This window comes from Blautia sp. MSJ-36 (assembly GCF_018917985.1).
Classification (GTDB): domain Bacteria; phylum Bacillota; class Clostridia; order Lachnospirales; family Lachnospiraceae; genus Blautia_A.
In genome coordinates this window covers 1-57,671 of the sequence record NZ_JAHLPQ010000014.1, presented here as the reverse complement: position 1 = coordinate 57,671, position 57,671 = coordinate 1, and the positions used below count along the sequence as shown (strand labels likewise).

At 40.2% G+C, this 57,671-nt stretch carries 48 protein-coding genes (1 of these 48 running past the window's edge); 42 read left to right on the top strand and 6 right to left on the bottom strand.

The window, feature by feature from the left end; genetic code table 11:
• Positions 1-401, bottom strand: the beginning of a protein-coding gene (locus KQI39_RS10960) for a SulP family inorganic anion transporter (RefSeq protein WP_216418359.1). The gene continues 1,759 nt to the left of window position 1, outside the view; the window shows 401 of its 2,160 coding nt (coding positions 1-401); it begins with the start codon at positions 399-401; its stop codon lies beyond the left edge, outside the window.
• Between the two features lie 208 nt (positions 402-609).
• On the opposite strand from KQI39_RS10960, the gene mnmA reads away from it, so the two are divergent.
• On the top strand, positions 610-1,692 hold the full coding sequence (gene mnmA / locus KQI39_RS10955; RefSeq protein ID WP_216418357.1) for a tRNA 2-thiouridine(34) synthase MnmA: 1,083 nt from the start codon (positions 610-612) through the stop codon (positions 1,690-1,692).
• Between the two features lie 265 nt (positions 1,693-1,957).
• The gene (locus KQI39_RS10950) at positions 1,958-3,265 is read left to right on the top strand and encodes an O-acetylhomoserine aminocarboxypropyltransferase/cysteine synthase family protein (protein ID WP_216418354.1); all 1,308 of its coding nucleotides are present in this window, start codon (positions 1,958-1,960) and stop codon (positions 3,263-3,265) included.
• Between the two features lie 178 nt (positions 3,266-3,443).
• On the opposite strand, the gene KQI39_RS10945 is transcribed toward KQI39_RS10950, so the two are convergent.
• A complete protein-coding gene (locus tag KQI39_RS10945; RefSeq protein WP_216418352.1) occupies positions 3,444-4,295 on the bottom strand; it encodes a polysaccharide deacetylase family protein in 852 nt (283 codons plus the stop codon).
• A gap of 729 nt (positions 4,296-5,024) precedes the next feature.
• On the opposite strand from KQI39_RS10945, the gene eno (KQI39_RS10940) reads away from it, so the two are divergent.
• The 38 genes from eno (KQI39_RS10940) (at position 5,025) to KQI39_RS10755 (ending at position 53,227) form a co-directional block, all read left to right on the top strand.
• The gene (eno, locus tag KQI39_RS10940; protein WP_216418350.1) at positions 5,025-6,380 is read left to right on the top strand and encodes a phosphopyruvate hydratase; all 1,356 of its coding nucleotides are present in this window, start codon (positions 5,025-5,027) and stop codon (positions 6,378-6,380) included.
• A gap of 309 nt (positions 6,381-6,689) precedes the next feature.
• Positions 6,690-7,004, top strand: a complete 315-nt coding sequence (locus tag KQI39_RS10935) for a hypothetical protein (RefSeq protein WP_253293148.1) — start codon at positions 6,690-6,692, stop codon at positions 7,002-7,004.
• 23 nt (positions 7,005-7,027) lie between these two features.
• Complete coding sequence (locus KQI39_RS10930) at positions 7,028-7,663, top strand: hypothetical protein (protein WP_216418348.1); 636 nt, start codon at positions 7,028-7,030, stop codon at positions 7,661-7,663.
• A gap of 148 nt (positions 7,664-7,811) precedes the next feature.
• A complete protein-coding gene (locus KQI39_RS10925; protein ID WP_216418347.1) occupies positions 7,812-8,465 on the top strand; it encodes a vWA domain-containing protein in 654 nt (217 codons plus the stop codon).
• A 233-nt stretch (positions 8,466-8,698) separates the two neighbouring features.
• Positions 8,699-8,986, top strand: coding sequence for a helix-turn-helix domain-containing protein (locus KQI39_RS17905; protein ID WP_216418344.1), 288 nt, complete (start codon positions 8,699-8,701; stop codon positions 8,984-8,986).
• Positions 8,986-9,576, top strand: coding sequence for a DUF1819 family protein (locus tag KQI39_RS10915; protein ID WP_216418342.1), 591 nt, complete (start codon positions 8,986-8,988; stop codon positions 9,574-9,576). The genes KQI39_RS17905 and KQI39_RS10915 overlap by 1 nt, the downstream gene beginning before the upstream one ends.
• Positions 9,577-9,578: 2 nt before the next feature.
• Complete coding sequence (locus KQI39_RS10910) at positions 9,579-10,166, top strand: DUF1788 domain-containing protein (RefSeq protein ID WP_216418340.1); 588 nt, start codon at positions 9,579-9,581, stop codon at positions 10,164-10,166.
• Between the two features lie 17 nt (positions 10,167-10,183).
• Positions 10,184-13,795, top strand: coding sequence for a BREX system P-loop protein BrxC (gene brxC, locus KQI39_RS10905; RefSeq protein ID WP_216418339.1), 3,612 nt, complete (start codon positions 10,184-10,186; stop codon positions 13,793-13,795).
• Positions 13,796-13,820: 25 nt separating this feature from the next.
• The gene (gene pglX, locus KQI39_RS10900) at positions 13,821-17,696 is read left to right on the top strand and encodes a BREX-1 system adenine-specific DNA-methyltransferase PglX (RefSeq protein WP_216418337.1); all 3,876 of its coding nucleotides are present in this window, start codon (positions 13,821-13,823) and stop codon (positions 17,694-17,696) included.
• 17 nt (positions 17,697-17,713) lie between these two features.
• Complete coding sequence (gene pglZ / locus KQI39_RS10895; RefSeq protein ID WP_216418334.1) at positions 17,714-20,260, top strand: BREX-1 system phosphatase PglZ type A; 2,547 nt, start codon at positions 17,714-17,716, stop codon at positions 20,258-20,260.
• A gap of 18 nt (positions 20,261-20,278) precedes the next feature.
• Positions 20,279-20,689, top strand: coding sequence for a hypothetical protein (locus KQI39_RS10890; RefSeq protein WP_216418332.1), 411 nt, complete (start codon positions 20,279-20,281; stop codon positions 20,687-20,689).
• Between the two features lie 28 nt (positions 20,690-20,717).
• Positions 20,718-21,860, top strand: a complete 1,143-nt coding sequence (locus tag KQI39_RS10885; protein WP_216418330.1) for a hypothetical protein — start codon at positions 20,718-20,720, stop codon at positions 21,858-21,860.
• A gap of 85 nt (positions 21,861-21,945) precedes the next feature.
• Positions 21,946-23,550, top strand: coding sequence for a hypothetical protein (locus KQI39_RS10880; protein ID WP_216418328.1), 1,605 nt, complete (start codon positions 21,946-21,948; stop codon positions 23,548-23,550).
• Positions 23,551-23,566: 16 nt separating this feature from the next.
• Positions 23,567-25,645, top strand: coding sequence for a protease Lon-related BREX system protein BrxL (gene brxL / locus KQI39_RS10875; RefSeq protein ID WP_216418326.1), 2,079 nt, complete (start codon positions 23,567-23,569; stop codon positions 25,643-25,645).
• A gap of 66 nt (positions 25,646-25,711) precedes the next feature.
• On the top strand, positions 25,712-26,779 hold the full coding sequence (locus KQI39_RS10870; protein ID WP_216418324.1) for a leucine-rich repeat domain-containing protein: 1,068 nt from the start codon (positions 25,712-25,714) through the stop codon (positions 26,777-26,779).
• 81 nt (positions 26,780-26,860) lie between these two features.
• A complete protein-coding gene (locus KQI39_RS10865; RefSeq protein ID WP_118330225.1) occupies positions 26,861-27,370 on the top strand; it encodes a hypothetical protein in 510 nt (169 codons plus the stop codon).
• Positions 27,370-28,668: a serine/threonine-protein kinase gene (locus KQI39_RS10860; protein ID WP_216418322.1), complete on the top strand. Its 1,299-nt coding sequence runs from the start codon at positions 27,370-27,372 to the stop codon at positions 28,666-28,668. Before KQI39_RS10865 ends, KQI39_RS10860 begins: the two co-directional genes overlap by 1 nt.
• Positions 28,669-28,710: 42 nt before the next feature.
• Positions 28,711-29,496: a vWA domain-containing protein gene (locus KQI39_RS10855; RefSeq protein WP_216418321.1), complete on the top strand. Its 786-nt coding sequence runs from the start codon at positions 28,711-28,713 to the stop codon at positions 29,494-29,496.
• Positions 29,497-29,512: 16 nt separating this feature from the next.
• Positions 29,513-30,346 carry a PP2C family serine/threonine-protein phosphatase gene (locus KQI39_RS10850; protein WP_216418319.1) on the top strand — a complete coding sequence of 278 codons (834 nt, stop codon included), beginning with the start codon at positions 29,513-29,515 and terminating at the stop codon, positions 30,344-30,346.
• Between the two features lie 14 nt (positions 30,347-30,360).
• Positions 30,361-31,374, top strand: coding sequence for a transglutaminase domain-containing protein (locus KQI39_RS10845; protein ID WP_216418317.1), 1,014 nt, complete (start codon positions 30,361-30,363; stop codon positions 31,372-31,374).
• Positions 31,375-31,393: 19 nt separating this feature from the next.
• On the top strand, positions 31,394-35,788 hold the full coding sequence (locus KQI39_RS10840) for an AAA family ATPase (protein ID WP_216418314.1): 4,395 nt from the start codon (positions 31,394-31,396) through the stop codon (positions 35,786-35,788).
• Positions 35,789-35,833: 45 nt separating this feature from the next.
• Complete coding sequence (locus KQI39_RS10835) at positions 35,834-37,150, top strand: ATP-binding protein (RefSeq protein ID WP_216418313.1); 1,317 nt, start codon at positions 35,834-35,836, stop codon at positions 37,148-37,150.
• A 15-nt stretch (positions 37,151-37,165) separates the two neighbouring features.
• A complete protein-coding gene (locus KQI39_RS10830; RefSeq protein ID WP_216418311.1) occupies positions 37,166-39,022 on the top strand; it encodes a DNA-directed RNA polymerase subunit alpha C-terminal domain-containing protein in 1,857 nt (618 codons plus the stop codon).
• A gap of 145 nt (positions 39,023-39,167) precedes the next feature.
• Positions 39,168-39,728, top strand: coding sequence for an Rpn family recombination-promoting nuclease/putative transposase (locus KQI39_RS10825; protein ID WP_216418309.1), 561 nt, complete (start codon positions 39,168-39,170; stop codon positions 39,726-39,728).
• Between the two features lie 154 nt (positions 39,729-39,882).
• Positions 39,883-41,232 carry a phosphopyruvate hydratase gene (gene eno, locus KQI39_RS10820; RefSeq protein ID WP_216418307.1) on the top strand — a complete coding sequence of 450 codons (1,350 nt, stop codon included), beginning with the start codon at positions 39,883-39,885 and terminating at the stop codon, positions 41,230-41,232.
• 70 nt (positions 41,233-41,302) lie between these two features.
• Complete coding sequence (gene secG, locus KQI39_RS10815) at positions 41,303-41,536, top strand: preprotein translocase subunit SecG (RefSeq protein WP_118515926.1); 234 nt, start codon at positions 41,303-41,305, stop codon at positions 41,534-41,536.
• Positions 41,537-41,714: 178 nt separating this feature from the next.
• Positions 41,715-43,976 carry a ribonuclease R gene (gene rnr, locus KQI39_RS10810; RefSeq protein ID WP_216418305.1) on the top strand — a complete coding sequence of 754 codons (2,262 nt, stop codon included), beginning with the start codon at positions 41,715-41,717 and terminating at the stop codon, positions 43,974-43,976.
• An 11-nt stretch (positions 43,977-43,987) separates the two neighbouring features.
• On the top strand, positions 43,988-44,458 hold the full coding sequence (smpB, locus tag KQI39_RS10805; protein WP_021652954.1) for an SsrA-binding protein SmpB: 471 nt from the start codon (positions 43,988-43,990) through the stop codon (positions 44,456-44,458).
• Between the two features lie 50 nt (positions 44,459-44,508).
• Positions 44,509-45,000 carry an acyl-CoA thioesterase gene (locus KQI39_RS10800; protein ID WP_243279058.1) on the top strand — a complete coding sequence of 164 codons (492 nt, stop codon included), beginning with the start codon at positions 44,509-44,511 and terminating at the stop codon, positions 44,998-45,000.
• A 150-nt stretch (positions 45,001-45,150) separates the two neighbouring features.
• Positions 45,151-46,176, top strand: coding sequence for a hypothetical protein (locus tag KQI39_RS10795; protein ID WP_253293147.1), 1,026 nt, complete (start codon positions 45,151-45,153; stop codon positions 46,174-46,176).
• A gap of 14 nt (positions 46,177-46,190) precedes the next feature.
• Positions 46,191-46,886 carry a UMP kinase gene (gene pyrH, locus KQI39_RS10790; protein WP_216418303.1) on the top strand — a complete coding sequence of 232 codons (696 nt, stop codon included), beginning with the start codon at positions 46,191-46,193 and terminating at the stop codon, positions 46,884-46,886.
• A gap of 46 nt (positions 46,887-46,932) precedes the next feature.
• Positions 46,933-47,484 (top strand): ribosome recycling factor, encoded by a 552-nt coding sequence (gene frr, locus KQI39_RS10785; RefSeq protein WP_148448895.1) that lies wholly within the window; start codon positions 46,933-46,935, stop codon positions 47,482-47,484.
• 66 nt (positions 47,485-47,550) lie between these two features.
• Complete coding sequence (locus KQI39_RS10780; RefSeq protein ID WP_216418301.1) at positions 47,551-48,258, top strand: isoprenyl transferase; 708 nt, start codon at positions 47,551-47,553, stop codon at positions 48,256-48,258.
• Between the two features lie 3 nt (positions 48,259-48,261).
• Entirely contained in the window at positions 48,262-49,056 is a 795-nt protein-coding gene (locus KQI39_RS10775; protein ID WP_216418298.1) for a phosphatidate cytidylyltransferase, read from the top strand.
• Between the two features lie 11 nt (positions 49,057-49,067).
• Positions 49,068-50,210 carry a 1-deoxy-D-xylulose-5-phosphate reductoisomerase gene (dxr, locus tag KQI39_RS10770; RefSeq protein ID WP_216418296.1) on the top strand — a complete coding sequence of 381 codons (1,143 nt, stop codon included), beginning with the start codon at positions 49,068-49,070 and terminating at the stop codon, positions 50,208-50,210.
• Positions 50,211-50,220: 10 nt separating this feature from the next.
• Positions 50,221-51,498: an RIP metalloprotease RseP gene (gene rseP, locus KQI39_RS10765; RefSeq protein ID WP_330385018.1), complete on the top strand. Its 1,278-nt coding sequence runs from the start codon at positions 50,221-50,223 to the stop codon at positions 51,496-51,498.
• A 127-nt stretch (positions 51,499-51,625) separates the two neighbouring features.
• A complete protein-coding gene (locus KQI39_RS10760; protein ID WP_216418294.1) occupies positions 51,626-52,450 on the top strand; it encodes a hypothetical protein in 825 nt (274 codons plus the stop codon).
• Positions 52,451-52,531: 81 nt separating this feature from the next.
• Positions 52,532-53,227, top strand: coding sequence for a carboxypeptidase-like regulatory domain-containing protein (locus KQI39_RS10755; protein WP_330654033.1), 696 nt, complete (start codon positions 52,532-52,534; stop codon positions 53,225-53,227).
• Here the strand turns inward: KQI39_RS10755 and KQI39_RS10750 are convergent.
• The 3 genes from KQI39_RS10750 to KQI39_RS10740 all read right to left on the bottom strand — a co-directional run bounded on the left by KQI39_RS10750 (position 53,195) and on the right by KQI39_RS10740 (position 56,575).
• Positions 53,195-54,763, bottom strand: coding sequence for a recombinase family protein (locus KQI39_RS10750; RefSeq protein ID WP_216418292.1), 1,569 nt, complete (start codon positions 54,761-54,763; stop codon positions 53,195-53,197). The genes KQI39_RS10755 and KQI39_RS10750 overlap by 33 nt on opposite strands.
• A gap of 173 nt (positions 54,764-54,936) precedes the next feature.
• On the bottom strand, positions 54,937-55,899 hold the full coding sequence (locus tag KQI39_RS10745; RefSeq protein ID WP_216418291.1) for an Ig-like domain-containing protein: 963 nt from the start codon (positions 55,897-55,899) through the stop codon (positions 54,937-54,939).
• Positions 55,900-55,972: 73 nt separating this feature from the next.
• A complete protein-coding gene (locus tag KQI39_RS10740) occupies positions 55,973-56,575 on the bottom strand; it encodes a phage minor capsid protein (protein ID WP_216418289.1) in 603 nt (200 codons plus the stop codon).
• 73 nt (positions 56,576-56,648) lie between these two features.
• Between KQI39_RS10740 and KQI39_RS10735 the strand changes: the two genes are divergently transcribed.
• Together KQI39_RS10735 and KQI39_RS17575 are read left to right on the top strand one after the other, a co-directional pair.
• A complete protein-coding gene (locus KQI39_RS10735) occupies positions 56,649-56,822 on the top strand; it encodes a helix-turn-helix domain-containing protein (protein WP_253293146.1) in 174 nt (57 codons plus the stop codon).
• 189 nt (positions 56,823-57,011) lie between these two features.
• Positions 57,012-57,143 (top strand): hypothetical protein, encoded by a 132-nt coding sequence (locus KQI39_RS17575; protein WP_256443744.1) that lies wholly within the window; start codon positions 57,012-57,014, stop codon positions 57,141-57,143.
• Here the strand turns inward: KQI39_RS17575 and KQI39_RS10730 are convergent.
• Complete coding sequence (locus KQI39_RS10730) at positions 57,140-57,541, bottom strand: helix-turn-helix domain-containing protein (RefSeq protein WP_173775746.1); 402 nt, start codon at positions 57,539-57,541, stop codon at positions 57,140-57,142. The two genes, KQI39_RS17575 and KQI39_RS10730, sit on opposite strands and share 4 nt — an antisense overlap.
• Between the last annotated feature and the right edge of the window lie 130 nt (positions 57,542-57,671).

The window sequence follows — 57,671 nt, the reverse complement described above, 5'->3', positions numbered from 1 at the left end:
CCACCCATTACCGGTGTGGAGATGAAATCCACGATCTTATCCGCATGGAGCAGGAAGAACACAAACAACCACAGGCCTGCAAAAAGTGCAATGGCAGGGACATAATCCATGGCAGCTTCCGATTCCGCGGCAATGCCAAGGGTAGACAGTGCGCCGCCTACAATGGCAGCAGGTGCCGCGTCAACTCCGAAGATAAACTGCCTTGAAGTGGAAAAGAGCGCAAACAGCAGGATCGGCAGAACAGAGCCATACAGTCCGTATACCGCCGGAATTCCGGAAATCTGGGCATATCCCATGGAGATAGGAATGGAAACTGCGGCGATGATGATACCGGAAAAAATATCTTTGAGAAGGTACTCTTTCCGGTAGCCCTGCAGCGTGGAAAACAGGGAAAGCTTCATATAGTCACATCCTTTTCTGAAAAATATTTTCTATTATATACCAAAGAGAGCCTGCGGGAAAGAAGCAAAGCAAAGGTTCCGGGTGAAAAATCGTGGACAAAGGATATCTGCCATATTATAATAAATGCGAAATTACAGCTGTGTGGGATGCGAAATCCCGTACTTTTGCTGTGTGAAAAAAGATCATCAATGAAAGGTTAAGATATAAATGAAAAAAGCGATCATAGCAATGAGCGGCGGTGTGGACAGCTCCGTGGCAGCTCTTTTGACAAAAGAATCCGGTGACGAGTGCATCGGTGCAACCATGAAACTTTACAACAACGAGGATATCGGTGTCCACAGGGAAAAGACCTGCTGTTCCCTGGACGATGTGGAGGATGCCAGAAGCGTAGCCTATCAGATGGATATGCCTTACTACGTATTTAACTTTACCGCAGATTTCCATACAGAAGTTATGGACCGTTTTGTGGAGGCCTACGAAAACGGATGCACCCCCAATCCATGTATCGACTGCAACCGTTATCTGAAATTTGACAAAATGTTTCACCGTATGCAGGAGATCGGCTACGATTATATTGTAACCGGACATTACGCAAGAGTGGAATACGATGAGAACAGAGGCCGATATCTTCTGAAAAAAGCAGTGGACGACACCAAAGATCAGTCCTATGTGCTCTATATGCTGACTCAGGAACAGCTGGCACATGTAAAACTTCCTCTTGGAAGCCTCCGGAAAGATCAGGTCCGTGTCATTGCCGAAGAGCATGGTTTTATCAATGCCAGAAAACATGACAGCCAGGATATCTGTTTTGTGCCGGATGGCGACTATGCGAAATTTATCGAGAAATATACAGGCAAAAAAACACCGGAAGGTGATTTTGTAGATAAAGAAGGAAACTATATCGGACGCCATAAAGGAATCATCCATTATACTATCGGTCAGCGCCGTGGTCTTGGTATTCCGGCAGCCAGCCGTCTTTATGTCTGCGAGATCTCCCCGAAGACTAATACGGTTGTTCTTGGTGACAACGCAGATCTTTTCAGCAGTGAGCTGGAGGCAGACAGTGTAAACCTGATCTCCGTGGATAATTTAAGTGAGCCGAAGAGAGTGACTGCCAAGATCCGTTACCGTCATAAAGAGCAGCCAGCCACTGCATGGCAGACACCGGACGGCATCCTTCATGTGAAGTTTGATGAACCGCAGAGAGCGATCACAAAAGGCCAGGCTGTGGTAATGTATGACGGAGACGAAGTTGTAGGCGGTGGCGTTATAAATAAAATCTATAGCTAGTCATAAATAAAGGTGAGAACCTAAATAGATAAATCCCATTGACATACTAGGAAAAGGGTGATATGATTGCATCATCAAAAAACGGAGCACACAAAACAAGGTGAGCAACGTGATGATCAGGAGGAAATCATGAAGGTTTTACAGAAGTCAACAAGGGTGTTTATCGAAGAAAAGCGAATGTGTTGTTGTCGCTGATAAGCAGATGATCATGAAGAATTAATACACTATATCGAATATAAAGAATAAAAGAAAAGAGGACAAACACATGAGCAAAATTACAAGAGATCAGAGAAAATTCAAATTTGAGACATTACAGCTTCACGTAGGACAGGAAACACCGGATCCGGTTACCGATGCAAGAGCAGTACCGATCTACCAGACATCTTCCTATGTATTCCGCAACTGCGATCATGCAGCAGCACGTTTCGGACTTGCAGATGCAGGTAATATTTACGGACGTCTTACAAACCCGACAGAGGATATTTTCGAGAAGAGAATCGCAGCACTTGAGGGTGGCTCTGCAGCACTTGCAGTAGCATCCGGTGCAGCAGCTATCACTTATACGATCGAGAACCTTGCACAGCAGGGAGACCACATCGTAGCAGCAAAGAACATCTACGGTGGAACAACAAACCTTCTGGAGCACACACTTCCGGCATACGGAATCACAACAACATTTGTTGATGTATTCAACCTTGAGGAAGTAGAGAACGCAATCCAGGAGAACACAAAAGCTGTTTACATCGAGACTCTTGGAAACCCGAACTCTGATGTTGTAGATATCGAGTCTCTTGCAAACATCGCTCACAAACATAAAATCCCGCTTGTTGTAGATAACACATTTGCAACACCTTACCTTGTAAGACCGATCGAGTACGGTGCAGATATCGTTGTTCATTCTGCAACAAAATTCATCGGCGGTCATGGAACCACAATCGGTGGAGTGATCGTAGAGGGCGGTAAGTTTGACTGGGAGGCATCCGGTAAATTCGCATCCCTTACAGAGCCGAACCCAAGCTACCATGGTGTAAGCTTCACAAAAGCTTGCGGACCAGCAGCATTTGTTACAAAGATCCGTGCAATCCTTCTCCGTGACACAGGAGCAACTATTTCTCCAGTAAGCTCCTTCATCTTCCTTCAGGGACTTGAGACACTGTCTCTCCGTGTAGAGCGTCATGTTGAGAATGCACTGAAAGTTGTACAGTACCTGAACAACCATCCGCAGGTAGAGAAAGTTCATCATCCGTCTGTATCCACAGATCCAAGCCAGCAGGAGCTTTACAAGAAATACTTCCCGAACGGCGGCGGTTCCATCTTCACATTCGAGATCAAGGGAGACGCACAGAAGGCAAAAGATTTCATCGACAACCTTGAGCTGTTCTCACTTCTTGCAAACGTTGCAGATGTAAAATCTCTTGTTATCCATCCGGCTACTACAACACACAGCCAGTGCACAGAGGAAGAGCTTCTTGATCAGGGAATCAAACCAAACACAATCCGTCTTTCTATCGGAACTGAGAATATCGATGATATTATCCAGGATCTTGACGAGGCATTCAAAGCAGTTCAGTAAATAAGACAATTAAATAAGAAGAACACCTTCTAATATCAATAGCACAGAAAAAGTCTGCACCAGAAACATATAGATCATATGTCTGGTGCAGCTTTTTTGTTGCAAAACAGTATATACATTTACGCAGTATTGCTCAGTACTTTCACACTGCAAATATCCATATGACATGATATGTTTTTTAAACTGATTTCACAAGCTCCTCCAGTGTTCCGAAAGTATATCCCATCTCTTCCCATTTTGTTAGCAGTTCATCCAGGATCTCTGCGTTGGTGGAGGAAGTGCTGTGCAGCAGTACAATAGCACCTGGATGGATCCGTCCCAGAAGCTTCTGAAAAGCTTCTTCTTTCGTGGGCTGATTATCCTGATACCAGTCCACATAAGCCAGGCTCCAGAAAAAAGTGTGATAGCTCAGATCTTTTGCCATCTTAAGATTTTCCGTACTGTAGATTCCCTGGGGCGGGCGGTAAAATTTCGTCATTTCGCTGCCAGTTGCTTCTTTATAAAGAGCTTCCACATCTTCCAGCTGTTTCTGAAAAGCTTCTTTTGTGGAGATGCCGGACATATCCGGGTGGGTCATAGTGTGGTTGCCAACGGTATGGCCTGCATCCACAATTTCCCGGATCATTTCCGGTTTTTCCTTGATCAGTGTTCCTACAACAAAGAAAGTTGCGTGTACCTGGTGTTTATGTAAGGCATCCAGGATCGCAGGCATGTTTCCATTCTCGTATCCTGCATCAAAAGTAAGGTAGATGATTTTTTCATCCGTATCCTGTGCATACCAGGCATTATACTGCTTCAGCTCTTCAATAGAAGCATTGCCTGAAGGCCTTGTTCCCTCTTCCTGGAAGCCAAGTCCCCAGTTTTCACTTTGAGCAGCCAATGAAGCAGAAGAGGCCGGGCTGTTTTTTTCAGAATTTTGGCTGGTGGCTGGACGGGAAGTAAAATGAGAGGAGATTTTTCCCACAAGACTGCCCAGAGCAAAGGCCATGATAAAAAGAAACATAAGACGGTAGATTCGCTTTAATTTCATAGGAACCTCGGGAGAGCAGAGTTATTAATAAAATTATGAGAAGAGCTGGAAGAATATGATAAATGTTTATAATACAAGTTCCCACAAAAGACAAAAAATAAGAGCCATCAGCGATCAATTTCTTCTGCCGATGACTCTTTCAATTTTCATTATCCAATGGAATATACCTCTCATTTCTTAGATTTAAAACTTATACGGAATTAAAATTTACGTTCTCGGTGGTCCGTACCTCCTTGGTTTAATTATGATGGAAAATCTTTAAATCTTCTGGTGGACTGTACCTCTCTTTCTTAGATTATTGGAAGTAAGTTATGTTTTCGGTGGGTTCACGCTCCTTTTTGATTTGTTTTTTTGTTTTCCGTTTGTTTTATTTGATGGTTATACTATAACAGATAAAAATGATATTGTCAACACTAAATTTTAAAAATAATAAAAATAAATTAAAAGAGAAAAATAACAAGAATATATCATATAAAATATTCAGATAATATAAAACATCTTAAAACATAGAGGAAAGGATTACATTCGCAGATGCCGGAAGATAATATCTGTTAAAGGAAAGCATGGCAGTATAGCCAGCAGTTTTTTACACAGCGTATAGACAGAACGTATTTCGGATAAGCTATCTTTATGAACATAAGAAAAACCATAAAGAACTGTAAATTGCGTAGAGAACCATGATCAGTCAGCATTATCACAATAATATTATTTTCAAGGAGGGAAAACAAAATGCTACGTTATCTGCCTGTTCGAAAAATTCACGCAAGACAAGTTCTGGATTCCAGAGGAAATCCTACTGTGGAAGCGGAAGTAACAGTGGGAGAAGGAATCGTAGGGATCAACGGATTTACGGGAAGAGCCATGGTGCCGTCAGGAGCATCTACAGGAAAATTCGAAGCAGTAGAGCTGCGTGACGGAAACCGTGAAGAATATCTTGGACAAAGTGTAAAAAAAGCAGTAGAAAACATTAATACCCGTCTGGCGGATGCCATCATCGGGGAAAATGCCCTGAACCAGGCATGGATCGACCGTCTGATCCTTGATACGGATGGTACGGAAAACAAAAGCAGCGCAGGAGCCAATGCCACTCTTGCCGTATCTCTGGCAACTGCCCGTGCAGCAGCAGGAGCTTTAAGGATCCCGCTGTATCAGTATCTGGGAGGCTGTCATACAACAAAACTTCCAGTACCTATGATGAATATTTTAAATGGGGGAAAACATGCGGATAATACAGTAGACCTTCAGGAATTCATGATCATGCCTGCAGGGGCCGGCTGTCTGGAAAAGGGAATCCGCATGTGTGCGGAGATCTATCAGCATTTAAAGCTGCTTCTTAGGGAAAAAGGTCTTTCAACAGCAGTAGGAGATGAAGGCGGTTTTGCTCCGGATCTTGCAGACTCCAGAGAAGCACTGACTCTGATCGTCCATGCAGTGGGAAAAGCCGGCTACAAACCAGGTGAAGAGATCTCCATTGCCATAGATGCAGCTTCCAGCGAACTTTACGATGAGGAAAAAGGAGCATATTTTTTCCCAGGGGAAAGCCGCATGAAAGGGGAAAAGATCTACCGGGATGCCAGAGAAATGACAGCATACTATGAAGAACTGGTGGAAGAGTTCCCCATTGTGTCCATTGAAGACGGACTCTGGGAGGACGACTGGGATGGCTGGAAATATCTCACAGAACATCTGGGGAAAAAGATTCAGCTTGTCGGAGACGATCTTTTTGTTACCAATATCAAAAGGCTTCGCTGCGGAATCCAACTGGGAGTTGCCAACGCGATTCTTATCAAGGTAAATCAGATCGGAACTCTGACAGAAACTCTGGATGCAGTGGAGATGGCTCAGCATGCAGGCTACAGGGCCGTGATCTCCCACAGATCCGGTGAGACAGAGGACTCTTTTATCGCAGATCTGGCCGTAGCCTGCGGTGCCGGCCAGATCAAAACCGGCGCACCCTGCAGATCTGACAGGAATGCGAAATATAATCAGCTGCTGCGGATCCATGAACAGCTGGGATCTCTTAGCAGATATGAAGATCCTTTTGAGAAAAATGACACTAGATCAGAAAGAAAGCATAAAAGGTAAAAACTGTAGTAAAAGATGTATAAAAAGCAGAAAGAAACTCAGTATCGGAGAAGCAATCCACAGAAGGAAAAGTTAAGCTGGAGAGAAGAGCTGATTTGGGTATAAAAACAGTGTAGAAGAATAAATAAGTCGGAGGTCATAGATAGAAGAGTGACTTCCGGCTTTTTTGTATATTGTAGGGAGAGATGGAAATGTTATAATGTTTATAGAGGTAATAAGAGAATGTCGCCTGTTATGCGACTTCAAAAGGGAAAAAGTGTACTATTCTGAGATCAGACAAGAGACTAAGAGAGTCAGGAGGATAACGTTATGAGTAAAAAAGGATATAGCAGACCAGGATTATTTGGATCAATCAACCATTATGATGCCAATGGAAAGAAAATAGGAGAAAGCCGGCCGGGATTATTTGGTGGTATGAATGATTATGATGCAAATGGAAAGAAAATTGGACATAGTTCACCATCATTTTTCGGCGGTATGAATCATTATGATAATAATGGACATAAGGTAGGAGAAAGCCGGTCGGGATTATTCGGTGGAGTGAATCATTATGACGATAAGGGTCATAAGAATGGACATAGCAATCCTGGTATTTTTGGTGGATTTAATCACTACGATGATTAAAAATTGTAAAAGGCGGTACAGATATGGCAGATCAGAAGCTGATTGATGAAGTAGGAAAATACATAGACAAATATTATGAACCTGTAAAAGATGATATCAAAATGGATAAAGAAATGCTGTCTATTTTTGATAAAATTACCAGGTTTCGTAAGAAGAGAGCTGAGGAAAAAGCTTTACAGGAACAGCAAATTCAAGAGAGCAGCCAGATAGAAGAATCAGCACCTGAAGAATTTGATGTGTCAACCATGCAGAAGACAAAAATAAAAAAAGGTATGTCTTCTACGATGTCAGTAAATCGAAACATTGACAATCTGATGGATCAGCTGGAAGAAACTTTTTCACAGAGATTGCTCCGTATGATTGACGAGCGTGGTATGACGGATTCAGAAGCATATACAAAGGCCTATGTGGACCGTCGTCATTTTTCTAAAATCAGAAAAGATGTCAACTATGCTCCGAATAAGAAAACTGTATTGGCTTTTACAATAGCTTTGGAATTGTCACTGGATGAAGCGAAAGATTTATTGGCAAGTGCCGGATTTGCATTATCCAGAAGCTCTAAAACAGATATTATTGTGGCATATTTCCTGCAGAATAAGATTTACGATATGTTTGAAATCAATGATGTGCTGGATGCGTATGGGCAACCAGTATTTTAACAAAATATTTTGGTGCGATGTCACCTGACAGGCGACCAACTTAGTTGGTTCTGTATATAAAATGTGATTAACAATAAATACCAGAGGAGATAATCCCACAAGGGGATACCACAATGGCTCGAAAATAAGCCAGTAAGGAGGAAATCACATGAATACAGAATTAACTGAGTTGGTTTTTATTTTGGACAGAAGTGGATCAATGGGCGGTCTGGAAAGTGATACGATTGGCGGTTTTAACGGCATGATTACAAAGCAAAAGGCGCAGGGAAAGAATGTGAATGTGACCACTATTTTATTTGATGATGAAGTAGAGATTATTCATGACCGATTCCCGGTGGAAATTATCGAACCACTTACAGAAAAGGAATACTTTGTGCGTGGTTGTACCGCTTTATTGGATGCTGTTGGAACAGCAATCGAGAAAATGGAGAATGTTCAGAACCATCTACCGGAAGATCACCGCGCGGGGAAAATTATATTTGTTATTACCACAGATGGATTGGAAAATTCCAGTGAGCATTTCACGCAGGAGCAGATCAGACGAAAAATAGAAGCAAAGAAAGAATGTGGATGGGAGTTCCTGTTCCTGGGTGCGAATATTGATGCGGGAAAAGAAGCAGAGAAGATCGGGATTGCCAGAAACAGATCTGTGACATATGAGAATGATTCTGAAGGTGTTGAATTGAACTTTAAAGCAGTGGGAAGGGCAATTTCAAAAGCTGTTGAAAGTGATGCAATAATGGATTTTATGGATGACCACTGGGCAGATGAGATTCAGGCATATAAAGCAGGGAAAAAGTAGTAGACGACGCAAAAAGAGAAAAAACAATTTGAATATTCAATAGTAGAGTGGATACATTAGATTTTTCAAATGAATCATTCGCAAAGTCGAAGCTCCCATTTGCACTTATCATTGAAGAAAAATATACAGTATGGTACAATAATATGGATTGAAAGTGTAAGAACGAAATTGAAAAAATATACTTTCAAAATACAGGAAAACCATAAGTTTTGTATAACGAAGAGGTAATACATATGGCAGTATCATACAATGGATTATGGAAGCTATTGATTGATAAAAATATGAAGAAAGTGGATATGATGAACCAGGTTGGAATCAGCAGCAGCACTGTGGCGAAAATGACCAATGGAGAGTTTGTTTCCATGAAGGTTTTGGAAAAAATCTGCGAGAAGCTGGATTGTGATTTCGGAGATATTGTCCATTATGAACGCAAGCTGCAAAGCGGTTGCGTTCATGAGCAAGTAGCAAAAGCGGATTGCGAATGTCCGCTGTGCCAAGAAACGAAGGATGGTGGACAGTAATGGAATACAGTGCAGGACTTACATCAAAATTATTCTGGCTGCAGGAATCCAGAAAGACATCAAGTTATATTCTGGATGGATACAGCAAAGCGGATATCCGGAAGATTGCCTGGGAAGAGAATATCTATCAGGTAAAAGCAGAATATCGTGCCTATGAAGTGCTGAACGGAACCTACCGCAGAGTATCCGCTTTACCAGAGGCAGTGCTTAAGACATTTACTACCTGTGATGTGGAGACAGCCAAAATTTTGAACTTAATTGCAATTCTGATGGACAGCCGATTGTTCTTTGAATTTCTTCATGAAGTATATGATGAGAAGATTCGATTAGGTGAGAAAGAAATCACAGACCGTGATCTGAATGTATTCTTTTCAGATAAAGCAATGCAGAGCGATGTAGTAGCAGGATGGACAGACACCGCAGTGCGGAAACTGAAACAGTGCTTCACCAGAATGATGTTTGAAGCAGGTTTACTGGAAAGCAGTGCTAAGCCAAGAACCATCAAGCCAATCCATATTGACTATCGAACGGAAGAATTACTGACTGCAAATGGTTTGGGAGAATACTTGAAGGCAGTGAAGGGAGTCTAAGGATGGCAAGATTAAGTTTGGAAGAAAGATTGAATCGGATTGAGGATAAGATATCTGAAAAGTCTTTCCGTGAAAATAAAGGACTTGGAAATGAAGTCGGATATTATGTGTTTGATTACGATCCGAGAGCAGAGCTGGAAGTACGAAATCATATCGCATACTTAAAAGACAGAATCAACAATGGCAATAAAGATTTTAAAATCATAGAATTTGACCTGTTTCATACGATGATTCAGGTATTGGAGGAAGAAGGATATCTGGAAGCCTTCTTTGATCTGGAAAAAGACAATGGCTTTTTTGATATGGCAGACAGTCTGGTAGAGACATTAGGACTGGATGAAACGAACGAATTGAACCTGATTATTTCAAAGATTCTACAGGAAGATCTGACAGACAGCGTGATTTTTCTGACAGGAGTTGGAAAATGCCATCCGATCATTGCAAGCCATAATATTTTGAACAATTTACATCAGGTACTGGACAGTGTGCCGGTTGTGATGTTTTATCCTGGAGAATACAGCGGACAGGATCTGAAATTATTTGGAGCGATGGATTCCAGAAATTATTACCGGGCATTCCGGCTTGTGTAAAACAAAGGAGAAGAAAAATGCAGATTAAAGAGATGTTTGAGAAACAGATTGACCGTGATATTAAGGGCGTAATCAAAGTAGGTCAGTTTGATGAAGAAAACGTATATCAGGAATTGGACGAATATGTAGTAACAAAAGAACTGTTAAAACACTTCCGTGATTTTTTCGATAACTATGAGAAAGGGATCAATAACAATACAGACAAAATGGGTGTCTGGATCTCCGGTTTCTTTGGAAGTGGTAAATCTCACTTCTTAAAGATTCTTTCTTACCTGCTGAAAAACAGTGTGGTAGAAGGAAAGAGAGCCATCGAGTACTTTACAGACGGAAAGAAAATCGATGATCCGATGCTGATTGCCAAGATGACCAATTCCGGAACGATTTCTTCTGATGTCATGCTTTTTAATATTGATTCCAAAGGATCTGCAAAGGTTGGATCAGGGAAAGAAGCTATCGTGGAAGTATTCATGAAGGTATTCAATGAAATGCAGGGATATTGCGGATCTATTCCGTATCTTGCAGAATTTGAACGCCAGCTGGACAACGAAGGCAGATTTGAAGAGTTCAAAGAGAAATTTGAAGAGATTGCAGGGGCACCATGGGAGAAGAAGAGACAGGCCTTTGCAGTTATCCAGGATAAAATCGTAAAAACCATTGTAGCGATGGACTTCATGAGTGAGGAAGCTGCCCGCAACTGGTGTAAGAATGCAAAGGGAAGCTATGACCTCAGTATTGAAAAGTTTGTATCTCTGGTCAAAGAGTACTGTGAGAAAAAAGGACCGAACCACCACGTTATTTTCCTTGTAGATGAGATCGGACAGTACATTGCTGATGATACTCAGTTAATGTTGAACTTACAGACTATCGTGGAAGATCTGGGAACTGCCTGCAGAGGAAAAGCATGGGTGATCGTTACCAGCCAGGAAGATATTGACTCTATCACAAAGACAAAAGGAAATGACTTTTCCAAGATTCAAGGACGTTTTGATACCAGATTATCACTGTCTGCATCCAATGTAGATGAAGTTATCCGGAAACGTATCCTGGAGAAAAATGAGATTGCAGAATCTGCATTGAAGCTGTTGTACGAGCAGAAAGAATCTATTATCAAGAATTTGATCACATTTACAGCAGATACAGCAGATAAGAAATTATATACAGATAAAACAGATTTTGCAGACTGTTATCCGTTTATTCCATACCAGTTCAACTTGCTTGGACAAGTACTGACAGCGGTGCGTACTCATGGAGCCAGCGGAAAGCACTTATCCGATCAGTCCCGTTCCATGCTGGCATTGTTCCAGGAATCTGCCATCCGGTTAAAAGACAGCCAGGAAGGTGTACTGGTACCGTTCAGCTATTTCTACGATCCGCTGCATAAATTCATTGACCATCAGCACAGCCAAGTCATTACCGATGCAGAAGACAATAGCAGGCTGGACGAGTTTGATGTAGAGCTGCTGAAAGTGCTGTTTATGATTAAATACGTGAAAGAGATCAAAGCAAATGTAGATAACCTTACTACGTTGATGATCTCCAATATTGACGACGACCGTATTGAAATCCGTGGAAAGATTGAAGAATCCTTAAAGAAACTGATCCGTGAAACACTGGTGCAGAAGAATGGAGAAATTTATATTTTTCTGACCAATGAAGAGCAGGAAATCAATAATGCCATCAATAATGAATCAGTAGAAATGGGAGAGATTATCGGAGAGGCTTCTACTGTAATCTTCGAGGAAATCTTTACAGACAAGAAATATCGTTACAGCAGCCGTTATTTATTCCCATTCAACCAGAAGGTAGATGAGCGCTACTTCAAGGGAAATCAGTCCAATGATATCGGAGTATCCATCATCACGCCATATGGGGAAGATTATCCGGATTCTGCCCTGCGTATGCTTTCCGCACAGGAACATAGTGTGATTGTAAAATTACCGAACGATAGTACCTTCCTGGATGAGATTACAGATTCTATCAAGATCTATAAGTTTTTGAATAAAAATGCTTCCGGTGCAAGAGGAAGTTTTGACAGCATTCGCCGTGCAAAAGAAGATGAACGTATTGAAAAGAAAGACCGTATTCGCATCTTTATTGAGGATGCCCTGAAACATGCGGATATTTATGTGAACGGAGATAAAGCAAATATCTCAGCCAAAGAACCGGCAAGTCGTATCAATGAAGCACTTGGCAAGTTAGTAGCTATGCAGTATAACAAGCTAACCTATATGGAGACAGCACCGGAGCTTTCTGATATTGCTACAGTATTCAATGGCAACGATGGACAGCTTTCGTTCCTTGGAACCAGTGATACCACACCAAATAAACTGGCACTGGAAGAAGTGATTCAGGTCATCGGTCTTAATAATGCAAGACATATGAAGACATCTCTGAAATCTCTGCAGGATAAATTTGGGGCAGCTCCGTATGGCTTTGATCCGAAAGACGTGCAGTGGCTGGTTGCCATGCTTTTCAAGATGGGAAGAGTATCTTTGACATACAACAGTCAGAGTTTATCCATGCTGTCTAATACAAAAGATGAGCTGGTACGCTATCTGACAAAACGTGAATTCGTAGAAAAACTGCTCATTGATATCAGGGAACGGGCGACAGATGGACAGATTCGTTCTGTAAAAGAAGTATTGAAGGATTATTTTGGGTATTCCTTATCCAGCGATGATGACGATACCATCATGAGAAGCTTTAAGAATAAAGCACAGGATAAGTTGGATACTTTCGGTGAAATCATGATTGAATACCGTGTGAATCCGAAATTGCCATGCAAATCACTGATGGAACAGGCAAAGAAGAATTTGGAAGAGCTTGTGACCATTAAAGAACCGGTAGAGTTCTTTAAAACAGTAGATAAAAAGCGAGATGATCTGTTAGACGATGCAGATGATACCGCACCGGTATTTGACTTCTTCAAAGGCGGTCAGAAAAAAATCTTTGAAACAGCACTGGAACAGATCCAGATGTTTGAAAACAGTAAGACCTATGTCCGTGAACAGGAAATCATGGATAATGTTGCCCAGATGGAAGCTATTGTGTCAGCGAAAAATCCATTTAGCCAGATTCAGAAACTGCCGGATATGTCTATGAAGTTTGTACAGCAGTATGGAGCTTTACTGGAAAAAGAAGCAGAAGAGATGCGCCCGATTGTAGATGATGATCTGGAAAAAGTGTTACATACGCTGGATGAGAAAGAATTTGCATCTGTATTCAGAGATAAGTTTGTAAATGCTTTTGCAGAACTAAAGCAGAAACTGGATACATCCCATGAGATTGCCGCAGTTAAAAATATCAAACTGGAAAGTGATACCTTGAAGCTTCGTTGCATGGATGAGATTACAGAATATGAGGATGCACATCGTCTGCCAGTAGTTCCAAAACCACCAATTGATCCGGTAACACCACCAACAGGTGGTGGTCATACAGAGCCACCGAAGCCGGTAACTCCACCAGTTCAGCCAAAACCAAAGAAACGTAAGAATGTATCTATCAGTAACGTGGCAGGTGCGAGAACCTATTCGATTGAAAATGAACAGGATATTGATAAGTTCCTGGCAGAGATGAAGAAAAAATTATTAAACGAGCTGGATGAAAATACGATTATTACATTGAGCTAATCATTCCAGTGGGAGGAAACAGTACATGAACAAGAATGCAATAAAGAAATTTGCCATAGAAGCAAGAAAAAAACTGATCGATTCTGTTACAGATAAAGCCGGTATGCTCGGCATTATAGAAAAATCATGCAGTGAACCGATTACTAAGGGAGCAGACTTTGAAGTATATCAGACGGTTGCAGGAACAGAAGTAACGTTAAATAAAAGACAGTGTGAGCAGAGAAGACGGCTGGTAGCTCAGATTGAATCCCGTGGTTTTGAAGCAGTAGTAGAAGAAGTAGCTTATACCTGGTTCAACCGAATCTGTGCAATCCGTTTTATGGAAGTTAACGATTATCTTCCAAACAGAGTTCGTGTACTTTCTTCCGAAAAAGAAGGAAAGATTGAACCGGATCTTGTGACACAGGCACCGGATGTAGATTTAGATTTGACAGCACAGGAAAAAGAAGAGATTATCAACTGGAAAATGAGTGGCACGTCAGAAGATACAGATAAAATGTATTGCAAATTATTCCTGAAACAGTGTCATCAGTTGCATGATATCCTGCCGGGACTGTTTGAGGCAGATTCCGATTATATGGAATTGTTGTTTGGTATTTCTTACACAAATAAAGATGATGTCATCTATATGCTGGTTAATTCGGAGACAGGTATTCCAGAAGCTGATTTTAATGTATCTACATTGGATGAAGAAGGAAATCCGACAGGACAGGTGGAAATTATTGGATGGCTGTATCAGTATTACAATACAGAATTGAAAGATGATACCTTTGCAAAGCTGAAAAAGAATGTAAAAATCACAAAAGAACGAATCCCGGCGGCAACCCAGCTTTTTACACCGGACTGGATTGTGCGTTATATGGTAGAAAACTCTGTGGGAAGAATCTGGATTGAGCATTTACGGGCAGTAGATCCAAGTACAGATGAAAAAGCAACTGCAGAAAGATTCGGATGGAAATACTATCTTCCGGAGGCAGAGCAGGAAGAGTTCGTTAATATAAAACTGGCAGAAATCCGTACCACATACAAAGATCTGAAACCAACAGACATTACATGTATTGATCCATGTATGGGAAGTGGGCATATTCTGATTGCGATGTTCGATGTGATGATGGATATCTATGAAAGTGCCGGATATGACAAGCGAGAAGCCGCATTTGAGATTGTTGAACACAATATTCATGGATTGGATATTGATCAGAGGGCATATCAGCTGGCATATTTTGCAGTTATGATGAAAGGTCGTGGGTACAATAGGCGGTTCCTGCGTGGAAGAGATGGAAAGCCAGAGCCGAAAGTCTATGCGATTGTAGAGAGTAATGAAATCAATCGGAAGCATCTGCAATTCTTTGGAACACATTTAAGTGAGAAGGAAAGAAATCTGGCTGTGATGCAGATTGAAGTATTGCTGGATACATTTAAAGATGCCAGAGAATATGGGTCTATCTTAAACGTAGATGCATGTGATTGGGATGTGTTGGAAAGATATGTAGACGATTTGGGTACAACTGGACAGATTTCATTTGAGAGTGTGGGAAGTGAAGAAACACAGAAGCAGTTGAGAAAACTGGTAAGAGTAGCGAAAAATCTGGGACAGAAATATGATGCAGTAGTGACGAATCCACCGTATATGGGCGCTTCTGGAATGGGAGCAAAACTATCAAAATACGTGAAAGATAATTATTCCGATAGTAAAAGCGACTTTTTTGCAGTCTTTATTGAAAAATGTAGAAAATTATCTGAGAAAAATAGATATGTTGCTATGATTACACAACCATCATTTTTATTCTTGAGTTCATACGAAAAGTTAAGAACAAAGATTTTAAATGAAGATACAATATTGAGTATGTTGCATATGGGAAGAGGAATATTTGGTATCGACTTTGGTTCTGTAGCATTCTGTATTAGAAATAGAAAAATTTTTTCTTATGTTGGGCGGTATTATAAATTGTATGAAAGAACATTCCAATATATTGATCCTGAAGACATAAGAGACATATTTCTAAATGCAAAGCACAATAAAAATTATAGATTTGATTTTTTGAATTATAATTCAAGAGATTCAATAGAAGAACGAGGCTATCTGAATCAGATTGAATATGTAAAAAATCAAGATGAATTTGAGATAATTGAAGGTGTTCCATATGCTTATTGGGCTGATAAGGGAATACAAAAAGCATTTAAACAAGGGAAGCCATTAGGACGCTTAACTACTGTAAGGAACGGCTTAAAAACAGGTGACAATAACGAATTTCTACGTTATTGGTGGGAAATTAATTTTAATAATGCAATGACAGATGCTAATTCAGCAGAAGAAGCTATAAAGTCAAACAAAAAATGGTTCCCATACAATAAAGGTGGAGATGCAAGAAAATGGTATGGAAATGAAGAATATGTTATAAATTGGATGAATGGAGGAGAAAGAGTTATTGGAGCTGCCAAAAAAGAAAAACGAAATGTACAAGATTATCCAGATAGTATGAAATTTGTTCCTTCTGGGACGTGGTCATTGATAAGTGCCGGTAAACCAACTTTTAGATTAAAAAAACATAACATTTCGGATATTGCTGGCATGTCATTCTATAATGGCAATGAGAATACAGAATATTATCTTGGATTCTGCAACACTGAATTAGCCTGTGAAATATTGCAAATGTTGGCACCAACAATAAATTATCAAGCAGGTGATATTGCAAGGCTCCCAATTATCATGTCAAAACAGTATTATGAGGAAATAACCAATCTTGTTAAGAAATGTGTTCAGGGGGCAAAAACTGAATGGGATTCATATGAAACGTCTTGGGAGTATAGTAGGCATCCTTTGGTTCATTATGGGTTAAATAATGTCAGATTTATTGGCGATGCATATAATGAATGGGATAGGGAATGCACAGAACGTAATAATTCAGTACTTAATGCAGAGACAAGGATAAATGAATTGTTTTCTGTAATATATGAAGTTGAAGATAAAAACTTGGATAAAACTAATGTAGATGTACTTTTAAGAAAGGCAGATAAATGTACGGATATTAAAAGTTTTGTCTCGTATGCGGTAGGATGTATGTTTGGAAGGTATTGTCTTGATCGAGAAGGATTGGTATTTGCAGGTGGAGATATTGATGATATATATTGGAAATGTCAAGGCGTTTCACCTTTAGAGAACAACGGATTACCGTTGGATGGCTATACTGGAGTAAGTTTAGCAGAGTATCACTATGGATATCTTCGAGATAATAAAGAGTGGAAAAAAGCAACACGTCTGCACTATAGTGTTGATTACGATAATGTGATTCCAATTACGGATGAAGAATATTTTTCTGATGATATAGCAGTTCGTTTTGTAGAATTTGTTAAAACAGTCTATGGTGCAGACTCATTAGAAGAAAATCTTGATTTTATTGCAAATGCATTAGGAAATAAGGGCGATACTTCCAGAGAAGTTATCCGTAATTATTTTTTGAAGGATTTTTATACAGATCATCTGAAAGTATATCAGAAGAGACCAATTTACTGGTTGTTTGATAGCGGAAAACAAAATGGATTTAAAGCACTGATTTACATGCACCGCTATGATGCGGATACTGTCGGACGTGTAAGAACAGATTATTTGCACAGAGCACAGAAGTATGTAGAAACAGCGATGCAGAGTGCACAGTATACTATTGATAATGCATCATCAGCTTCAGAAAAATCAAAGGCAACCAAAGCAGTGACGAAATATACAAAGCAGCTTGCAGAAATGAAGATTTATGATGAAGCCATTGCGCATATCGCCAATAAGAGAATTGAAATTGATCTGGATGATGGCGTAAAAGTGAATTATGCCAAATTCCAGGGCGTAGAAGTCGCCCAGGAAGGAAAGAAAGCTTTAAAAGTGGATCTTCTGGCAAAATTAAAATAGAAAGTGGGAAAACATAGATGGATTTATTAAATATACAAGATCAGTTGAATACAGAGTTTTCCAGGGAAGAAACTCGTATTATATTCTGGTATGATGATAAAGGAGAATATGAAGACGAAGTATCTGAATTACAGTTGGATAATGCAAAATTACATATTTTGGATGGAGCGAACTGGTTTTATTCCAAATGGTTATTAAATGAATCAGATACAGAGAGCAAGTATCTTGTATATGCACCATTTCCAAAACCAAGTGATGCAGAAAATCCATTAGCTGATATGTATTATTACTCGGTTCCGTACTACACGGACCGAGTATCCCAAATGTCGCAGGAGATTGGAATTGATAACCGATTTAAAGAACATCTGGCACAGTACAACAACTTCTGGAAAAACAAGAATCGTATTGAGAAATTTAAAGAGCTCGGCATAGACCATTTCAATGTGGAAACCATTGATATTGGTCTTATTGCCGTGCTTACAGATGTGAAGACGCCAAATTTTGAAGAAATTACAAGGCAGTTGTTATTAAACGACAGTGAAGCATACATGAAAGCACTTGAGGATAACGGACTTTTAGAAAAGTTCTGGGAATTATGTGAGAAATATTTCGGATATCAGTCTGAAAATTCGAACGTAGATGATCTGGCAGCATGTATGCTCTTGACTTATGCATCAGTAGCGTTGAAAGATACATTACCGACTGTTTTGAAATCTTATGTATTGAAAAAGAAGAATGATGTGGTTGTATTTGTTCGGAATCTCATGGACAATGTACTTTATCAGGATGCGTATGATGTATTATCAGAAAAAGTGGACAAGACGTTACGAGTGGTGAGTAGAATCCGGGATGAACTGAAAAAAGATGCTGACAAATCAAAAGATCAGTCTGCACAGCTTCTGGATATTGCAAATTGCGATGCTTTTCGGGAACTGGATAATATCTTAATTGACTGGGCACTGGATCAGTTGAATGATGAGATCCTGGATGCTCAGATTGATGGCATGAATCTTGCACAGATTGCAGAGCAGCGGACAGCAAAGCCCTGCCATTTTGGAAATGTATATAAAAATGAATATCAGGCAATCAAATATGCTTACCAGATGATGAAGGCGGTATCTGTTTTGGAAATGACCAGTGATATCAAGGCTATGGTGGCTGAGTATCAGAAACAGACATATTTGGTTGATTCTTATTATAGATGGTTTTACAGTGCCTATGATTGTATCGAAGATGCGGAGAGATTTTCGAAGGTAAGAGAACGGATTGAGAATATGTATTCCTTTACTTATCTGCAGAAAGTAACACCGAAATGGAATCAGAAATTGACAGATAATCTGATGGCGGATACCGGATTAAAACGTCAAGAAGACTTTTATCGGAATTATCTGAAGGCTTATGAAGGAAAGAACCGTGTTATCGTTATTATTTCTGATGCATTCCGGTATGAGTGTGCAAAGGAATTGATGGAACGATTGGAACTGGATGAGAAGTGTACACCGAAGCTGGAGTGTATGATCAGTGGACTGCCGTCTGTAACATCAGTGGGCATGGCAAGTCTTTTACCCCATAAGGAATTACAAGTAGATGATAAGTTGAATGTCACAGTAGACGGACAGAGTTGCGGTGATCTGACATCCAGAGACAAGATCTTAAAAACACAGAATGAAAGTAATGTTGCATTAGCTTTTGATGAAGTGGTAAGTGCCAATAAAGAGAAGATCCGTGAATTGTTGCAGAAAAAGAATATTGTATATATTTATCACAATCAGGTGGATGCTCGTGGCGATAAGCCTGTCAGTGAAAATGAGGTATTTACAGCGTGTTCAGAAGCAATCGAAGAGATTCATAAGCTGATCAAGAAACTGACCAGCTATATATCAGCACCGAAATTCTTTATTACAGCAGATCATGGTTTCCTGTATAAGAGAGACAAGCTGCATGAATTTGATAAAGTATCCTATGACCGGGAAATCTGTGCATATTCCAATAAAAGGTTCCTACTTACAACACAGAAGGTAAACGAACCGGGAATGAAGTCCAGATTGATGGCATATATGAATAATTTATATGTGACGACACCGATCGGAGCAGATATTTTCAAGGTAGCCGGCGGTGGACAGAACTATGTGCATGGTGGTTCTTCTCTTCAGGAGATGCTGATTCCTGTAGTTGAATTGACAACGAATACCAGAGCTGTTGCTTACGATTATGTGGATGTGATTCTGACCTCTGTGAACCGAAAAGTAACGAACCTGATTACTTACTTTGATTTTATACAGACAGAAAAAGTAACTGATACCATGAAGGCAAGAAGTCTGGTGGCATATTTTACGACAGAAGATGGCGAGAAGATATCTTTTGACGTACCGATTGTTGCAAACAGCCGGGAAGATGCACCAGAAAAGAGAACATTCCATGAGAAATTTACATTGAAGTCCAGAGAATATAAGTATGGTGATAAGTACTATCTGGTACTGGCAGATGCGAATGATGAGAAGAATATTCTGCAGCAATATGAATTTATGATTGATATTGCATTTGTGGATGACTTTGGATTTTAAGTAAAGGAAGCATATGTGATGAAAACAAGATATGTCAGAAAAAGAAATCATTATACAATGCTTCGCCCTAATGTTCCGGTAAAAAAGATGTACTGGGAATTTCACAAGGGTGATAATGATAATTTGCCTTCTGTTCCACATGGACATTCTTTGGATGGAAAATATAAATTGGAAATTTGGAGCGGGAAAATTTACAATATACAATCAGGAAAATTAGAGTATATTGCCAAGAAAAAAGATATGAAAGCACTTCAGAATTATCCAGGATTTATGGAATTTGTAAAAGAATGCCGTGAAGATTATATGGAACGAAATCCTGCTATTGTTTTGCCGAAGCTAGTAGCCACAAGTAGGAGAAGACATTATTATCAACGTATCAAAGAAAAAAGCGAAACAATTATTGTCGAAACAAGAGTGAACAAAGTTTAACAGAGCAAATATAAGCAAGGGTGACTTGATGAAAGATTCGGAAAAGCAAAGGCTTTATCAAAAAATAGGGACAAAAGTTATTCATAAAAAATACGGAAAAGGAAGAATTACAGGGAGCAGTAATGGGAAAATTAGCGTTTGCTTTGATTCCGGAAAAGAAGCCGTGTTTCAGATAGACATGTGTGAAAAGTTAGGACTAATGAGCATTGTTGCATCTGAAATAACGGGTGTTCAAAAGAATAACCATGTTCGGAAAGATGAAGAGAACCATAAACCAATAGCACTACAATCAAATATACTGGTAGAAAAGATTACAGACGAACTGAGAAGTTATTATGGAAGTGAAAATAAAACTGAAGAGGTTAAACTTTTTTTAAATATTTTACAGAGTAAAGTTGATGTAAGAGAACTTATGGGCATTGATGATCAATATGATACATTGAAAAATATATTTAATGATTCTAATTCGTTGAAAGAAATCTGCGAATATATCGGAAATAGCCTACATGTCGAAGCGTTACTCAAGAAAATTTTGTTCTGTGTTGATAAAGAGAAATTTGAAAAGATTGTTCACGAAAAAAGAGGATTTTATAGTGTATTAGAATCTTTAAATATAGTATCCAAGAAAATATCCTTGAATAAGAAGCTTGAAGATTACGATTCAAAAAGTGTGCTGATTCACATTGCACGTACTTATCAAATGAGAAATATGAATGCACATATGTGTATAAAGTGGACATACCAGGAAGTATTTAATAATTTGGACAGCATTTTGATAACGTGTATTTTCACAGTTGAAAAAAATCGAGAAAAATTGCTACAGTATTTGGAACAGAATAAAACAGAAGACATGCTATCATGCATTGAAGAATACAATGATGTGTACTTATGGGAAACAAAGGGACAAAACTCAAAGTGCATAGTGTGCGATGAAAAATTGGAATATTCCGAGAAAATATTATTGCAGTATATGATTCGAAATCAAATACACAGCGTTCAAATGACAGGAAAATATTGTAAAACATGTGGAAAAGTATATGTTTTGAAGTCTGACTTATTAAATGAACTGGAAAAAGAAAATATAACAAGCAAGGATAAAGAGAAAAAATTACGAGTAAAAAATAAATATGTGTATGGATCGACGTTGGTATATGATGAAAATAGTATTTAATAATGAAAATCGGAAATATACAATGCTGCGTTTTCTATATTGAGGCTTAAAGGGCTATTTTTAGAATACAAAAGAGGTGAATTTTATGGAAGTTAAGTATGCTGAGAAACCAGAAAAATGGCCAGATAATGCTAGAGAATATGTATTGGATAGAGTATTGAATGCAACAGAAGAATTTCGTGATAATCCGAGTTATATTACGAAAGAAAGATTGCTTTCATGGATCAGTGATTATGATTTGAATCAGCGCTCCTATTTAGGATTGTATAGAGTAACTGAATATGAAGTATCCATAATCAATACACTTTATCTTTACGGAGCAATGTCAAATATAAATGCGTTGAAAGCATATTTATATGAGTTGGTTGGTGAAACAGCTAGATTGCAAAAAAATATGGCTTATATGTCTGAAGTTATTAATGAAAAAGAAGGAATCGGTATTGCGGCATATGAACAAGGATTAATGCTGCAACTTAAATTGTATTATTTTTCGTATCTAAAATTTACGGTAGAAAAAAACAAGAGTTTCTCAGAACAATTGATTTCTGTAGTAGAGGATAGTATGAATCTTTCAAAAACAGCAGAAGAGATTGATACAATAACTAATGCATATGTCAATTTGTTAAACGATATAAGTTATATGCACGGAAATTTAAGAGATGGAATATGGAAATTTGAACGAGATGAGCTGAAGAAACTTTTCGCATTAGAAGCAAGACTTATTGAATTAAATAAGCAGTCTCCAGTTGTAAGACCTTTAAAAGGTGTTCTTATGACACAATTAAGTAACTTTATATTGAAATCGAGAAATAACTATAATGAGGACTATATTTGTAAGTATATATCAGAGGACGTTGCGCGAGAATCTATAAAAAACCATGAGATTTGGATGCGAAAGACACAAGATCTTAATGATGAGAGAGAACAAAAGGTTATTCCGGAGTTATTTGAAGATTCATCATGGATTAAGGTGAATTGGGCCAAAGATATTGATTTTACAGCGACAAGAACATATTATGTTTCTTCATTTAGTAAATCATATGATAATCCAGATATGCAGGAGGATTATGGTAAGTGTGTATATGGATATAAAGGAGATCGATTGGTGGAGCTTTTAGCTCCAATAGGTATACACCATTTAAAAAGAAAAGATAATGCTGATGCAAGTTTGCCGTTAAGAACAACAAGACCATTTCTGTCACAGGTAATTGCATTTGATGTTTTATATGATCGGGATGCAGCAAAGCAGGAATTGAACTTTTTGATGGATGTTATCGACAAGTTTAAAATGTCAAATCAAGACAAAAAGAAATTTTTAGAGGAAATATTACAATATTGGATATTATCAGTCAAAGATTCAAAATGGGAAAAAGAACGAGAACGTAGGTATGTTTTGTTTATATATTTAGAATACGATTATAAAGAAATGGAAATAGATGATGGGTGGTTAAAATTGAAAACATCAATTTTTCTATTACCTGATTTTATTTTAGGTAATAATCCATCCAAAATAGAAATTCAGCGACAAATAGATGGAAAGAGAAAAGGAACTTCTATGAAAGATTATATCTTTTGCAAAAATTGTTTATCAAGAGATTATGATGCGATTATTGCAAATGTAAATAAATGTCCAATATGTGGTTCAACCAATATTGAGAATGTTTATCTAAGAGACGAAGAAGAGATATAAAGAATAGGGGATAGAAATGGAAAATATTAAATCAGATGGATTAAATGAAACAGAAGACAAGCGAGAAGAAATAAAGCAAAAACTCCGTCAATACTATGATGGTCGCATCGTTCGCAAGGATTTAACAAAGTCCATCCGTGAAGGAGCTAATGTTCCAGTTTATGTACTGGAATATCTTCTTGGACAGTACTGTAATTCCGATGATGAAGAGATCATTGAAGAAGGTGTAGAGAACGTAAAGCGTATTTTGAGAGATAACTATGTGCGTCCGGATGAGGCACAGAAGATTCTCTCTCTTTTGCGTGAAAGAGGCAGCTATACAGTAATTGACCGTATCACGGTTGTATTGAATACAAAGGAAGACCGTTATGAAGCGACATTCTCTAATCTGGGTGTGAAAGGGATTCCGATTCATCCGGATTATGTGAAAGATTATGATCGTCTGCTCTGTGGCGGTATCTGGTGTATTCTGCAGATGGAGTACGAATTTATTGAAGAAGATAAGAAAAATACGCAGCCAATCCGTATCCGTAAATTGACACCGATCCAGATGCCACATGTGGATATGGATGAAGTGAGAAATGGAAGAAAAGCATTTACCAAGGATGAATGGATGGATGTCCTGCTTCGTTCGACAGGATTGGAGCCGGAAAGTTTCAGTGAGAGAGCAAAATGGCTGTTGATTGCACGTATGATTCCGTTGGTAGAGAATAACTTCAACCTTTGCGAATTAGGTCCACGTTCTACTGGTAAATCTTACATATATGAGCAGATTTCTCCGAACAGTATTCTGGTTGCCGGAGGACAGACAACGGTTGCTAATCTTTTTTACAACATGTCTAACCATACGGTAGGTCTTGTAGGTATGTGGGATTGTGTGGCTTTTGATGAGGTTGCCGGCATTAAATTCAAGGATAAAGATGGTATCCAGATCATGAAAGGATACATGGCATCTGGAGCATTTTCACGAGGAAAGGCAGAGATTCAGGCAAAGGCTTCTATGGTGTTCGTAGGAAATATCAACCAGAGCGTAGATACCCTTCTGAAGACTTCCAGTTTATTTGATCCATTCCCACCGGAAATGGGAACTGACACCGCATTCCTGGATCGTATGCATTGCTATATTCCAGGCTGGGAGATTCCAAAATACAGACCGGATTCTTTCACCAATGATTATGGATTTATTACAGATTATCTATCTGAATTTATGCGTGAGTTGCGTAAGGACAGCTACAGTGATCTGATGGACAAGTATTTCCGACTTGGAAACAACCTGAATCAGCGTGATACCATTGCAGTCCGCAAGATGATTTCCGGATTTACAAAACTGCTGTATCCAGATGGAGAGGTAACAAAAGAAGAATTACGTGAGATTGTGGAGATTTCCCTGGAACTTCGCCGCAGAGTAAAAGAGCAGCTGAAGAAGATCGGAGGCATGGAGTTCTATGATGTAAACTTCTCTTATACAGATAACGACAGCTTTGAAGAGCATTACGTTTCCGTTCCAGAGCAGGGCGGCGGCAAGCTGATCCCGGAAGGCATGGGAAAACCAGGCTCTGTATATACCGTTTCCAAATCAAAGACAGGAATGATCGGTTGCTATATGTTGGAAACACAGATGATGCCTGGTAATGGAAAACTGACCTGTACTGGTATTGGATCAGGAAAAGAACCGAAAGAGGCAACAAACACAGCATTTAATTACCTGAAAGCCAATGGAAATCGTATTTCCGGTCAGATCAGTACCACTACAAAGGACTATATTATCAATTATCAGGACATGCAGGGCATTGGAATGACTGGAAATCTGGCACTACCGACATTGATTGCAATCTGTTCTGCAGCATTAGGAAAGACACCGTTGAACAGCCTTGCGATTCTTGGTGAGATTAGTATAGGTGGTACTTTAATTAAAGTAGATGAGCTGGCAAGTACCTTGCAGGTATGTCTGGACAGTGGAGCAAAGAAAGTCTTACTGCCAATTACTTCCGCAGGAGATCTGGGAACTGTGCCATCGGATCTGGTTGGAGCATTTAGTCTGATTTTCTATTCTTCCGCAGAAGAAGCAGTATTTAAAGCACTTGGTGTAGAATAAGATTTGAACACAGTACAATAGCAGACAAGAAGGTGATGAGTTATTTTTGAACAGGATTTTGAAGAGATGCTGAGGCAGCACCAGGCATCTTTGGATGATAGAAAGAAATTTACTGCATTGGTAAAAGACTTATTTCCAGATCAGGCGAAGAATGTCAATTTACTGTTGATGGCATATAACATGGGAATTGCACAGGATATTCAGAGCGCATCCCATATCAATAATACCTTTGCTTTCCGCTATGTGAAGCAGCTTATGGATGATTTTGGCATGAGCCGTGTCAATGCGGACTGGATTGTATCGGTGTGGTGTTCTTGTTATGGAGGAAAAGTACTTGGAAAAGCCTGTGACATTTCCATTCAGAAGCAGGGAAGCGGACCGGCGATTCAGGGAGAACAGTCATCTTCAGGAAAATCGTATGGGGATCTTTTTACATATGAGAAAAGCCGAAGGGGTAAAGGACTTGCTGTGACTGGATTTCGTGGTGATAAGAACAAAACGATTATTTTCCAGAACAGATCCGGGAATACACCGGTAGTGGAGATTGCAGATGACAGCTTCAGCAATTCTTCAACAGAGGAAGCCATTCTGACAGAAGGAATAGCGTACATTGGACGAAATGCTTTTTCATGCTGTAACAAATTGCATCAGGTGGTATTGCCAATCAGTATTGAAGAGATTGAAGATTCAGCTTTTGCAAATTGCAGTAGTCTCAAATCAATCTCATTGCCTATGGCATTAAAGACGATTGGGGATGGCGCATTGAAAGGAACAGGTCTGCGGACTATCGAGATTCCGAAGAGTGTGTTCTGGTTAGGCGATGGACTGGTGGCAGATTGTCAGTCAATAGAGCATGTAACGATTCCGGAGAATATTGGAAGAATCCCGGATCGTATGTTTGAAGGCTGTACGAAACTAAAAAAAGTCGAATTACATGAAAAACTGGGAGCTATCGGTGAACGGGCATTTTTTTGCTGTAGTTCCTTAGATTTTATTGTGATTCCGGACAGTGTAAAACAAATCGGGCAGGACGCATTTACCAATACAGATAAACAGTTTATTATTCAATGTTCTTTTGGGTCTTATGCAGAAGAATACGCAAGGAAGAACAAATTTAAATATCAGCTGGTATAACATAAGTTTCAGTATGTCGCCTGCTATGCGACAATGAAAGAGAAGATTTACGGTATATTGACTGAGTAAAGAGGTGAGAGGATGGGACTTTTTGATGCACTATTTGGAAATCGAAACCAGATTCCTACGGTGACAACGATTTTGCCGGATGCAGCGAGACAGGAGATCATTGCAGGCAGACTTCCAATTTTAAACACAGACAAACTGTTCCTGAAACGTGGAGAAAAGATTCACTTTATTGATAAGGCAATCAATATGGAGCAGAAAACAGTGAAAGAGTTCCGTCATGTGGGAGGAAGTGCCCCGGGATTATTTGAGGGAACCAGATGGAGTTCCGGAAGAGGAAGAACGGTAGAGCATACAGAACTTGTACAGCACCGGGGAATCTTATACATAACGAATCAGAGGATTGTGTTTCAGGCAACGGAATGGGGATTTGACAAGACCTATCGTTATCTGACCGCAATTACTCCATACAGCAATGCCTGCGAGATGCAGTTTGGAAATAAATCCTATTGCATGATCGTGGCGGATGGAAGTGTAGTAAATCAGGTATTGCAGTTGATAAAACAAAGGAGGCAGATACCATAATGGAAGGACAATTAAAAAATGGAACAATTCTCACTTCAGAGAGTGGAAACAAATATGAGGTAGTCAGTCTCCTGGGAGCCGGTGGGCAGGGAGAAGTCTATGATGTGAAATGTAGAGGTAATCATTATGCACTGAAATGGTACTTTAAGGGCAGTGCTACTGAGCGTCAGAAAAAGATTCTGGAAACAATCATTGCCAAAGGTTCACCAGATGAAAGTTTTCTCTGGCCTATGGAGTTGATTGTGCCAGCGAAAAGTGATCTGTATGGTTATATCATGCCTCTTCGACCAAAGAATTATAAGAGTATCGTGGATCTGATGAAGAAACGTGTGAATCCGTCTTTTTATACGTTGTGCAGAACTGCTTTTAATCTGACCAGAGGCTATCAGAAATTACACGCAATGGGTGCAAAGTATCAGGATATTTCTTTTGGAAACTTATTCTTTAATCCGGATAATGGAAATGTACTGATTTGTGATAATGATAACGTATCCTTTGATAACAGTAAGCCAGGTGGAGTTCTTGGGACACCGGGATTTATGTCTCCGGAGATTGTAAGAGGTGAGAAACGCCCATCCAAAGATACAGACCGATATTCACTTTCTGTGCTGTTGTTCTATCTTTTTATGGTGAATCATCCACTGGAAGGAAAGCTGGAAGCGAGTATCCGTTGCATGGATATGGCAGCCAGAGTGAAGCTGTATGGCACAGATCCGGTATTTATCTTTGATCCGAATAATAAGACGAACAGACCGGTGAAAGGAATCCATGATAATGCAACGATTTACTGGCCGCTGTATCCGGAGAAATTGCGTCAGATGTTTACCAGAGCATTTACAGTCGGACTGAATGAGCCGAGCAAGCGTATTACGGAGCCGGAATGGATGACGTTATTCTCTAACATGATGAGTGGAATGTTACAGTGTTCCTGCGGTGCTCAGCTTTTCTATGATGAGGATCTGGAAGCAAAGGGTGTGGCACATACCTGTTGGAACTGCGGAAAGACAGTACAGGTACCAAATAAAATCATCATTGGGAAGAACCGGGTACTGTTAAATCAGAATACGAAGCTGTTGCATCATCATGTTTATGATGATTTTGATATGGATACCGTAGTCGGTTCTGTGGTTCAGAACCCGAAGAACCCGGCACTTTGGGGAATTCGGAATGAGGACAAGGTGAACTGGACGTATCAGAAAGCAGATGGCACGCAGATTCCAGTTGCCCCAGGAAAGACAGCTGGAATTGCAAAAGGTGTAAAGATTTTATTCCCTGAATCAACAGGAGAGTTCAAATAAGGATTGAGAAAATAATAAAAACACATGTGGGAGGGATTTACCATGGAAGTATTACAAAGACCAGGTGGAGAGTTAGCAACAAGACCGATTCATTTTTTTTGGGTAGTAGATTGTTCCGGATCTATGTATGGAGAGAAGATTGGAATTGTAAACAATACCATTCAGGAGTGCATACCGGAAATGCGCTCGGCAGCAGACAATAATCCAAATGCACAGCTTCTGATTCGTGCATTACAGTTTTCTTCTGGAGCAAGCTGGATTACTTCCAGTCCGGTGCCGGTAGAGGATTATGGCTGGGAAGATATGGATGCCAATGGATTGACAGAATTGGGAAAAGCATTTGACCTTCTGGCTGCACAGCTGAATATTCCACCGATGCCGGAGCGTGCATTGCCGCCGGTTATCGTGCTTCTTTCTGATGGGCAGCCTACAGACGATTACAAAAAGAGTATGGATAGACTGAAAAAACTTCCTTGGTTTCGGAAAGCAGTGAAGATTGCGATTTCTATTGGACAGGACGCAGATGACGAAGTATTGATTGAATTTACCGGAAATAAAGAGCTTGTTTTGCAGGCGAACAATGCAACAGCATTGGCAAAGATGATTAAATGGGCATCCACGACAGCGTCTATGGTATCCGCACCATCAAGCAAGCCTATGAATTCTGTATCAACAGAAGCCACAGCTGCAACTGCGCCAGGAACTTCTGCAGTAGCTTCCATACCGGCAGATGATCCATTTGCTCCAGCAAATAATGGAGCACCGCTGGTACTTGATATGAGTAATATTCCAAATCCAGATGATTTTGATGAAGGAGCTGTCTGGTAGGAAGAGGAGACGTCGGATGAAACGCTATATATGTGACGGAATCGTCAAGGGTGCGACTCACGTAAGAAATCAAATGCCTTGCCAGGACAATAAACGAATCGTAGAGATATCAGATAAGCTTGCTATTATTGCAGTTGCAGATGGTCATGGAAGTTCCAAATGTCCCAGAAGTGACAGAGGTTCCATGATCGCTGTTAATTCTTTCTATGAAGTCATGAAGAACTATCTGAAGGTCTATGGAGAAGACGAAGCAGGCCTTTCCAATCTGATTACGTTTCTTAACCGGGAAGGTGATATGCGATTCGCTCAGGATGTATGCGAAGAGTGGCAGGCAAGGGTAAAACAATCTTTTTATAAAAATAAAGTAGATGGAATGACCGATGAAGATGGAAATATCAAGTGGCCGTCTGTATTTTCTCTGTACGGAACGACGCTACTCGGAATGCTGGTTACAGACAGCTTTGTATTTTCATTTCAGATTGGAGATGGAGATATCAGTTTTGTGACAAAAGAAGAAGTCGCACCACTGGTGGAACCAGAAAAATTTTTGGGAATAGAGACTCATTCATTGTCAAAACCGGATGCCTGGAGAAAATCAGTGGCATCGGTACGGAGACGAGAAATGGAGAGTGAAGAGCCATATATGTATATCCTTTCTACAGATGGATTTGCTAATAGTTATACTTCGGATGAAGAATATCAGAAGACATGCAAGGACTATTTGCAAATGCTTCAGGAGCATGGAGCAGGCACTGTGAAGGAAAATCTGAAGAACTGGCTGACGGAAACCAGTGAGCTGGGGTGTGGGGATGATATTACAGTAGTTATGGTGTATTTTGCAAAAGAGTAAGGAGCTACGGGAAAATGATTGTAGATCGCTATTATTATCATCAATTAAATAAAAAGGAACAAGCGATCTACAAAGCATTTTATAATGGTGTGATGGCATATCAGGAGATTATTCCAATTCCAGTGAGTGGTGAATTTACTCATAATAGTTTTGAGCATATTTTTATGGCATTAACAAGGGATAATCCATTAATTTATTTTTTGAATCAATCAGCATGTAGTATTGCCCATGATATATTTGGACATATTGCAATTTGTCCGCAGTATTTTTTTTCGAAAGAGAAGATAAAAGAATATAGTCGAAAAATTGAAAAAGTGGTGAACGAACTTGCAGGAAAGCTGCATCTGTTGGAGTGCAGTGATTATGAAAAGGAACTTCGAGTACATGACTGGATTTGTCAGAATGTTGCATATGATTATGAAGGAACTGATAAGGATAAAGTGTCAAGGGTGATTGCTTCTCATAATATCCTTGGCGTTTTTGCATATCATAAGGCTCAATGTGAGGGTATTGCAAAGGCAGTGAAAGTTCTTTTGAATGCGGTTGATGTGAAATGCATTGTTGTGACTGGTACGGCAGGAAAAGATGGAAATATGGGTCCCCATGCTTGGAATATTGTAAATATTGACGGAGAGCCATATCATTTGGATGCGACGTGGGATATAAGTTTGCCTGAATCGATGAGAATTACTTATGACTATTTCAATCTTACCGATGATTTGATGAATTTGGAGCATAATCCGGAAAATGTGCTTCCGAAATGTAACAAAGGCAGTGCAAATTATTTTATAAAAAACAGATGTGATTTCCAAACTCGTTATACATTATTAAAATATATACAGGCGCAGATTGAACACGGAAAAAAGGAATTGGTATTTCGGATAAATGGGCGGTTAAAAAATGAGAATATTGTTACTGTAATAGAGGAATTTTTGCGGAAAAAATATCAGGATACAGAAGCAGAAAAAGTTGCTTCTTTATATAAAGCAAATAAGAAAATCGGTGTTTATTATATGAGAATCAGTTAAAACAGATGGGGTAAGAACTATGGAATATGGTGTTATAGGTAAGGGAAAAAACACGAGTGAAATGGCTGATAAAGTCATTAACAGTATACTTGAAGAATATTCACGTGAATTGTTTAATTTTACACGAGCTGAATTTGATAGTATTGTTGAGTATGATGTGCTGAATATTATGGCATATTATTATTCTAAGATGAATGCTCAGCAGAAAGCAGTAATTGTAAGTGCACTTCAGGATGAGTTTGGCTTTTCATTCTTAGATGATACATTAGAAAAATTAGCGATGTTTGCAGATGAGGGAATATATATTCCTCTTTCATGTAAATTGATGGATAGACTTGGCGATAGTCGAGTGACGATAATTATATATGAAACTATATTTAAATGTTGTACGAATTTGACCCAAAGTAATTGGAATCAAAGCGATTCATATTCCAATTACTTGGTTCTTATTAATGCAGCTTTTTTTTATGCACTTTCTTATAAGCTTCATGTAAGAGAGCGCTATGTAAGCTCAATGGAAAATTTTTACGGTCAGAATGGATATGATGAATTTGTAGAATCTTTATATGAAAAACATCTGGATGACATTGGCTGGGATGTGGATATAGAGCTTGATGTTCTGGATGATCTCATTGAAAATAGTAAAAAAAATGATTTCTTCAGAAAAGGTTCATCAGAAGAATTTATGGATGCAGTAGAAGCCATGGAAAACATCCGCAGAGAACATATTAATGTCCGATCAGAAGAAGATATGGAAGGTTTTGAACGGATTGTACGGGAAACAGGTATTCACGAATTACAGAATATTGATATTCACGGCTTTGAATGCCATTTTTGTGAAGCTAAATACAGTGATGAGAAATATATTATTGTATATCAAAAAAATACACATATTCGAGATATCATTGATAATGAAGAAAAATGGAGCAGTTTTCAAAGAGACTTGTATAGAGAAGATATTCGCCAGGGTAATACCAAGGCGATGGTATATATTGTTTATATTTTGGATGACAATTCCGATAATATTCCTATCCAAATAATTGAGAGTAATATGACATATGGAAGGAAGTATGTTTTTTCCGAAGATGAGACAATCACTTTTATCAATGGTATTGTAAAAACATCCAGAGATGATATTAATGAAACATCTCCGGTTCAAGAGTGGGATCGTATCTTAAGAGAAGAACATCTTACGGCATGTTTAACTGAGGCATATACAGCAAAAAAAGTTGAGAGTTATCTTAATGGCGAACGTTTTGATGCAGATTATGTACAGGATGATGACTACTCTACTATGAGACATTCAAATGTTCCTCAGATTAAATGGGTAAAATCTCTGGAAACAACAGGATTTAGGGATTTTTGTTTTGATAAGAAAACGATGACATTTGGTCAAATAAATCTTTTTTATGGAGCAAATGGATCTGGTAAGACATCTGTACTGGAAGCAATAGAATATGCACTTACCGCAGAGGTGCGTCGTGTAAAAGACTTCAAAGTTAAATTGCCTACGGATAGTTATCCAAAGTTAAATGTTTATGATACAGAAGCAGGTATACATACTTTTACGCCGGGATTTTCCAAAAAGAATAATAAAGAGATAGAACGTGTCTGGTATGGTGTGCCTATCGGAAGAACAAAATCTAGTCTAAATGAAAATTTTAATCGTTTTAATGCTTTTGATTCTGAGGCTGCGTATAAGTTTATTCATGAATCAGATAATAGCGAAGATAGCTTTGCATCAATGTTTGGAAATCTTATGTTTGGTGAAACAGTTGTTGACCATGAGAAAAAGTGGCAAAGATTCAAACGAGCATTCAATGAACGTTACACAGAGCTTCGAAATGAACTGAATGAAGCGAGAAGTATGGTTCAGTATTATGAGGAAAGTCTTGCGCAAAAAACGGATAGTTCAAGGTCTGAAGAAATTGAAACGGGAATTACTGCATTAAAATTTATTAATCGTACCCGTTTGCCAAAGGGGGCTAGTGATAGATATCCGGAAATTTTAGAGGAAATGAAGTTAATTCGTAAATATGTGGAAATTCTTTCAGCTCATAATTTAGAAAGAATGGATTTTGGTACGATTTCTGAGCAGGTTAAAGTGATAAAGAAGAATAATCTTCTCTATACTAGACAGCGTAGAGACAAAACAGAGGAGATCACCAGGCTGACAGAAGAGAACGGTAGTATAAAGAAGAATATTTTTAATGAGAGAGAAAAACAGATTGATATTCAAAAGGAATTGAATCTAGTTGATACAGATATTCAAAATTGGACAATTGTTCAAAATGTACTTAATCATAAAGAGACTATCAAACTGGTAAAGGATCTTATAGAGGAACTTGAACAGATTGAGCGTGAATTATACTATATTTCAAAAATTGAACAAAGACCTGCAATTATTAATTTCTTGAAATTGGATGATTACAAAGAACTATCTGAATGGGAAAAACAACATTTCGAGACTGAATTGGAAGAAGTAAGGGCAAGAAGGCGTCAGACCGAAAATAAATACAATGAAGAAAAGAGCGCATTTGGTGAAAGAGAGCAACAGGTTATTGAACTTAGGAAAATTGGTAAAACTCTTATGACGGATGCTAGATGTCCTTTGTGCGGACATGAGTATAGTACGACGCAGCAGTTAATAAATATTATCGACAATGCTGTAGTAGTTGACGACAAAATGGACATGTTGATCAGAGAGATGCAGGATCTTGATAAAAAAATTATTGAGTTAGAGAAGATTATTGATCGACAGAATTTAATTGATAAGGCGAAAAAAGAGCTATTAGAATTAACAAATGTTGTCCCGATGGTTAAAATGTGTGGGTCAAATTATAAAAGATTATATGAGTATGTGATTTCTGGAATCGAGAAGGAGAAGAGAAAGGAAGAAATAATTGAGCAGCAGACGGCATTGGATAATCAGGGATTTTCAATTCGTAATATCAGTGCTTGTCAGGAGTATACCAGCACAGATCCTACATATTTGGAATATAAAAGATCTGGAAATGGTACTTATGCGGAATTTCTACAAAATAAATTTGAGAAGATTCAGTTGGAATTGTCATCATCAGAGAATGCAATTGCTGATAATCAAAAGAAAATTCAACAAAATGAACAGAGAGAAGAAATTCTTAGAAGCGAAATTCACAGTTTAGAATCCCAGTTAGAAGCATTGGATATGGACATTAATCGTGAACTTGAACAGGCTTTGGAAAACCTAAAAACAAAATTTAAAGTTTCAGATACTGATATTTTAGGGGAATGGGTATCAAAATATCATACGGTATATGATAAATGTGAATTAGAAGTTGAACGTTTAGAAGCTCTGAGTTCTGTTATTTTTGAAAGACAGGTATTAGAAGAATATAAAGCAACAATTAAGAAGGATGAGCCGATGGTTGAACGATGTGCCAGAGCAGTACAGGCATTTGAAAAGATGCCTTCTCTTAGTTCATTTGTAGAAAAAGGAATTCGTAATAATATTCAGCAAATCAGTAAATTTTTTAAATGGATGCATCACTCAGGAGAATTTGAAAAACTGGATATAGATGACAGAGGAATCTATGCAGTTCGTGGATTAAATAATCAGGAAGTAAGAACCTATGAAATGAGTACTGGACAGAGATCTACAATTGCTATGGCAGTTATGTTTGCATTACATATGGCTGCACCAGATGCACCTCAGTTTTTACTGTTGGATGAACCGCTGGCTACAATGGATGATACACAGGTATTGAATGTTCTGGATATTTTGAAATCCATGGCGGAAAGGAATACTCAGATTTTCTTTACTACAGCAAATAGTGTTATGATTAATCTTTTCAAAGAGTGTTTTAAAAATACTACATTTGATTATAAAGAGTATCAGTTTATTAAGCGGGTTAACCGTCCTTCCGAAATTAGAGAAAGTAATATTAATGATACGAAATCTATTGAAGAGCTTACTTTAGATGATCTCACGCTTGATTTTCATCAGTTTGCACAAATTAGAAATATTCTTCGTAGAAATCAGGAGAAACTTGTTGCCAGGGATGAGTGGGAAGTATTGCCAGAGGAAACTAATACAGATACTGCAGGTCAAAGAAAGATGACTATTGATTCAACAGAAGCTGAAAATTTCTATATGATATTGGACAGCGATGAAAGAAGAATTTTGGATGTGTTGGTAGCAGATCGGCCTGACAGTATTGCTGACTTTTTGAAATTAGTTTCACCGTTTCCAAACTATAAAACCATTTTAGAGCGCATCAATGAAAAGGCACTGGATTTCTATGAGGAAACTATTATTAATACAGATGAAATGCTTCCTTATGTCGAAGAGGATTATCTGGATGAACTTAAAGAACAAAATACTTCTTTTTATGATAAAAACAGGGCTGAAAATGCTGGACAACAAAAAAGATAAAACTTATGGAAAAGATTATTGATAAATTAATAGAGGCTTTTTAATATGGAAAAACGTATACCTAAAAAAACGTATAGAAATATCATGAATTCTCTCGGGGGTGGAACAGTTCCTCGAGAGGGTTTAGGATACATTGCTGTAGGAAGAGAACAAGAAATTAATTCGCTTCTTCGTGATACAGAAATTATACAAGACGGAGGTGCAACCTTTCGCTTTGTTGTTGGCGATTATGGTAGTGGAAAAACATTTCTGCTACAAACAATAAAGGAATACTGTGTAAAGAATGATTTTATTGTGGCAGAGGCGGATTTATCGCCAGATAGGGCTTTGATTGGAAACACTACAAAGAAAAAAGGTTTGGCAACGTATAGAGAACTGATGTCAAATATATCAAATAAGACAAATCAGTCTGGAAGAGCACTTTCCAAAGTGATGGAGTCATGGGTAAATAATATATTCGTTCGTGCTGCAATACAAATGTCCCAGAATTCTTTGGAAGAGACTAATATTGAGTATATTGCAGAAAATATAATGTTGCAAGATTGTGCGAAATTGCAGTCATTAGCGTATGGTTATGAATTTACTAAGGGGTTGCGATTATTCTGGAAAGCAAGCAGAACCTCTGATATAAATGAGAAGATGACGGGACAGGAGAATGTTCTTAGATGGTTTAGAGGTGAATTTAAAACAAATCAGGAGGCCAGGAGGGAACTTGAAATAAATGCTATAGTGCAAGATGAAAACTGGTTTGATTATATTATGTTATGGGCGCAGTTTTTTGTCCTTGCTGGATACAAGGGATTTATTGTGTTGATTGATGAGTTAGCTTACATTTGTAATACAGCAAATGGAATTACTCGTCAGAACAATTATGAGAAAATTCTAATGATGTATAATGCTGCATTGCAAGGAAAGGCAGAAAATCTGGGAATTATCATGAGTGGTATTCCCAAGAGTATCTATGATAAGAAAAAAGGAATTTTCAGTTATGAGGCAATGCGTTCTCGCTTGTCAACTGGCTCATATCAGGATCCCAGTATCATTAATATGATGACGCCGATAATTAAGGTGCTTCCGTTGACAAGAGAGGAAATGTATGTACTATTAGAAAAACTGGCGGAAATCCATGCTCAGTTGAATGAATGCGAGAGGGTTATTACAGAAGATGAGATGATTGATTTTGTAAAACTGGCATATATGAAGAGGGAAACTACATTTATCACACCGCGAACGATGATTCGTGATTTTATTCAGATTTTAGATGTAAAACGACAGAATCCGGACAAGGGTATTAGAGATATCCTTACTGCGTATAGGTTTGCGGTTGATGAAGAACAGAATTATGAAGAAATTGATGGATAGGGAGAAATTCAGCACATGAAGATCCGAGAATTAAGTATATCAGCAAGGGCAAGGATGTGCTTGCTTACAGCTGGGTATGAGGATATAGAGGAACTAAGAGATATTACAGACGAAGAACTTTTGGAAATTAGGAATTTAAATGTGAAAGGTGTTACAGAAATCAGGGCAGCAATTGAGGCGTATTTTATTGAAGAAGAGGATGAATCGGAAAAAGATTTAGAAGATGAATTTAAAGATATTACCATATTTCAAAGAGATGAAAATATTGGAGTTACTGTCGATTTTTGTGGCCTCGAATTTGATGCAGTTTCTGAGAGTATTACCATCAGTATATGGGTTAGTAATAAATCTGAGGATACATATGATATTTGGATCAAAGATTTGCATATAAATGGAAAAAGTCATAAAGATTTCTGTGATATCGGAAGTGTTTCTGATTATAGCAGTGGGTATTTGGAAGAAGAAATTGATGACATTGATTATGAGAAAATTCAGACAATTAGATTTCTCGTTGAAATTGATGACGAAGATGACAACGAATTAGCTAATAGTAAAATTGTTACATTATCTTGTAATACAGAGGATGAAAGTTTCACTGTGGAAAGTATTGCAGATTATGAAGAGGAAGCAGATATCTCTGAGGACGAAGATATAGTTGATGATTTTGAAAAAAAATTCACTAAAGAAGAGGAAAATTCAGAAGGTAACTGTAAAGATAATACCATATTTCGAAGAGATGGTGTTATTGTTGAGATTTGTGGAATTAAATTAGATTCACTTTCTAAGACTATTAGCATCGGCATATGGACTGATAATGAATCTGTGGATACATATAAAATTCGGCTTAAGGATTTATATATAAATGAGAAACTAAGTAAATATTTCAATGATATTGAGCAAAGTATTTCGGCATACGGATGTGCTTATATAGAAGGAAGAATTGAAGAAACTAATAATATTGCTTATGAGGAAATTCAAAGAATTAAATTCCTCGTTGAAATTGATTACGAAGCTGACAAGGAATTATCTAATAGTAAAATTGTTACAGTATCTTGTAATACAGAAGATGAAAGTTTCACGGTGGAAAGTATTGCAGATTATGAAGAGAAAGCAGATATCTTTAAGGAGGAAGATACAGTTGATGTTTTAGGAGAAAATTCTGTTGATGAATGGCTGAGACCGGCGGTGGAAATGTATAAAGCAAGCTTGCGGGGCCTTTCCAAAAATCAAAATAATCAAAATTGCGTTTTAGCGGCATATCCGGATATTATTAAAAACATTGTACGAAAAAGGGAGAAATATTGGGAGTATCGTTTATATGTAGAAATTGTAATCTATGAATATGAGAACTTACGAGAGTATCGCAATCAAAAAGTGGTGTTTGGAAAGTATGAGGATTGTCTAAAGCGCATTGAAGATTCTAATGAGTTTGTAGATTTTATAAAATCACAAATGGATAAATTGTTAGATTTTATTCGTAAAATTGAAAGTTATGTAAATGAAGATTTGAAAGAAGCTTTTGGAAAATCAGGAGAAGCTGGGGATGTGCATAAGATAATTGAGGCTACAGAAAAAATGATGCAAATATATAAAGATATGATTGAATGGAAACTGTCTTTTGGAAATATTGATGCAGATTGTACTTGTAGCAGAATGGTTGAACTGTTATGCCAGGTTGTTGAAAGTGCTTTGGAGAATTTCGATGTGCTGTATTCTAAAATGCAGGTCGCTAAGAAACAATTTGAAGATTTGTTAGCTGGTCTGATTACAGAGGAAGAATTGCACGTGGATATAAGTATTCCTATCGTAGTAGAATTGGATGAATTTAGTAAAAAATGGAATGCATGGACAGAAAAATATCTTAATATTTAAAAAATCAGGGGGGATTGCTACGGTAAATTTTAATTTTCAATATTTCCATAAACTCCTTCCCAAACCACAAAAACCATGCTACCATTAACATGAATCAGAAAATAAAATATCTGATTACATAACCAGATCAAAGGTGGTGAAACCTATGGGTACCAAGGATACCATCACCAAAGATTACATGGCAGACAACCGTATTTTTGCGGATGTGTTTAACCATATGCTGTACAAAGGAGAAAAAATCATAGACCCTGACGCATTGTATCCACTGGATACAACTGCTCTGACTGTTCCTTATGGAGCGGAAAAATCAGAAGTTCCTGTTCAGAAGTTTCGAGATGAATTTAAAGCATTTACTGCGATGCAAGATGAATCTAATGTTTATCTTCTTCTCGGGATTGGGAATCAGTCAGAACAGAACTTTGCAATGCCGGTTAAGAATATGGTCTATGACTCATTAGAATACGCAGGGCAGGTAGAAAAATCTGCTAAATCTCACAGAAGGGCTAAGGAGAGAGCACCTACATCAGGAGAATATCTTTCTGGGTTTTATAGGAATGATCGTTTAATTCCGGTTATCACTGTAGTTGTATATTTCGGTGCTGACACCTGGATCGCGCCCAGAAGCCTGCATGAGATGTTTGACGTGAAAAAACCGGAGATTCTTTCCATGGTTCCGGATTATTGGATCAATCTTTTTTCACCGTAAGCGCTATTGGCGGTTACGATATTTCAGACAGGGGAAACAGAACACGTATAGACCCAAACCTTTTCGGACAAGCTACCTTTATGAACATAAGAAAAGAATCAAAAAAGCGCAGGAGATCATAAACAGTATTATTATTTTCAAGGAGGGAAAACTTATGCTACGTTATCTGCCTGTTCGAAAAGTTCACGCAAGACAGGTCCTGGATTCCAGGGGGAATCCTACGGTGGAAGCGGAAGTTACTGTAGGAGAAGGAATCGTAGGGATCAACGGATACACGGGAAGAGCCATGGTGCCGTCCGGAGCGTCCACAGGGAAATTTGAGGCAGTGGAGCTGCGGGACGGGAACCGGGAGGAATATCTGGGCCAGAGTGTAAAAAAAGCAGTGGAGAACATCAACACCCGTCTGGCGGATGCCATCATCGGAGAGAATGCCCTGAACCAGGCATGGATCGATCATCTTCTGATCGAAACAGATGGAACGGAAAACAAAAGCAGCGCAGGAGCCAATGCCACACTGGCAGTATCCCTGGCAACGGCCCGTGCTGCAGCAGGGGCGCTTCGGCTCCCTCTTTATCAGTATCTTGGAGGATGTCATACCATGCAGCTTCCGGTGCCGATGATGAATATCTTAAACGGTGGAAAACATGCGGACAACACGGTAGACCTTCAGGAGTTTATGATCATGCCAACAGGAGCTTGCTGTCTGGAAAAAGGTATCCGCATGTGTGTGGAAGTTTACCAGCACTTAAAGCTTCTTCTCCGGGAAAAAGGACTTTCCACAGCAGTTGGAGACGAAGGGGGATTTGCCCCGGATCTTCCGGATTCGGAGGAAGTGCTTACGCTGATCGTTCATGCAGTGGAAAAAGCAGGATACAAACCTGGAGAAGAGATCGCCATTGCCATTGATGCAGCTTCCAGCGAACTTTATGATGAGGAAAAAGGCGTGTACTTTTTCCCGGGGGAGAGCCGCATGAAAGGGGAAAAGATCTACCGGGATGCCAGGGAGATGACAGAGTACTACGAGAAACTGGTGGGAAAATTTCCCATTGTTTCCATTGAGGATGGGCTCTGGGAGGATGACTGGGAAGGCTGGAAATACCTGACGGAACATCTTGGAAAAAAGGTCCAGCTTGTGGGAGATGATCTGTTTGTCACCAATATCAAACGTCTGCGCTGCGGTATTCAGCTTGAAGTCGCTAATGCCATCCTTATCAAGGTAAATCAGATCGGAACCCTCACGGAAACCCTGGATGCAGTGGAAATGGCCCAACATGCGGGATACCGTGCGGTGATCTCCCACAGGTCCGGCGAGACCGAGGATTCCTTTATCGCAGATCTGGCGGTAGCCTGCGGGGCCGGACAGATCAAAACAGGTGCGCCCTGCCGTTCGGACCGGAATGCCAAGTATAATCAGCTTCTGCGGATTCATGAACAGCTTGGAACCCTTGGAAGATATACCGATCCTTTTGCAAAAAAATCTCAGAAAAAGCCCTGCATAAAATAAACGGAAAATGGTTGAAATCCCGGTTTAGCTATGGTAAAATAACCTCTAGTTGATTAGGAGGTGTAACCGCGTGAACATTTTGAAGATTATTCTGACTGTAATTTATGCAATAGATTGTATCGCTCTGACTGTTGTCGTACTGATGCAGGAGGGCAAGCAGCAGGGTCTTGGCTCTATCGCCGGAGTAGCTGATACTTACTGGGGTAAGAATAAGGGCCGTTCCATGGAAGGTGGTCTCGTAAGAGGTACCATTATCATGGGAGTTATTTTCTTTGTACTGTCAGTCGTACTGAACATTATCTGATCTGCCGGGAGCAGAACAGAAGTTGGGAACACTCTTGCTGCGTTAGCATGCAGAAGAACCTCGGATGGAGACTTCTTTTGTTAATCAGCAGGAGTGTTTTTGCGTTGATACAGGGTCACGGGTGAGACTTCCTCTGGAATGATAACAGGGTAAAAATGAAATAGAAACAGGAGAAAATGTGAAAAGATCGAAAAATTTTGAAAAAAGAAAAAAGTTTATAATGGAGCTTCTGGGAGATCCGCTGTATAAACCTATGCGACTGCGGGAGATCGCATCTCTCCTCCAGCTGGATAAGAGTGAGAAAAAAGAGCTTTTTGATGTGCTGGATGAGCTTTGTGCCCAGGGAAAGGCGGAAGTGGATAATAAAGGAAGATATAGTAAAGTTTCCGGTAAGCGCAGAGACAGACGGAAGAAAAAAGATGCTCTGAAGGCAGAGAAGCAGGAGCGTGGCCGTAAGGGAAGAGAACGCAAGGAGCACGAGCATGAGGAATACCGTTTTTCCGAGAAGGACGGAACTATTATGGAAGGAACGTTCATCGGCCATTACAAGGGCTTTGGCTTTGTGGAAGTGGAAGACCAGGAACAGGATATTTTTATTCCGGAAAATGACACGGGAAGTGCCATGCATCAGGATAAAGTACAGATCCTTGTACGAAACGGACATAAAGAGGGCAAGCGCCCGGAAGGTGTTGTCCTGAAGGTTCTGGAGAGAGGAATGCCTTCCATCGTGGGAACCTACCAGAGCAGCCGGGATTACGGTTTTGTGATCAGCGATAACCCCAAATTTTCCAAAGATATCTTTATTTCCAGGAAAAATTCCATGGGAGCCAAAGATGGAGATAAGGTAGTTGCGGAAATCGTGGACTATGGTTCCAGAAACCGGAAGCCGGAAGGAAAGATCACAGAAGTGCTGGGAAATTTACGTTCACCAGGAACAGATATCCTTGCTATTGTGAAGAGTTTTAACATTCCAAGTGTATTTCCGGATAAGGTACTCCGTCAGGCAGACCGTGTGCCGGATCATGTGCAGGAAGCAGATATGGATGGAAGACTGGATCTTCGAGATCTTGTCACGGTTACCATTGACGGCGAGGATGCAAAGGATCTGGATGATGCCATTTCCCTTACAAAAGAAGACGGAATCTATCATCTTGGGGTACACATTGCAGACGTCAGCAATTATGTCCAGGGTGGCAGTGCCCTTGATCGGGAAGCACTGAAGAGAGGAACTTCGGTTTATCTTGCGGACCGCGTGATTCCTATGCTTCCGGAACGGCTTTCCAATGGAATCTGTTCTCTGAACCAGGGACAGGATCGTCTTACTTTAAGCTGTCTGATGGATGTCAATGAAAAAGGCAAGGTAATTTCCCATAAGATCGCGGAAACAGTGATCCGCGTAGATGAGCGTATGTGCTACACCGATGTAAAAAATATTCTGGAAGATACCGATGATGTGGCAAAGAAACGTTACGAATCCCTGATCCCCATGTTTTTCCTGATGAAGGAGCTTTCCGGGATCTTACGCAGCCGCCGCCATACAAGAGGTTCCATTGATTTTGATTTTCCGGAAAGCAAGATCATACTCAACGCAGCAGGAAAAGCTATTGACGTACAGCCTTACGAGGCCAATGTGGCAACCAGGATCATTGAGGACTTTATGCTTCTTGCCAATGAAACCGTGGCACAGGAATACTGTACCGGAGATTATCCGTTTGTATACAGAACTCATGAGAATCCGGATCCGGAAAAGATCGAAAGTCTTCTGATGCTTCTTCATAATGAAGGCGTCAACATCCAGAAATCCGGGCAGGAGATCACACCAGGTGAGATCCAGGAGATCCTGGAAAGTATCGAAGGAATGCCAAATGAGGCGCAGATCAGCCGCCTGACACTGCGTACCATGAAACAGGCGAAATATACCACCGAATGCAGCGGACATTTCGGTCTTGCGGCGAAGTATTACTGTCACTTTACCTCTCCGATCCGAAGATATCCGGATCTTCAGATCCACAGGATCATTCATGACCGTCTGAGAGGCAGACTGGTAAGAGAAGGACGTACCGAACATTACAAGGAGATCCTGGATGAAGTGGCACGCCAGTCCAGTGTGTGCGAACGGCGTGCAGATGAGGCGGAAAGAGAATCTGACAAGCTGAAGAAAGCAGAGTATATGTCCTATCATCTGGGCGAGGAGTATGAGGGAATCATCTCCGGCGTTACCGGATGGGGACTTTATGTGGAACTTCCAAATACTGTGGAAGGACTGATCCATATCAATACATTACGAGACGACTATTATGTATTTGACCAGGATGCATATGAACTGCGGGGAGATATGACAGGAAGGATCTTCCGTCTTGGGCAGAAAGTCCGTGTCCGTGTGGCAGATGCGGATAAAATGCTGAAAACCGTGGATTTTGTTCTGGCTGAAGAAGACTGAGGGAGCGCGAAATGGCAAAAAAAACAGGAATGAAATTGATTGCAAATAATAAAAAAGCTTTTCATGACTACTTTATTGAGGACACTTATGAGGCCGGGATTGCGCTGGCTGGAACCGAGGTAAAATCCTTACGTTCCGGCAAATGCAGCATCAAGGAGGCTTTTGTCCGTGTGGAAAACGGGGAGGTTTATGTATATGGAATGCATATCACTCCTTATGAGAAAGGAAATATTTTTAACAAAGATCCTCTTCGTGTGCGGAAACTGCTTCTGCATCGTTACGAGATCAATAAGATCGAAGCCAAATTAAAGGAAAAAGGACTGACCCTGGTACCTTTGAAGGTTTATTTCAAGGACAGCCTGGTAAAAATAGAGATCGGTATGGCACGTGGTAAGAAACTTTACGACAAGCGCCAGGACATTGCCAAGAAAGATCAGAGAAGAGAAGCAGAGAGAGACTTTAAGGTGAAAAATCTTTATTAACTGGCCGATTTCTGCTGGAAAAAAGTATGATAAAAAGCGGGGAATAAAAAATGGCAGAGGTACAGGAAAGACGTAAAAAAACGGTGGAAGCGTCCATGACAGAGCAGGTTCATCTGATCATGCAGCAGCATCTGAACGGAGGCGGAAGGCTTTTTGGCGGAGCGCTGATGCAGTGGCTGGATGAGGTTGCCGGTGTGGTGGCTATGCGCCATGCGGAAACCTATCGTGTGGTAACTGCGGCAGTGGACAATCTTCAGTTCAAGCATGCGATCTATGAAGGTGAGATCGTAGTGCTTAAGGGATATGTGACTTACGTGGGAAGAACTTCCATGGAAGTTGAGATTGATACGTATGTGGAACAGCCGGATGGTATGCGCCGGACTGTAAACCGGGCGTTCTTTGTGATGGTGGCTGTAGATAAAGACCAGAAACCGATTCAGGTACCGGAACTGATCATTACCACAGAAGCAGAAAAAGCCCGGAATGAAGCGGCGAAAATGCGCCGTGACATGCGGAAAAAAAGAAGAGAAAACGGCTTTTGACCGCAGATGTTTTAATTTTTGACATAGTCTGAAAAATCTAAAGATTCTGTGAAATTCAAACCGGTCAGGTTGACAAGAAAGTGATACTCTGTAATAATAGAAAGAGGTAAGCTGACAGCAAATAGAACCATTTTATATGGAGGAGATATAATGAAAAAACGTTATTTGATTCTTGCAGGAATTCTTGCGGCAAGTATGCTTGCTGCCGGATGTGGGAAGAAGAATTCCGTGGCACCTGAACAGAAAGTGGAAGTAACTGTGACACCGACTGTGACAGAAGCAGCGAAGACAGATGTGGTAGAAATGCAGACATCTACAGACGATACAGCGAACATCAAGAATGTGATGGGAACCAAGAGTGAGACAACCACAAGTATTGTGTTTACAAATAAAATGGGCTCTACAATCTCTGCGATTTATGTCCGTCCTACCAGAGATGACGGAGATGACAGCGATGAGACCTGGGGCAGTGATCTTGTAAGTGGTAAGTTTACGCTGGCTGACAAAGATAAAGCCGTTTATTATATGGAAAAGAGCCAGAAAGATGATGACGGTAACGCAGCAACAAGTTTTGATGTGAGAATTACGTTTTCTGACGAGGAGCAGAATGAATGCTTCTTCCGTAAACTGCCGCTTTTGACAATTTCTCAGCTGAGTCTCTGTATGGATGGCGAGGGTGAAGATGGAATCCCATATGCTACATATCTGACAAGTGGAAGCACCAAGGAAGTTTCCACATTGAAGGATGTGAAGGCAAGACTCGGTATTGAGGATGACAGTGAAGAGAGCGATTCCAGCGACAGCAGTACAGATTCCACGGACAGTACAGATTCCAGCAGCACAGATTCCGCATCTTCTTCAGCAGATAGCAGTGGGGATAATACTGACAGCAGTGATTCCAGCAGTACAGATTCACCATCTACTCCGTCTTCAGATTCTTCGGATGATCCGGATCCCACAGAAGCACCATCCAGTGATGATGATCCGGCATCTGTGGCAAAAGGATATATTGGCCAGTCCATGACAGATCTTGTAAATGCATGCGGCAGTCCGAATGGCAGCGACTATGAGGATGAACCGGAGTCCGGTAAGACAGGTTATTATTATTATGATACGTTTACGGTTTCCACAACTTTTGATAATAATGGAAATGAAGTTGTGTCCGGCGTATGGTAAAGGAGAATAAACATATGAAAAGAGTGTTACTGAAATTAAGCGGAGAGGCTCTTGCAGGAGAGCAGAAGAGAGGTTTTGATGAAGCAACCGTTACAGAAGTTGCCAAACAGATCAAGACTATTGTGGATGAAGGACTTCAGGTTGGTATTGTAATCGGAGGAGGAAACTTCTGGAGAGGACGTACCAGCGGGGCCATGGACAGAAGTAAGGCTGACCAGATCGGTATGCTTGCTACAATCATGAACTGTATCTATGTATCTGACATCTGCAGATATGTGGGACTTAAGACAGAGGTGTTTACCCCGTTTGTATGTGGCGCATTTACCACTCTTTATTCTAAAGATGCTGTAGAAGAGAGCTTCGCAGAAGGAAGAGTTGTATTCTTTGCAGGTGGTACCGGTCATCCATATTTTTCCACAGATACAGCTACAGTACTTCGTGCTGTTGAGATTGGCGCAGATGCCATTCTTCTTGCCAAAGCTGTTGATGGAATCTATGACAGCGATCCGAAGGTAAATCCGGATGCCAAGAAGTATGATGAGATTTCCATTGATGAAGTGGTTGCCAAGAAACTGGCAGCTATGGACCTCACCGCTTCCATCATGTGCATGGAGCAGAAGATGCCGATGCTGGTATTCGGTCTTGATGAAAAAGACAGCATCGTCAACACTGTACACGGTAAGTTCTCCGGAACAAAGGTAACTGTGTAAGCAGAAGGGAATAATAAAAAAATAACCATACAGGGAGATATGTGAAATGGATGAGAGAATTCAGGTATACGAAACAAAAATGGGAAAAACACTGAATGCTTTGGAGAGTGAGCTGACAACAATCAGAGCCGGCCGTGCAAACCCGCATATTCTTGACAAACTTACCGTAGATTATTATGGAGCACCAACTCCGATTCAGCAGGTGGCAAACATTTCTGTTCCGGAGGCACGTATGATTCAGATCCAGCCATGGGAGTCCAGCATGATCAAAGCTATCGAGAAAGCAATTCTCTGCTCTGATCTTGGATTAAACCCGAGCAACGATGGAAAAATGATCCGTCTTGTTTTCCCGGAGCTTACCGAGGAACGTCGTAAAGAGCTAGTAAAAGACGTTAAGAAAAAAGGCGAAGGTGCCAAGGTTGCAGTAAGAAATATCCGTCGTGATGCCAACGATGCATTTAAGAAACTTGCAAAACAGGATGTTTCTGAGGATGAGATCAAAGAGCTTGAGGATCAGATCCAGAAACTTACAGATAAGTACATCAAGGAAGTTGACAAGGCGATCGAGAACAAGTCTAAAGAGATTCTGACTGTATAATTGTAAGAGATACGAGGATAAAGAGGGCTTCTTTGAAGAAGCTCTCTTTCTGTATGGAGGAGATTTATGAACGTACCAAATCATATCGCGATTATTCTGGATGGAAACGGAAGGTGGGCAAAAGAACGTGGAATGCCGAGAACCTACGGACATGTAAAGGGATGCGCCAATCTTGAGAACATTTGTTACGATATTAAGGATCTGGGAGTAAAATACCTTACCGTTTACGCTTTTTCCACAGAAAACTGGAAACGTTCCAGAGAAGAAGTGGAAGCGCTGATGAAGCTGTTCCGCAGTTATCTTAAGAAATGTATCAAGATTTCCAAGAAAAATAATATGCGTATGAAAGTCATCGGGGATATTACTGCTTTTGCACCGGATATCCAGCAGAGTGTCCGGGAGTTGGAGGAATATTCCAAAGATTTTGACGGCATTTATTTCCAGCTGGCATTAAATTACGGAAGCCGGGATGAGATCCGCCGTGGAATGCAGAAGATGGCACAGGATGTAAAAGACGGAAAAGTTGAGCCGGACAGCATTACAGAGGATACCATTGAGAGCTATCTGGACACTGCTGGTGTACCGGATCCGGATCTGATGATCCGTACAAGTGGAGAGCAGCGTCTTTCCAATTTCCTGCTCTGGCAGCTGGCTTATTCCGAGTTTTATTTTACACCGGTTGCATGGCCGGATTTCAATAAAGAAGAGCTGGTCAAAGCCATCGAAAAATATAATCAGAGAGACAGACGTTACGGTGGCGTCAAGGAGGAGTAGATCATGTTTAAGACAAGACTGATAAGTGGTATCGTCCTTGTCATCATTGCCCTGGCAACTATCATTTCCGGCAGCTGGATTCTGTTTTTTACACTTCTGGCTGTTTCACTGATCGGAATGAGAGAGCTTTACAAGGTAATGAAGGTAAGTGATGAGCACGTTACTGTGCTGGAACTTGTGGGATATCTTGGAGCAGTGCTTTATTATATTGCCATGAAATTTGATTTTGGAAGTTATGGAACAATGGCGATCATCATCAGTATGATCCTGATCCTGTTTGTCTATGTATTCGGTTATCCGAAATACCGTGCGGAACAGGTGATGGCAGCATTTTTCGGAGTGGTATATGTTGCGGTGATGCTTTCCTTTATCTATCTTACCAGAAGCCTCCCGGACGGAAAATTCCTGGTATGGCTGATCTTTTTATGCTCCTGGGGCTGTGATACCTGCGCTTACTGTGTGGGAATGCTCATCGGCAAACATAAGATGGCGCCGGTTTTAAGCCCGAAGAAATCCATCGAGGGAGCTGTAGGCGGCGTTGTGGGAGCGGCGCTTCTTGGAGTGATCTATGCAGCGGCCACACAGGGAAAAATGGCAGAGTATGCCCTGATCTGTGCAGTTGGAGCCCTGATCTCCATGGTAGGCGATCTGGCTGCATCTGCGATCAAGAGAAATCAGAACATTAAGGACTATGGTAAGCTGATCCCGGGTCACGGAGGAATTCTGGACCGTTTTGACAGCGTGATTATCACAGCTCCTGTTATTTATTATCTTGCAAAAACGATTCTTGGAATTTAGGAGATATTGAAATGAAGAATATTGCAATCTTAGGTTCTACCGGTTCCATCGGAACTCAGACACTGGATGTGGCAAGAAAAAACGAAGATCTTCGTGTTGTTGCGGTCAGTGCGGGAAAAAGTGTGGAGAAACTGGAAGAACAGATCCGGGAGTTTCATCCGCTTCTGGCTGCAGTCTGGGATGAAAAGGCAGCCCGGGACCTGAAAACACGTATTGCGGATACGGACACAAAGGTAGTCAGCGGAATGGAAGGACTTCTGGAACTTGCGTCCATGCCGGAATCCGATATTCTTGTCACTGCGATCGTGGGAATGATCGGGATCCGTCCTACCATGGAAGGAATCCGTGCGGGAAAGGACATCGCCCTGGCGAATAAAGAGACCCTTGTCACAGCCGGTCATCTGATCATGCCAATGGCAAAGGAATACGGCGTATCCATCCTTCCGGTTGACAGTGAACACAGCGCCATTTTCCAGGCTATCCATGGAGAAGAAAACAAAGAGATCCATAAACTTCTGGTCACGGCATCCGGCGGACCATTCCGCGGACGTACCACAGAAGAACTTCGAAATGTTACGGTTGCGGATACTCTGAAACATCCAAACTGGGTAATGGGACGGAAGATCACCGTAGATTCCGCGACCCTGGTAAACAAAGGTCTGGAAGTTATGGAGGCCAAGTGGCTGTTTGACATGGACCTGGATCATATTCAGGTGGTGGTACAGCCACAGAGTATCATTCATTCCATGGTGGAATTTAAAGACGGCGCGATCATGGCACAGCTTGGAACTCCGGATATGAGACTTCCGATCCAGTACGCTCTGTACTATCCACACAGACGTTATCTGGATGGAGACCGTCTTGATTTCACGAAACTCCGTGAGATCACATTTGAGGTTCCGGATATGGACACATTCCGCGGACTTCCTATGGCAATCCAGGCATCCCGGGAAGGGGGAAGTATGCCGACTGTCTTTAATGCGGCCAATGAGCTTGCAGTAAAGAAATTCCTGGAAGAAAAGATTGGCTTTCTGGATATTTATGAGATTATTGCACAGTCTATGGAAAGACATAAAAAAATCGCGCATCCGGATCTGGATGAGATCCTTTCTGTAGAGCAGGATACTTACCAGTGGATCGAAAGCAGGTGGTAAATTGAGATTTGTGATTGCTGTAATTATTTTCAGCGTTGTGATACTGATCCATGAACTGGGACATTTTCTCCTGGCAAAAAAGAACCACATTGAGGTGGTGGAATTTTCTCTTGGCATGGGTCCGAGGATCATAAGTACGGTAAAAGGTGGCACCCGCTATTCTGTGAAACTGCTTCCTCTTGGCGGTTCCTGTGCCATGGCAGGAGAAGATGCGGAAGATGACAGTCCGGGAACCTTTAATTCTGCTCCTGTGTGGGGCAGGATTGCGGTGGTTGCCGCTGGTCCGGTATTTAATTTTCTGCTGGCCTTTGTCCTGTCTGTGATCATTGTGGGCTGTATTGGCTATGATCCTGCAACTGTATTGCAGGTAACAGAAGGTTCCGCAGCAGAAAAGGCAGGCCTGAAAGAAGGCGATGTGATCACAGAGTACCAGGGATATCACATTGACCTGGGAAAAGATCTCTATGTGTATTCGTATCTCAATGAGCTGAAAGAGGGAGATACCATCCATCTGAAGGTAAAACGTGATGGAAAAGAACAGGAGATCTCCTATAAGCCGGATGTAAATGTACGATATCTCCTTGGCTTCAACCGTTCCGATGTAAATTCCATGACAGTGGAATCCCTGATCAAAGGAATGCCGCTGGAAGAAGCAGGTCTGGAAGCGGGCGATGTGATCACGAAGATCAACGGTGTGGAAGTCCCGGATGGAAATGCATATGAAAAATATATCGAGGAGCATCCACTGTCTGATGAACCTGTGACGATCACTTATGAACGAAACGGGCTGGAATATGAGGCGGAGATTACACCAAGAGAATACAGGACACCGGTTTCCGGTTTCGGATATAACACATACAGCGAAAAGACTTCCGGTTTCAATGTTCTGAAATACGGTGCGGTGGAAGTAAAATACATGATCCGCACTACGATCTTAAGTCTGAAAGAGCTTGTGACCGGTCATCTTGGAATGAAAGACTTAAGCGGCCCGGTTGGTGTTGTGGATGCCATCGGGGATACTTACGAACAGTCCAAGAGCGAAGGAACACTGATGATCTGGATGAATATGCTGAACATGGCAGTTCTTCTTTCTGCCAACCTGGGAGTGATGAACCTGCTTCCCCTTCCGGCACTGGACGGAGGAAGGTTGGTATTTCTGGTGGTAGAAGCAATCCGGAGAAAACCGGTAAACCGCCAGGTAGAAGGCATGATCCATTTTGCGGGACTGATGCTTCTGATGGCGCTGATGGTTGTGGTTATGTATAATGATATTTTGAAGATTTTCTGATATCTGACAAAATAAGGCAAATATTTAGTGCTGTATGATCTATGAGAAGATGATACAGCACTTTTTCTGTGCAGATATTTATTATATAATGAAGATATCAGAGCAAAAGAGAAGGAGATATGGGAATTTGAAAAAGAATATTTTAATACTGGCGGCTTTGATAGCAGTTGTTCTGGCGGCACCTTTTCTGATCATAAAAGCGGATGAGGCAATCCAGATAAAAAATGCAGAATTTAAGGAAAAACAGAATAATGTATGTTATGAAAAAGCGGGAGAATGCATGGATGCAGGTGAATATGATGAAGCGATAGAATTACTTGAAAAACTTCCGGGAAATTATGAGGATGCAGAATATATTATCCGGTATGCAAAGTTTTGCAAAGCTGTTCAGAACGAAGAAGGAATTGAGGAGCTGCATAAACTCATATGGAATTTTCCGAAAGAGGATAAGTACAGTGGTAAATATGCAGAAGAAATGAAGAGTGCTAAAGAAGATACAGAAGTACAGTATGAAAAATATATGGCACAGAAAGAAAAAGAAGAAGAGGAAAAAATGAGGAAGAAAGATGAGCCATATAAAGGAATGAAAGAAAAATATATAAATATTACGCTTCTGGGAAGGGCAAAAGAGAAAAGAACAGAACATTACTGGCGGGACACACCGGGAAAAAGGACACAGGACATTCAGTACAGATATATGTGGTATAACAGCAATGGAGCAAAAAAATTCATGGCAGTCTGCAGAAACGGACGGGTCAGCAGTGTAGTGGAATTTGTTTCATCCACAACATCCGGGAAAAAAACTTACCGTGGAAATACCAGCAGGAATAATGACAGAAAAGATATGTACGATGTGCAGGATTATGATGATCCGGAAGATTTTTATTATGATCATGCAGATGAGTTTGATGATATCCAGGATGCGGAAGATTACTGGGAGGAAGCACAGTAAGATATATGGCATTTTTTTGATTTTGTGCATATACTGGCAGAGAGTCAGTGTGTTTTCAGGTACAAAAAGGAGTCTCTGTTTATGAAAAATCATTCTTATCTTTCCATGCAGCAGGATACCCCGGATCAGGGACGGCTGCAGGTGACGGTGCAGGACGGAGCCAATAACCGCCCTGTGGAAAATGCCAGAGTGCGGATTTCTTATACGGGAGTACCGGATAATGTGATCGAGGAAGTCCGTACGGATTCTTCCGGAAAAACGCCCATGCTGGATCTGGCAGCTCCTCCGCTGGAATACAGCATGAAACCGGTGGAGCAGCAGCCCTATGCAGAATATACAGTCCGGATCAGTGCCGAGGGTTTTACACCAAAAGAAGTAGCCGGTACAGAAGTTCTTCCCCATTCCATTGCCAGGCAGGGAGCATCCCTTAGCAGACAGCAAGGTAGTGGAGAGGACTATCAGCGGATCGTCATCGGACCCCATACGCTTTTTGGGGAATATCCTCCCAAAAATCCGGAAGCAGAGATCAAGCCGATAAATGAAACCGGCGAGATCGTATTAAACAAAGTGGTGATCCCGGAGTATATCGTAGTCCACGACGGGCCGGTAGGGGATACCTCTGCACAGGATCATTATGTAAGATACAAGGATTATATCAAAAACGTGGCCAGCAGTGAGATCTATGCAACCTGGCCGGAGGACACGATACGTGCCAATGTGTGGGTACATAAAGGCTACCCACACTTATTTTTGCTGTATTTTTGGGTAAATATCTAAAGTAAAAGAAACATCATCACCATTTTTCCAGGTGTTTCTTTTACTTTTAGTATAAACAGCCTTTTCTATCAGCTCACGAAGAAACTGATTCTTTGTAGACGTATCCCATGTCCAGTAATGAGCGAGAAGATCTTCACACTTGGGAATAAAAGAAGAACGCTGAAACTGGAGTTCTTGTTCGTGTTTAATTTCTTGCCTTAAAGAATAAATCACTGTATCGCAGGCAGACAGTTCGGCGGCAGTAGCTCTGGAACGCTCAAGAAATTCATCTGTAGAATAAATTCCCTGTTCAAGAAGATCGTATTGTTTTTCTTTCTTTTTCTTCAAAATATCAATTTCTTTTAATTTTCCCCGGATCATTTCTTCTTTTTCAGAAATAGAAAGAGAATATTCCTGATCAGAAAAACTGCTATTTAACTTGTAGCCATCTACAAGTTCCTGGATTCCGTCAAGAAGAGCTTTTTCAACAAGAGGGAGCTTGCTACTTATATTGTCGCAGGAACTATATGGACATCGGAGTAGAGCACCTTGTCTGTCACTTGGGGATTTACGGGTCATAACATAACCGCATTTTCCACAACGGACAATACCGGCAAGCGGATTACGGAGCACATGCAGAGAATTAAGCGGCCGCGCAGGGTTTCGATTTACAATATCCTGTGCTTGCTGAAAAAGTTCTTTTGATACAATAGCAGGATGTCTGCCTTCGGCAAGAATATGATCCTGAGCGAAAGGGCGTGAGATGGTTATCTGGCCGTCCTGTATATGCTTTACAGCCTTTCTACTGTTCCAGCGTATCATCCCTGCATACACCGGATTTCTGAGAATTGCCTGCACGCGAGGAACGGTCCACAGGCCGCCATCCATGGTCTTGATTCCGGAATCATTTAATTTACGGCAGATCTTTGCCATTCCGATTCTTTCGCCTGATACTCCATGGACATACAAATTGAATATAAGTTTGACGATTTCTGCCTGATCCGGAACAGGCTGCAGTGTCCATCCTTTTTCACCGATGAGCTTTATGCGGGAATATCCGTATGGCGGCTTACTACCACAATACTTACCTTCTTTTGCAGAAGATTCACGACCTGCAGTAAGACGGCGGCGAATAGTCTTATATTCTCGGCGGGACATAAAAAGCCCGAACTCGAAATACTCTTCGTCATATTCGTTATTTGGATCGTAAGTTTTAAGTGGAGTAATGATTAATGTGCTGGAATACTGGAAAGCCCTAGCGACAACACCCTGGTCAATGGTGTCACCTCTGGCCAGACGTTCCACCTCGACAACCAGGACACCATCCCACATGCCGGCCTCCACTTCACGAAGAACCTGTTGCATAACAGGACGTGCGGAAATGGTCTCACCAGATACAATCTCTTTATAGATCGCGCCTACATTGTAACCACGCTTTTTAGCAAGATCAAGAAGGATCCGTTCATGGCGGGCAAGAGTTTCACCCTCACCCCTGGCCTCAGCCTCCCGATCGGCACGGGACTTACGCAGGTAGATGCATACATTTAAAAGTTCCATAATATCACCTCGGTTTAAAATATGTAAAAATGGGTACAAAAATAACGACCACACAAATGTTCTGATTGTGTAGCCGCTCCGAAGATGATACAATATCTTTGGTAAAAATTGGATATCTCTTCGGAGATCCACCACCGTCCCGGTATTGGCGTACTGGGGCGGTTTTTATATGTTTAATTGATTTTTATATTAAAAATTGCGGAATATTTTTTGTATGTTGTGTTGGTATATTGATCAACATAAATCTTGAAGTTTCCGGCATGATCAACACCGATGATTCCTTGAGCGTGACACTTGGCACCAACAGGAAGTTCCTGAGGATAATATGCCTGGTCGTTTGGATAAGAATATCCAGTATAGCCTTTTGCGTCTACAATTCTTTGAAGATCCATTGAAATATATAATCCATCACCATATCCAAGATTTTCATAAGTATAATCAATGAGATATACAGCGTCCGGATAAACATCCGAATATGGATTACGTTCGTCCATTTCTGTGACGGAATTGATTCTTAAACTCCACTGACCAGGAACTTTCCAGGTCTGTCCTATATTATACGTTTTTACAACGGTGGGTTTCGGATTGACATTTACATAAGATTCAAAATGATAAGTTCCGAAAGTTGCTGTTATTGTTACATATCCAGAACGCTTGGCAGTAGCTTTTCCCCTGGAATCAATAGAAACCACAGATTTATTTGAAGATCTCCAAGTTATTTTCTGTTTTGTTCCATAAATAGAGTATTGATATGTCTTTCCGGCAGTCATTGTAGATACCGCTTTTCCAGCTCTGGGGGATTCTGTTATAAGTTTACATTTGTATATAGCTTTTCCTTTCCTTGCGGTAATGATTGTGGAACCATTCTTCTTATAGAATGCAACGCCAGAAGAGGAAATGGTAGCACATTTTTTGTTGGAACTGCTCCATTTGTAACCGTAACCCGGAACTTTAAACCGTACTCGCTCCGATCGGGAAAGATAGGATGTAACGGTCTTGCCTTTCTTTAAGGTAACTGTGCTTCGATAGCCACCACCCCACGAAGAGTTCCAGCCACTTGCAGCCTGAACAGGGATACTGCAGAAGAGCAGGCACAAAGTCAACAACAGTGAGATACACCAGGTTTTCTTTTTCATAAGAAACGCCTCCTTTAAATTATAATATCCACAGATAATACGACAGTAATCAATAAAATTCTCTTAATAGTTATTACTTGGGAGAATTGATTCCGTCAAAATATGGATATATTCCTAAAATGCAATTAGGGCAAAAGCCACCATTTTTAGATATTTTTGATGGCAGTTTAGGGTATTTCTTTGTCTTGCCGCTGATTGAAAATACTTTTGAGTTGTATTTGCTGCATATAGGGCAACTGCTGTTGGTTGAAATTGTTACGAAGTCAATATTCTGTTTTTTACATTCACTAAGAGCATTCTTAATTCGGACAAGATTTGAAACACGCTTATCTTTAAAATCCGGATGTTTACGATATATTTCGTTTAATTCTTGTTCAGCAAAATCATGATTGCCAGTTAATTCAATGTATTTTATAAGACGTAAATACTCTTTTTCAGTTAAAAGTGGGCGATTTTCATAGTCAGAAAGCTCGTTGGATTTTTTTAAACAAGCAATAGCGCAGTCCATACGACCGGCTTTTTTATGCTCTGTAGCTTTTCTCTGCAAAAGATAATAAATGCAATCTTTTGTATCTGTTCCAGTATGGTAATTCTTAGCTGGAACAGGTATTGCATTTATTCCAGCAAGAGTATCCATATCATAACGTGGAGAACGAAAAAAATTAAATAATCCCATACATGCCTCCTTTATGAATAGAAAAGATGTTCTTGTCTACAATATAAACATGAAAATATTATTAGCAGACATTATGTACAATAAAAACGTATCAGCACGACAACTGGCAACTTTAACCGGGATTTCAAAATCCACGATCAACAACATTGCCAACGAAACATATTCCCCAACAATGGATAATATGGAACGTCTGGCAGCAGTGCTGAGAGTACGGATCTCTGATTTATATGATTCTCCGTACAAGTAGTAAAAAAGTGTCCAGAATTCTGGACGATTCCCTCCTGAGTGACGAAAAGTGTCGAAAAAGTGCGTATTATAGTTACAAAAAGGAGATGAGTATAATATAACGTACTCAATTTCCTTGCAAAGAACGTAAGTTTGATGTATATTAAAAACAAACAAACGTTCGGAAAAGACGCAGAACGGAGGGATACATATGAAAAAGCAGGATGAATACAAAAGCTACATTATGGAGATGCTTGAAAAAATGGATTCTGCAGATGAAACTTTTTTAAAACAGATTATCATTCTTATAAAGAAACATCTCGAAAGGAAGAGGGGACATTAGCCCTCTTTCTTTTTGCTTAAATTTTCACCGAGCTTTTTGCTAAAATTCTTGATTACTTCCTGAGATCCAGGAGATAACTCGTTGTATGTCCGGATAATTTCTAAGATAATTCCATAAAACTCATTATTCTTTCCATTTTCCAAAACATCTGATACCAGATCAGCAATCTCTTCTTCCTCAGAAAGTTTCTGGGGCATATCACCGTCGCCAGTCCGCAACCATGTCTCGTTAACATTAAATTCGCGACATATTGCTTTGAGCATTTGTTCTGTAAGACCACGATCACCTTTTTCAATCTTAGATATTGCAGACTTTTGCACACCTAATCGTTCCCCAAATTGCTCCATACTCATTTTACGAAATTTGCGGACTTCTCTGACTCTTTCGCCCTGTGTCATTTACTCACCTCCTAGTATAATAATGATGTAGTCAATCAAGACTACTTGGTTAATAAGTTTCTATAAATCAGATAACAGAAGAAGGGGTTCTTCCTTCATCAGATGTTATCCGTAATAATGATCATGTCTG

Excerpts from the sequence above, each read along its gene's own strand:
- mnmA (WP_216418357.1), top strand. The coding sequence starts at position 610 with ATGAAAAAAGCGATCATAGCAATGAGCGGCGGTGTGGACAGCTCCGTG.
- KQI39_RS10950 (WP_216418354.1), top strand. The coding sequence starts at position 1,958 with ATGAGCAAAATTACAAGAGATCAGAGAAAATTCAAATTTGAGACATTA.
- KQI39_RS10945 (WP_216418352.1), bottom strand. The coding sequence starts at position 4,295 with ATGAAATTAAAGCGAATCTACCGTCTTATGTTTCTTTTTATCATGGCC.
- eno (WP_216418350.1), top strand. The coding sequence starts at position 5,025 with ATGCTACGTTATCTGCCTGTTCGAAAAATTCACGCAAGACAAGTTCTG.
- KQI39_RS10935 (WP_253293148.1), top strand. The coding sequence starts at position 6,690 with ATGAGTAAAAAAGGATATAGCAGACCAGGATTATTTGGATCAATCAAC.
- KQI39_RS10930 (WP_216418348.1), top strand. The coding sequence starts at position 7,028 with ATGGCAGATCAGAAGCTGATTGATGAAGTAGGAAAATACATAGACAAA.
- KQI39_RS10925 (WP_216418347.1), top strand. The coding sequence starts at position 7,812 with ATGAATACAGAATTAACTGAGTTGGTTTTTATTTTGGACAGAAGTGGA.
- KQI39_RS17905 (WP_216418344.1), top strand. The coding sequence starts at position 8,699 with ATGGCAGTATCATACAATGGATTATGGAAGCTATTGATTGATAAAAAT.
- KQI39_RS10915 (WP_216418342.1), top strand. The coding sequence starts at position 8,986 with ATGGAATACAGTGCAGGACTTACATCAAAATTATTCTGGCTGCAGGAA.
- KQI39_RS10910 (WP_216418340.1), top strand. The coding sequence starts at position 9,579 with ATGGCAAGATTAAGTTTGGAAGAAAGATTGAATCGGATTGAGGATAAG.
- brxC (WP_216418339.1), top strand. The coding sequence starts at position 10,184 with ATGCAGATTAAAGAGATGTTTGAGAAACAGATTGACCGTGATATTAAG.
- pglX (WP_216418337.1), top strand. The coding sequence starts at position 13,821 with ATGAACAAGAATGCAATAAAGAAATTTGCCATAGAAGCAAGAAAAAAA.
- pglZ (WP_216418334.1), top strand. The coding sequence starts at position 17,714 with ATGGATTTATTAAATATACAAGATCAGTTGAATACAGAGTTTTCCAGG.
- KQI39_RS10890 (WP_216418332.1), top strand. The coding sequence starts at position 20,279 with ATGAAAACAAGATATGTCAGAAAAAGAAATCATTATACAATGCTTCGC.
- KQI39_RS10885 (WP_216418330.1), top strand. The coding sequence starts at position 20,718 with ATGAAAGATTCGGAAAAGCAAAGGCTTTATCAAAAAATAGGGACAAAA.
- KQI39_RS10880 (WP_216418328.1), top strand. The coding sequence starts at position 21,946 with ATGGAAGTTAAGTATGCTGAGAAACCAGAAAAATGGCCAGATAATGCT.
- brxL (WP_216418326.1), top strand. The coding sequence starts at position 23,567 with ATGGAAAATATTAAATCAGATGGATTAAATGAAACAGAAGACAAGCGA.
- KQI39_RS10870 (WP_216418324.1), top strand. The coding sequence starts at position 25,712 with ATGCTGAGGCAGCACCAGGCATCTTTGGATGATAGAAAGAAATTTACT.
- KQI39_RS10865 (WP_118330225.1), top strand. The coding sequence starts at position 26,861 with ATGGGACTTTTTGATGCACTATTTGGAAATCGAAACCAGATTCCTACG.
- KQI39_RS10860 (WP_216418322.1), top strand. The coding sequence starts at position 27,370 with ATGGAAGGACAATTAAAAAATGGAACAATTCTCACTTCAGAGAGTGGA.
- KQI39_RS10855 (WP_216418321.1), top strand. The coding sequence starts at position 28,711 with ATGGAAGTATTACAAAGACCAGGTGGAGAGTTAGCAACAAGACCGATT.
- KQI39_RS10850 (WP_216418319.1), top strand. The coding sequence starts at position 29,513 with ATGAAACGCTATATATGTGACGGAATCGTCAAGGGTGCGACTCACGTA.
- KQI39_RS10845 (WP_216418317.1), top strand. The coding sequence starts at position 30,361 with ATGATTGTAGATCGCTATTATTATCATCAATTAAATAAAAAGGAACAA.
- KQI39_RS10840 (WP_216418314.1), top strand. The coding sequence starts at position 31,394 with ATGGAATATGGTGTTATAGGTAAGGGAAAAAACACGAGTGAAATGGCT.
- KQI39_RS10835 (WP_216418313.1), top strand. The coding sequence starts at position 35,834 with ATGGAAAAACGTATACCTAAAAAAACGTATAGAAATATCATGAATTCT.
- KQI39_RS10830 (WP_216418311.1), top strand. The coding sequence starts at position 37,166 with ATGAAGATCCGAGAATTAAGTATATCAGCAAGGGCAAGGATGTGCTTG.
- KQI39_RS10825 (WP_216418309.1), top strand. The coding sequence starts at position 39,168 with ATGGGTACCAAGGATACCATCACCAAAGATTACATGGCAGACAACCGT.
- eno (WP_216418307.1), top strand. The coding sequence starts at position 39,883 with ATGCTACGTTATCTGCCTGTTCGAAAAGTTCACGCAAGACAGGTCCTG.
- smpB (WP_021652954.1), top strand. The coding sequence starts at position 43,988 with ATGGCAAAAAAAACAGGAATGAAATTGATTGCAAATAATAAAAAAGCT.
- KQI39_RS10800 (WP_243279058.1), top strand. The coding sequence starts at position 44,509 with ATGGCAGAGGTACAGGAAAGACGTAAAAAAACGGTGGAAGCGTCCATG.
- KQI39_RS10795 (WP_253293147.1), top strand. The coding sequence starts at position 45,151 with ATGAAAAAACGTTATTTGATTCTTGCAGGAATTCTTGCGGCAAGTATG.
- pyrH (WP_216418303.1), top strand. The coding sequence starts at position 46,191 with ATGAAAAGAGTGTTACTGAAATTAAGCGGAGAGGCTCTTGCAGGAGAG.
- frr (WP_148448895.1), top strand. The coding sequence starts at position 46,933 with ATGGATGAGAGAATTCAGGTATACGAAACAAAAATGGGAAAAACACTG.
- KQI39_RS10780 (WP_216418301.1), top strand. The coding sequence starts at position 47,551 with ATGAACGTACCAAATCATATCGCGATTATTCTGGATGGAAACGGAAGG.
- KQI39_RS10775 (WP_216418298.1), top strand. The coding sequence starts at position 48,262 with ATGTTTAAGACAAGACTGATAAGTGGTATCGTCCTTGTCATCATTGCC.
- dxr (WP_216418296.1), top strand. The coding sequence starts at position 49,068 with ATGAAGAATATTGCAATCTTAGGTTCTACCGGTTCCATCGGAACTCAG.
- KQI39_RS10755 (WP_330654033.1), top strand. The coding sequence starts at position 52,532 with ATGAAAAATCATTCTTATCTTTCCATGCAGCAGGATACCCCGGATCAG.
- KQI39_RS10750 (WP_216418292.1), bottom strand. The coding sequence starts at position 54,763 with ATGGAACTTTTAAATGTATGCATCTACCTGCGTAAGTCCCGTGCCGAT.
- KQI39_RS10745 (WP_216418291.1), bottom strand. The coding sequence starts at position 55,899 with ATGAAAAAGAAAACCTGGTGTATCTCACTGTTGTTGACTTTGTGCCTG.
- KQI39_RS10740 (WP_216418289.1), bottom strand. The coding sequence starts at position 56,575 with ATGGGATTATTTAATTTTTTTCGTTCTCCACGTTATGATATGGATACT.
- KQI39_RS10735 (WP_253293146.1), top strand. The coding sequence starts at position 56,649 with ATGTACAATAAAAACGTATCAGCACGACAACTGGCAACTTTAACCGGG.
- KQI39_RS17575 (WP_256443744.1), top strand. The coding sequence starts at position 57,012 with ATGAAAAAGCAGGATGAATACAAAAGCTACATTATGGAGATGCTTGAA.
- KQI39_RS10730 (WP_173775746.1), bottom strand. The coding sequence starts at position 57,541 with ATGACACAGGGCGAAAGAGTCAGAGAAGTCCGCAAATTTCGTAAAATG.